Raw genomic sequence first — 52737 nt, forward strand, 5'->3', positions numbered from 1 at the left:
CGCTTCACATAGCGTGTTTCTTCATGTTTTTCCATTAGGATACTTTTTGTGTATCGCTATTTCAGGACGGGACATTTATTCCTAAAAAAAGGCCGTCACCTCAGACAGCCTTTTTAAAAAATCTAACTTTTTGTGTTCATAAACTGTATTTTACTCCAAGTGTTAATCCCAATCCGCTGATTCCAACATAAGAACTCAACTCATCCGTAGGTCTGGAAGTATCCACAGTATTAAATTGAGCGTTATTAGAGTTACTGTCTAAACGGTCTGAATAATTTGAGTGTATTTGAGCTGTTGTACGCGTGTTCAATCGATCTACTCCGTTAATTGTAAACTCCGTTGTTTCTTTATCTTTTCCATGGACAGTAAAGTTACGGTACTCCAATTCTGCAAAAGCCGAAAGGTTTTTGGCCAACTTATACGAAGTCCCTAACGCCGCTTGAAAACCTACTGTAGGATTTGGCTTGATGACATCCTTGCTAAATACATTTACACCAGCGCCAGCAACGGCATTTGTTTCAATCGTCAAATCCCCGTGAACAGGCACAATTACCCCAACTTTAGAGTAGGTTTCGAATCCTTTTACTTCTCCCAGAAAAAACACAATTGCAGGAGCTAAATCAAAAGCAGTAATTTGTCCAACGGATCGCAGTGTCGTGGCGCCATCATCTACTCTTTTGACCATTGTTTTATCCGCACTATTATAATAATTGATTCCCATTTCCAGACCCAAACGATCCGTAAAACGGTATCCAACACTACCAGATGTGCGGAAACCCTCTCCAAAAGATCCGGTAACACTCTCCTCTGAAACTAAATCGCCTCCTACATAAACTGTACTAAGTGCAGACTGACCTCCAACAGTGGGGAATTCAGTTGCGGCTGTCTGAAGAAAATAGGATCCTCCTAATTTAAAATACCAACTTTCCTTTTTTTCCGTTTGCCCTATCACAATCATAGAACAAAACATAAATCCAAATAAAAATAAATTCTTTTTCATGATTATTGTTGTTTAATTCACACAAACATAATGTAAATTTACCCAACGATTCCGGGCTTTTTAGGCCGTAAAAAGCGCAAACAACAGTTCTGTCAAACGCCAAGCTAAATTTTTACTGTGCGCGCATAATTTTAACAAAAACAACACTAAAAAAAATTAAATTTAACTGTTAAAAAATCAGTTTAACTTAAAATTAATTTGCATTTTTTCCAGTTCAACCAACAATTCATTTGAAATTTTCACTTTCAATTTTCTGCTTGGCATGGTCAGTTTAGTCACTACTTTTATTTCTTCTACTTCAGTTGCCGTACTAATTTCGGGATTTCCTGATTCGAGAGAATCGGTTTCCTCATTTTCGTCTACAAAAACGGCTTCTTCATTTTCCGGAAGTACCACCACATTTTCTACTAATCGCTTTATTTTTTCCAACTCCATAATTTCAAAAGCTACAGTATTATCGCCTTTATTTTCTTGAAAAACATGATTTAACTTATGAATAAATTCCGCCTCTAGATCATTAATATTCAAAAGTAAAATTAGTTTTTTAGCAAATGTAGTCAAGACATCCTGCAGGTATTGCACCAGCACAAATTGCAATCTTGGATCCCCTTTTTTTCCAGTATCTCGATCCGTCCAGCCTTCCTTGACCATTACTTTCATGAATGTAAAATTATTCTGAATCAGGAAATGGCGAAACTTCAAATACTCCTCGCCAAAAATCCGGAACTCGTAACTTTCATCATACCCTTCTAATGTAAATATGCCCCAGCCTTTTCCGTTTTTGGCAACACGATGTTGGACATTATTGATAATCCCCCCAAAAGTCAGATTTTTACTGACATGCAATTCCATGTTCTTGAGTGCTTCTAACTTGGCATTGCAAAAATATTTCATTTCAAATTTGTAATCGTCCAGCGGATGCCCAGAAATATAAATCCCCACCACTTCCTTTTCTTTGGCTAATTTTTCCATTGTGCTCCAATCCTCACAAGGCGGAACAACAGGTTCTTCAATTTGCACATCACTACTTTCGCCAAACAAACTTACTTGAGCTGAATTTTCATTTTCCTGAAATTTAGCACCGTACCGAATTGCTTTTTCGTAAAAGGTAATTCCATCGCCATCATCATGAAAATATTGTGCTCTCGTAGTTCCTAAAAACGAATCGAAACCACCCGCCAAAACCAGATTCTCCAATGCTTTTTTATTGGCCGCACGCAAATCAATTCGTTTGGTCAAATCAAAAATAGATTTGTATTTTCCGTCTTTTCTGTTTTCCACAATCGTAGTCACAGCGCCAGAACCTACACCTTTTACAGCTCCCATCCCAAACCGAACCGCATAATCATCGTTTACGGTAAATTTATAAAACGATTCATTCACATCCGGTCCTAAAACCTGTAATCCCATGCGTTTGCATTCTTCCATAAAGAAAGAAACTTGCTTGATATCACTCATGTTATTGGACAAAACCGCAGCCATATATTCAGCCGGATAATTCGCCTTCAAAAATGCCGTTTGGTAGGCAATCCAGGCATAACAAGTCGAGTGTGATTTATTAAACGCATATTCTGCAAAGGCTTCCCAGTCTTTCCAGATTTTCTCCAGTTTATCTTCAGGATGCCCTTTGGCCGCAGCCTGACTGATAAATTTAGGCTTCATTTTATCCAAAACATCCTTTTGTTTTTTTCCCATCGCTTTACGCAAAACATCCGCATCCCCCTTTGAGAAATCCGCTAGTTTCTGGGACAGAAGCATTACTTGTTCTTGGTAAACGGTAATTCCGTAGGTGTCTTTTAGTAATTCTTCGCAGGCGTCAAGGTCATAAATAATTTCCTCTTCACCGTTTTTTCGCTTGACGAAACTTGGAATATAGGCAATTGGCCCCGGACGATACAAGGCATTCATGGCAATCAAATCGGGAAAAACTGTAGGCTTCAATTCCTTCATGTATTTTTGCATTCCTGGACTCTCATACTGGAAAATCCCTACTGTTTCTCCCCGTTGAAAAAGTTCATACGTCTTCACATCATCAATTGGAAACTCATCCGGATTGAGGTCAATTCCAGTTCTGTATTTCACTAATTTGACTGTGTCTTTTATTAGCGTCAGGGTTTTCAAACCCAAAAAGTCCATCTTTAACAAACCGGCACTTTCTACTACCGAGTTATCAAATTGAGTCACATATAAATCTGAATCTTTGGCGGTTGCTACAGGAACAAAATCAGTAATATCACTTGGCGTAATAATGACACCACAGGCGTGAATTCCTGTATTTCTAAGATTCCCTTCTAAAACTTTGGCTTGCTGAATGGTTTCTCCGCCCAAATCATCTTCATTAGCAAGTCCTATTAATTCTTTTATTTTATCATACTCTTCGGGACGAACGGCCTTCTTTATTACATCGTCCTTTTCATTTAAAAAACGAGCTAAATTCCACTTAGAAGGCATCATTCCCGGAATCAATTTGGCTATTTTATCGGCTTCAAACAAAGGTAAATCCAACACACGAGCGGTATCTCGAATCGCTGATTTGGTAGCCATTTTACCATACGTGATAATTTGCGCCACCTGTTTCGAACCGTATTTACGGATCACATAATCCATTACGCTACTGCGTCCTTCATCATCAAAATCGATATCAATATCGGGAAGTGACACCCGATCCGGATTCAGGAAACGCTCAAAAAGCAGGTTGTACATCAAGGGGTCAATATTGGTAATCTTCAAACAATACGCCACCACCGATCCCGCCGCAGAACCCCTTCCCGGCCCTACAGAAACACCCATGCTTCTCGCCTCAGCAATTAAATCCTGCACAATCAGGAAATATCCTGGATATCCTGAATTAGATATCGTCAACAATTCAAAATCAAGTCGTTCTTGAATTTCTTCGGTCATTACGGGATATCGTCTTGTTGCTCCTTCAAAAGTAAGGTGCCTCAAATACGCATTTTCTCCTCGTACCCCGCCATCAACAGCATCTTCCGGATTATTAAATTCAACCGGAATTTCAAATTTTGGTAATAAAACTTCCCGTGCCAAATCGAAAATTTCAATTTTATCCACAATCTCCGAAATATTTGAAATTGCTTCGGGCAAATTTGCAAAAAGTTGTTTCATTTCGTCTCCCGACTTGAAATAATATTCCTGGTTGGGCAATCCGTACCGATACCCTCGACCACGACCAATAGGCGTGGTTTGCTTTTCGCCATCACGCACACAAAGCAAAATATCGTGCGCATTCGAATTTTCCTTATCTATATAAAAGGTATTGTTTGTCGCTATAATCTTGACCGCATGCTTTCTGGCCAATGAAATCAAAGACGCATTCACCCGATTTTCATCTTCCTGATTGTGACGCATCACCTCAATGTAAAAATCTTCCTTGAATTCGTTTTTCCACCAAAGCAAAGCTTCTTCAGCTTGGTTTTCACCAATATTTAAAATCTTATTTGGAATTTCACCATAAAGATTTCCGGATAAAACAATAATATCTTCTTTGAATTCCTGGATGACTTTCCTATCGATTCTTGGCACATAATAAAAACCTTCGGTATACGCAATGGAAGACATTTTAGCCAAATTATGGTACCCTTTTTTGGTCTTCGCCAAAAGTACTATCTGGTAACCATTGTCTTTAATTTTTTTATTTTTATGGTCCTCACATACAAAAAATTCACAACCTACAATAGGTTTCATCGGAACTTCAGTAGGTTCATCCCCATTTTCAATCGCCTCTTTATTCTTGGCTTCAGCCACTTTATTATGGTATAAAATATCGCGGACAAAATGAAAAGCACCCATCAAATTCGCATGATCGGTCATGGCAACTGCCGGCATTTTTTGTTGTGCCGCCGCTTTTACCAATGCTGCAATACTGATCGTCGATTGCAATACCGAAAACTGCGTATGATTATGCAAATGCACGAAAGGCGCATCAATAAGTACTTTTTTATTCTCTGAAAGTTCTGCTTTCGAAACTGTCGGCGCTTGTTTTTCGCCAAACTGCTGACGAATTTTATCGGACGCTTCCTTTAGATTAATATGTTTTAAACCTATGAGTTTAATCTCACTTGGATTCTTGCTTTGAAAATCTTGAAAATAACTGCCCGGAACGTCGAGTTCCTCTTTTGTAAAAACATCACGACGAACTAACTCTAAGAAACAACGCGTAGTTGCCTCCACATCGGCAGTGGCGTTGTGCGCTTCACCGAAAGGTTTATTAAAAAGATACGAATGCAATTCCGTTAGCGTAGGCAGTTTAAATTTACCGCCACGGCCACCTGGTAATTTTAATAACGAAGCCGTAACTTCTGTACAAGTATCCAGAATTGGCATCGAGCTCATTTGGCTCTCCACTCCCATTCTGTAAAATTCGCACCCCATAATATTGATATCAAAACCTAAATTCTGACCCACTATAAATTTAGCTTTGCCTAAAACAGCATTGAACTTTTCTAGCACTTCTGCCAACGAAATCCCATCGGCTTCCGCCAATTCTGTAGAAATACCGTGAATTCGTTCGGCATCAAACGGAATATTAAACCCTTCGGGCTTGATCAAATAATCCTGATGCTCAATCAGTTTACCCATATCGTCGTGCAACTGCCACGCGATTTGAATACATCGTGGCCAGTTATCCGTATCTGAAATGGGTGCACCCCAACGTTTTGGTAATCCTGTGGTTTCGGTATCGAATATTAAGTACATAGCTGGATTTGAAGAGTTTGTGATTTTAAAAAATCGCGAAAAATGAATTTCAAATTTAGTTTTTTTAGAGTAGAATAGAAGTAAATTATCAACAAAAAACAAAATTATTTTCCAAGGCTATTCTCCTATTAAAACTACGATCACTTTCAACAAATCAGTTTGATTGCATCTTATTAAAAGATAAAAAGACGACATATTGCTTTTTTGGATGTCGTAGTATTTCATCAAAAAAAAAACAATGAAATACCGCTAAAAAAAATGTTGTTTACTACGAAAACCATTTTGAAAAACAACTGTCACAAAAGTGAATTAGTGAATTTAAAATTAAAAAAAAGTTGCTTTTCATACCATTTAATTAAATATTCGTAAATATAACTGCATTTAAGAAGCCTAATTTAACGATTCAATAAACATCAAAAAACTCAACAAATTGATTTTTTATTAGATCTAAATAAAAAACTACCGTACAAAAAAAAAGTAAAAAGACAAAAATCAACAAAGAAATATCCGAATGGGATTTTGGGTATCGTATATAATGGAATATTGATACGTAAAGCCTTGATTGTTTTTTTAGCTTTGTCTTTATTGTTATCATCGTAGCCTTTTGGGCTATAAACAAAACACATTAAAACATATTAAAATGAGTACTACATTATTTGACAAAGTATGGGATTCGCACGTGGTGCGCAAAATTAAAGACGGACCAGACGTATTTTTTATTGACCGTCATTTCATCCATGAAGTTACTAGTCCTGTAGCTTTTTTAGGTTTAAAAGAACGAGGCATTTCAGTATTATACCCAGAGCGCACTTTTGCTACTGCAGATCACAACACACCAACTATAAATCAACATTTACCGGTTGAAGACGCATTGTCTGCCAATCAACTCAAAGCATTAGAAGAAAACGCTGCTGAATACGGCATTAGCCATTGGGGTTTAGGAAATCAAAAAAATGGAATTGTTCATGTGGTGGGTCCTGAAAACGGAATTACCTTACCAGGAGCAACCATTGTTTGTGGTGATTCACATACATCAACTCATGGAGCTTTTGGCGCCATCGCTTTCGGAATTGGGACGTCTGAGGTTGAGATGGTACTTTCTACCCAATGCATTATGCAACCTAAACCTAAAAAAATGCGCATTAATGTTGCCGGTAATCTTCAATTTGGGGTTACTCCCAAAGATGTGGCACTTTATATTATATCCAAATTATCGACTTCAGGGGCTACCGGCTATTTTGTGGAATATGCAGGTGAAGTTTTTGAAAACATGACCATGGAAGGCCGTATGACCGTTTGTAATTTAAGTATCGAAATGGGTGCTCGTGGCGGAATGATCGCTCCGGACCAAACTACTTTTGATTATTTAGAAGGACGTTTGTATTCTCCAAAAGGGGATGATTGGAATAAAGCAGTAGCCTATTGGAAAACATTGAAAACAGATACTGATGCCAAATTTGATGAAGAAATCAACTTTGAAGCATCGGATATTGAACCTATGATTACCTACGGAACAAACCCAGGAATGGGATTGGGAATTTCTAAAAGCATTCCAAACTCAAAAGACGTTGCCGAAGGAGAAGAAACATATGCAAAATCTTTAGGATACATGGGATTTCATCAAGGAGAAGCCATGATTGGAAAACAAATTGATTACGTTTTCTTAGGAAGTTGTACCAATGGTCGAATTGAAGATTTCAGAGCTTTTGCCTCCATTGTAAAAGGACGCCAAAAAGCGGATAATGTTACCGCTTGGTTGGTTCCAGGATCACATGTCGTAGAAGCACAAATTAAAGAAGAAGGAATTCTTGAGGTATTAACCCAAGCTGGTTTTGTTTTACGTCAGCCAGGATGTTCCGCTTGTTTAGCAATGAATGACGACAAAGTTCCTGCCGGGAAATATGCGGTAAGTACTTCCAACAGAAACTTTGAAGGACGTCAAGGACCTGGCTCGAGAACGTTGTTAGCAAGTCCGTTTATGGCTGCTGCTGCCGCTGTAACTGGAGTTTTGACAGATCCTAGAGAACTTCTTTAAAAGAATTCAGATTGAAGATTAACGATTTTTGATTGCAGATTTCGTTAGTGTCAAAATCCAATTTGAATTTTTAAAATCAAGATTAAAATAGTAAAAAAATAAAAACAGTAGCGATTAAAGATTTATTTTCAAAACAGGAAATCAAAAATCTAAAATCGTTAATCAAAAATCAAAAATCAAATGGCTTACGATAAATTTAATATTCTTACCAGTAGCGCAGTTCCGCTTTCTATCGAAAATGTAGATACGGATCAAATTATTCCTGCTCGATTTCTAAAAGCAACCGAACGTGTTGGTTTTGGCGACAACCTTTTCCGTGACTGGAGATACAATAATGACGGAACTCCGAAAGCTGATTTTGTACTGAATAATCCAATCTACAGCGGAAAAATTCTTGTTGGAGGCAGAAATTTTGGTTCAGGTTCCTCAAGAGAACACGCTGCTTGGGCGGTTTATGATTATGGTTTTAGATGTGTGGTTTCTAGTTTTTTTGCTGATATTTTTAGAAATAACTGCCTGAATGTTGGTGTCTTACCAGTTCAGGTTAGTGCTGGATTTGCAGAAAAAATATTTAAAACTATCGAAGAAGATCCAAAAACGGAACTAGAAATTAATCTTTCAGAACAAACCATTACCATTAAAGCAACTGGCGAAAAAGAATTTTTTGATATTTCGGGTTATAAAAAAGACAATATGATCAATGGTTTTGATGATATTGATTATTTGCAAAATATAAAATCAGAAGTGGTGGAATTTGCCAATCAACTTCCTTACTAAACATAATCCGAAAAGGTATTGGCTAAAGATTTTCTTTGGGTTCTCCCCGAAGCAACTGTTTTTAGTTTTTGATAAAAACAAGATATCCCGATTTCTGATTCATGAAATCGAAATCGAATCCCATTTATAATGAAAAAAAGAAAAATTGAAATAATGGATACGACGCTCCGTGATGGTGAACAAACCTCCGGAGTATCCTTTTCTGCTGCAGAAAAATTAACCATTGCACAATTATTACTGGAAGAGCTTCATATTGACCGAATCGAAGTTGCTTCGGCTCGTGTAAGCGAGGGTGAATTTCAAGGAGTGAAAGGAATTATGGCTTGGGCCGAAACAAAAGGATACAGCAGCCGAATTGAAGTTTTAACCTTTGTAGACGGCGGCCTTTCTATTGAATGGATGAAAAATACTGGAGCTAAAGTTCAGAATTTACTAACCAAAGGATCGCTCAACCACTTAACCCACCAGTTAAAAAAAACACCCGAACAACATTTTTCTGAAATTGCGCAAGCCATAGCCTTAGCTCAGGAAAATAATATTGAAACCAATGTATATCTGGAAGACTGGAGTAACGGAATGCGTAATTCCCCTGAATATGTATTTCAATATTTAGACTTTCTAACTAAGCAACCGGTCAAAAGAATCTTATTACCGGACACTTTAGGGGTTTTAATCCCTTCTGAAACTTTTGAATTTATTGCAAAAATTATAACGAAATACCCTGATAATCATTTTGATTTTCATGCGCACAACGACTACGATTTAAGTATCGCCAATGTAATGGAAGCCGTAAAAGCTGGTATTCAAGGGCTTCACGTAACTGTTAACGGGATGGGAGAACGGGCTGGAAATGCACCCCTTGAAAGCACTGTTGCGGTAATCAATGATTTCTTACCCGAAATAGAAATTGGCGTAAAAGAATCTTCGTTATATTCTGTTAGCAAATTAGTAGAAACGTTTACCGGATACAGAATCCCTGCAAACAAACCTATTGTGGGCGACAATGTATTTACACAAACTGCTGGTATTCATGCCGATGGTGACAATAAAAACAACCTGTATTTTAACGATTTACTACCGGAGCGTTTTGGCAGAAAAAGAAAGTATGCCCTTGGTAAAACCTCTGGAAAAGCCAATATCGAGAAAAATCTTCAAGAATTAGGCCTTCAATTAAACCCCGAGGATTTAAAGTTAGTTACCCAAAGAATCATTGAATTAGGAGATAAAAAAGAAACCGTTACTAAAGAAGACTTACCCTATATTATCTCTGATGTTTTGGACAGCCAAACCTATCAGGAAAAAATTGTTGTTGAGTCCTATATATTATCTCATGCAAAAGGCATGCGTCCATCGACTACTTTATCTTTAAAAATAGATGGTGAAATCATTGAAGAGCATGCACAAGGAGACGGACAATTTGATGCTTTCATGAATGCATTGGCAAAAATATATAAAAGCAAAAACTTAGAATTGCCAAAACTGATTGATTATGCCGTACGAATTCCACCAGGAAGCAGTTCTGACGCCTTATGCGAAACCATAATCACCTGGACAAATAATGAAAAAGAATTCAAAACCAGAGGGCTGGACTCTGACCAAACAGTTGCCGCAATTATAGCAACCCAAAAAATGCTGAACGTAATCCCAGCCCCAGCCCTCCACGAAGGCGAGGGAGCCAAGCCGAAATTGGAGCTTGAAAATTTGAAATAAAATTAAAGAAATACAACACAAACAACAAACCCAATCCTTCAACACCCAGTCTCCCTTTCCTTTGGAGGGAGCTGGGAGGAGGAAAACACAATTAATATGAAATTAAAAATAGCCCTTTTAGCCGGAGACGGAATTGGACCAGAAGTAATCCATGAAGCCGTAAAAGTTTCGGATGCGATCGCTAAAAAATTCAACCATGAAATCATCTGGACTCCTGCACTTACAGGAGCTTGCGCCATTGACGCCGTAGGAGTTCCTTATCCTGATGAGACTCACGAAATTTGTATGGCTGCTGATGCTGTTTTATTTGGAGCCATTGGCCATCCAAAATATGATAATGATCCAAGCGCTCCGGTTCGTCCAGAACAAGGTTTGTTATTAATGCGTAAAAAACTAGGGCTGTTTGCCAATGTTCGCCCAACATTTACATTCCCCTCTTTGATTGACAATTCTCCTTTAAAAAGAGAGCGTATTGAAGGAACTGATTTAATCTTTTTAAGGGAACTTACCGGCGGAATTTATTTTGGAGAAAAAGGAAGAAAAGACGGTGGTGAAACAGCGTTTGACACTTGTACCTATACCAGATCAGAGGTAAAACGTTTAGCTAAAAAAGGTTTTGAACTAGCAATGACTCGTACTAAAAAACTATGTTGTGTAGACAAAGCCAACGTAATGGAAACTTCTCGTTTGTGGAGAGAAACCGTACAAGCAATGGAAAAAGACTATCCCGAAGTTACGGTAAGTTATGAATTTGTGGATGCCGTAGCGATGCGTTTAGTACAATGGCCAAATTCATATGATGTCTTGATTACAGAAAATTTATTTGGAGATATTTTGACTGATGAAGCTTCAGTGATATCCGGATCAATGGGATTAATGCCTTCTGCATCCGTTGGAGAACATACTTCATTGTACGAACCCATTCACGGATCCTATCCACAGGCCACAGGCCTAAATATTGCCAATCCATTAGCGACCGTATTATCTGCTGCAATGATGTTTGAAGATGCCTTCGGCTTAAAAGAAGAAGCGGCTGCGATTAGAGCTGTAGTCAACAAATCACTCGAACAAGGAATTGTAACTGAAGATTTAGTTGCTAAAGGGGCTAAGGCATACAAAACTAGCGAAGTAGGTGACTGGTTAGTTGCTAATTTGTAAAATCCAACCCCCTTTCCTCTGGGAGAGGGCTGGGGTGAGGAAACAAAAAAGGTGTCAATTTACATTGACACCTTTTTTTATAGTTGTAGAGAAAAATATTAATATCCACCTCTGTTTCCACCACCACGGTTTTCTCCACCACGGCTGTTTCCACCACCATAACCACCGCGAGATTCTCCACCACGACTGTTATTGTTAAAACTTCTTCTTTCACCTTCTGGTTTAGGCTCCGATTTGTTTACAACGATTGCACGTCCTTGAACAGTAGCACCATTCAATTCATCAATAGCCTTTTGAGCTTCTTCATCATTTGGCATTTCAACAAAACCAAATCCTTTACTTCTTCCAGTGAATTTATCAGTAATAATTTTAACTGAATCAACTGCTCCATAAGCCTCGAAAGACTCTCTTAAATCTGCTTCCTCAATACTGAATGGAAGACTTCCAACAAAAATATTCATATGTTCTTATTTAAATAATAAAACAAATGTACTGCTATTTTTTTTGCAATCTACTATAGATTAGCTTATTTATGTTTTTATTTTAAATTCAAAAAGAAAATGAAGCTACTAAAATACCCAACTCCTGCAATTTAAGAATCTTAACCGTGTGAATTTAGGGAACCCGCAGACTTACCGGAACCTTATAAAATACGCCTTGTTGAAAATTCAAAACAGTCCCTGCTGATGGGTTGCCATTTGCATTTTCTGCACTAAATTTAAAAGTACCTGTAACCGTAAGACCCTTCTCATCATAATCAGTAATTACTATTTGCCCGCTACCCATGTCAATACCTGTTGCAAATGAAACATCGCTTCCTCCAGTCAATACGTAAACAGCTCTCTTGGAATTACTGGTTCCCAATGGATACACTTGAGGTGATATGGAGGTTGTCTTCAAAGTCAAAACCTCATTTCCAGTAAACCCTTCAATTACTAGTAAACCATCAGAAGCTAAAGTCGCTTTAGAAGCTGTCGCTCTCCAAAACACATTGTCTTTCCTTCCTTGTAAAGAAGGAGTATTAAAACTCACCTCTTCCGCACATGAAATCATTAAAAAAAGTACCCCTAGAAATATCAAATATTTTTTCATAAAACCTTCTTTTACTAACAAAAATAGGGCATTAATGCTAAAAAAAAACATAACAGGACAAAAAAATACGAATCAAAACCACCTACAGTGCACTGCCACAGATTAAAACCACAATCCAATTAGTATTTATCAATAAAAAAGGTATCTTTGCACCCTTAATTAACAGAGGTCGAGTACCTCAAAATTTAATCACAAGATTATGTCAGTAAAAATTAGATTACAAAGACACGGTAAAAAAGGAAAACCTTTTTACTGGGTTGTAGCTGCAGATGCACGCTCAAAAAGAGATGGTAAATACCTAGAAAAAATTGGTACTTACAATCCAAACACAAACCCAGCAACTATCGACTTAAACCTTGATAGTGCAGTAAAATGGTTGCACAATGGTGCTCAACCAACAGATACTGCTAAAGCGATTCTTTCTTACAAAGGAGCTTTATTGAAACATCACCTTGACGGTGGTATCCGTAAAGGAGCCTTAACTCAAGAACAAGCTGATGCTAAATTAAATGCTTGGTTAGAGGCAAAAACTGGAAAAGTAGATGCTAAAAAAGACGGCTTAACAAAAGTGCAAGCGGATGCTAAAGCTAAAGCTTTCAAAGCAGAACAAGATGTGAATGCAAAACGTTTAGCTGCAGCTGCTCAAGCAGAAGCTGACGCTATCGCTGCTGCAACTCCAGCTGTTGAAGAAGAAGTTGCTGAAGCTGAAGAAGCTCCTGCCGCAGAAGAAAATAACGAAACAACTGAAGCATAATTTTAGAAGGCGACTATGCGTAAAGAAGATTGTTTCTATTTAGGTAAAATCGCTAAAAAATTTAGTTTCAAAGGGGAAATTCTAGCCTATTTAGACACGGACGAACCTGAGTTATATGAAAACTTGGAATCAGTGTTTGTTGAATGTAACAAACACTTGGTTCCTTTTTTTATTGAAAGTAGTTCGCTGCACAAAAACGATTTACTTAGAATTCGTTTTGAAGACATGACTACCGAAGAAGAGGCAGACGCCATTATAGGCAATGCCATCTACCTTCCTTTGAAGATGTTGCCGAAACTTAGCGGCAATAAATTCTATTTCCACGAAGTAATTGGTTTTGAAGTTGAAGACAAACGTCTTGGTGTTGTTGGAAAGATCGAATCCATTAATGATACCACTGCCCAACCCCTTTTTGAAGTCCTCAACGGTGATGTTGAGATTCTTATCCCCATGATTGATCTTTTCTTGGTTAAAATTGACCGTGAAAACAAAAAAGTTATCATGGATCTACCAGAAGGACTTATTGAAATGTACCTTTAAATCAGTGTTCAGTATTCAGTTTTTAGTGTTCAGTTCCTCAAAAATCGTTAATCTACAATCTGAAATCAAAATTCCCTATGTTTAGTTTCAAACAATTCTCAATCCAGCAAGATCGTTGCGCCATGAAAATTGGAACCGATGGCGTTTTACTTGGTGCATGGACTCCTATTGAAAACAATCCTATTAGTATTTTAGATATTGGAGCCGGAACAGGCGTAATCGCACTAATGCTGGCACAAAGAAGTAACGCGGAACAAATTGACGCTTTGGAAATAGACGAAGAAGCGTATGAACAATCCGTAGATAATTTTGAAAACTCCCCTTGGAGTGATCGCTTATTTTGTTTTCATGCCGGTTTAGATGAATTCGTCGAAGAACCGGAAGACGAGTATGATTTAATTGTTTCCAATCCTCCATTTTATACTGATGATTACAAATCTGATAACGAACAACGTGATTTAGCCCGTTTTGCTGACGCGATGCCTTTTGAGGATTTAATCGAGGCTGCTGATTTATTGCTTTCAGAAAACGGAATATTCACAGTTATAATTCCTTTCAAAGAAGAAGAAAATTTCTTGGCTCTTGTCAAAGAATACGAATTGTATCCAATTAAAATTACACACGTAAAAGGAACTCCAACTACCGAAATTAAACGCAGTTTATTGGCCTTTAGCCGAGAAGAAAGCTCGAACTATCCCGTTGACGAATTGATTATCGAAACTGCAAGACACATTTATACTCCCGAATACGTTGCATTGACTAAAGAGTTTTATATGAAGATGTAAGTCCAAAATGATTCTAAATAACACCTAAATCATTCCGTAATCTTATTTAAAACACCTTTGATCTCTGCTAAAGTTAATTTTTATTGTAATTTAGAGGATAATACCTTTTTTAATAAAATCCCGTACATAAAAGGACTTATTTGTTAAAAAATAAGCTAAGTAATAACCATGGTATAATGTCGTATTTTAAAATCAGGATAAAATCATGTAAAAATCTGATTTAAAGCTGTTTTACTTAAAGTTAATTTTTTTGACTTTACGACTTTTAAACTTTCGACTTACTTATTTCTATTTCAAATAAAAAAATATAACATTTGTTAATGCTTTTGTTATATTTCTTTATGTAAATTTGTTCCATAAAAATTATCAACCATGAGACCAGACTTATTTCAAGCTCCAGATTACTACAACCTTGACGATTTACTAACAGAAGAACACAAACTAGTACGTGACTCTGCTCGTGCTTGGGTAAAACGTGAAGTATTACCTATTATAGAAGAATATGCTCAAAAAGCCGAATTCCCAAAACAAATCATTAAAGGTTTGGGCGAAATAGGCGGTTTTGGTCCTTACATCCCAGAAGAATACGGCGGTGCGGGCCTAGACCAAATATCTTATGGTTTGATCATGCAAGAAATAGAACGCGGTGATTCTGGCGTTCGTTCCACTTCATCTGTACAATCTTCTTTGGTAATGTATCCTATTTGGAAATACGGAAACGAAGAACAACGCATAAAATATTTACCTAAGTTAGCCACTGGAGAATACATGGGCTGTTTTGGTTTGACGGAACCTAACTATGGTTCAGATCCAGGAAGTATGATTACCAACTTCAAAGATATGGGCGACCATTATCTATTGAATGGTGCCAAAATGTGGATTTCAAATGCTCCGTTTGCAGACATCGCCATTGTTTGGGCAAAAAATGAAGAAGGAAGAATTCACGGTTTAATTGTAGAACGCGGAATGGAAGGTTTTACCACTCCGGAAACGCACAACAAATGGTCGCTTCGTGCCTCATCAACTGGAGAACTGATTTTTGACAATGTCAAAGTACCAAAAGAAAACTTATTGCCCAATAAATCTGGATTGGGAGCACCGCTTGGTTGTCTGGATTCAGCACGTTACGGAATTGCCTGGGGCGCTATTGGTGCTGCCATGGATTGTTACGATACGGCTTTGCGTTATGCCAAAGAAAGAATTCAGTTTGACAAACCCATTGCAGGAACCCAATTACAACAAAAGAAATTAGCCGAAATGATTACCGAAATCACAAAAGCACAATTATTGACTTGGAGACTGGGAGTTTTAAAAAATGAAGGAAGGGCTACAACAGCTCAAATCTCAATGGCTAAAAGAAACAATGTGAACATGGCTATTAATATTGCGCGCGAAGCCAGACAAATGCTAGGTGGAATGGGAATTACCGGAGAATATTCGATCATGCGCCATATGATGAACCTGGAATCAGTAATCACCTATGAAGGGACGCACGATATTCATTTGTTAATTACCGGTATGGACATCACTGGAATTCCTGCTTTCAAGTAGTGGCAAACAGTTATTAAACTATTAATAAAATTGATAACAAAAGCTTCTTGATACCAAGAAGCTTTTTTATCTTTACATAAAAATACTCTTTATGAATATCCAAACCATCAACAATAGTATTCAGCCTCAAAAAGAACTGTTGTTACACCATCCTTTATATAAGAAAGTAAAAACTATTGAGGATTTACAGTGTTTTCTAGAAAATCATATTTATGCTGTTTGGGATTTCATGTCTTTGTTAAAAGCACTACAATCCAAATTAACTTGTACAACAACGCCTTGGTTTGCAACGCAAAATCCACAAACCAGATATTTAATAAACGAAATTGTCCTTGCTGAAGAATCTGACTTAACATTAGACGGACGCCGTTTGAGTCATTATGAAATGTATATTGAAGCCATGCAATCCTGTGGAGCAAATACTGAAGGTATTGAACATTTTTTAACTGAAGTAGATTCCCTTCAAAACATATTTGTCGCTATAAAAACCAGCACTTTACACCCCAATATCAAAGCATTCCTAGATTTCACATTCAGGGTTATTGAGGAAGGAAAATCCCATGAAATTGCAGCGGCTTTTACTTTTGGAAGAGAAGATTTGATACCGAGTATGTTTACCGCTATTTTGAAAAACTTTCAGGAGAATTTTCCTGAAACGGATTTGAGCAAACTGATTTATTATTTTGAAAGACACATCGAATTGGATGCGGATGAACATGGGCCAATGGCGATGAAAATGATAACAGAACTTTGCGGTACAGATGCTCAAAAATGGTCTGACGTTGAGGAAGTTTCAAAATTAGCTTTAGAGAAACGCATTGGTCTTTGGGATGCCATCGAAGAAACTATCCTAATGAATGTTGAATTGGCATAAAACTAATACTTTCAAATAACGCAACACTTCTTTAGAAAATACCCTTAAAAAAAGCATCTTGTTTTAGTAACAAGATGCTTTTTTATTAATTTTCAGGAGCCAATTCGAGTTCTAATCCCTCGAGGCTTTCGGTAATTGGGATCTGACAGCCCAAACGACTGTTTGCTTTTACATAAAAGGCTTCTGAAAGCATTGCTTCTTCATCATCGCCCATTTCTGGCAAGGCAACATCGTTAAGAACATAACATTGACAGGAAGCACACATGGCCATACCGCCGCAGGTTCCTTCTACAGGAAGCTCATAGGCTTTGCATAATTCCATGATATTCATGGCCATATCAGTGGGAGCCTGTAACTCATGCACGACTCCTTCTCGATCTTTTATTTTTATTAATACATCCATATGATTGTGGGTGTTTGGTTTTAGGCAATCGGTGTTGATTATTAAATACGGACTGCGTGAGGGATAGAAGCTGGCTACCGAAGTAGCGCGGATAGCCCGACCGTTTTAAGAAAAAAGGCCTATACCCGTTAAAACAAGTAGCCTTTTTTCTTAAAAGGGGGCACGCCCTGTTAATTTATAGGATATTTACAACAGTTTCTATTTGTGGTGCAAACTTTTTGATGGTTGTTTCTACTCCGGCACGCAATGTCATTTGATTTACGCTGCAACTGGTACAGGCTCCTTCGAGACGCACTTTTACGTGTTTCCCGTCCTCTATGGAAATAAGGGTAATGTCACCACCATCTGAATTCAAAAAAGGTCTTATTTCTTCTAGCGCTTTTTGAACTTCTAGGGTTAATTGTTCTGTTGTCATTGTCTTTGTTTAAAGATTCAAAAGATTAGAAAATTGAATGATTGAAAATTATTTTCATGCGTTCTAATTTTTTATTTTTTTACTGCGGAACAACCTGCCATAGTTGTAATTTTCACAGCTTCGGTAGCAGGTAAATTTTTATTTCTGTTGACGGTTTCCTGCACTACATTTTTTGTGATTTCCTCAAAAACTGTTTCGATAACTGAACCGGTTTGCATGGCTGCGGGACGACCGTAATCACCTGCTTCCCGGATCGATTGTACGATGGGCACTTCACCAAGGAATGGAACATCTAAGTCTTCGGCAAGATTTCTGGCCCCTTCTTTTCCAAAGATATAGTATTTGTTTTCAGGCAATTCTTCCGGTGTAAAATACGCCATGTTTTCTATAATTCCTAAAACTGGTACATTTATAGCTTCTGAGAGGAACATTGATACTCCTTTTTTGGCATCGGCCAAAGCTACGGCCTGAGGAGTACTTACGATGACAACTCCTGTAATTGGCAAGGATTGCACGATAGAAAGGTGGATATCTCCTGTTCCTGGTGGCAAATCGACTAACATAAAATCTAATTCCCCCCAATCTGCATCAAATATCATTTGGTTCAAGGCTTTAGAAGCCATGGGCCCTCGCCATATTACTGCTTGACTTGGTGCTGTAAAAAATCCTATCGAAAGAATTTTTACCTCATAACTTTCTACGGGTTTCATTTTTGATTTTCCGTCAACCATGACAGAAATGGGCTTTTCACTTTCTACGTCGAACATAATAGGCATAGACGGACCATAAATATCCGCATCGAGAATCCCTACTGAAAATCCCATTTTAGCTAATGATACTGCAAGATTTGCAGTAACTGTAGATTTACCTACACCGCCTTTACCAGAGGCTACTCCGATAATATTTTTTATACCTGGAATTTGTTTTCCTTTGATTTCCGGTTTGTCCGGCACTTCCACTTTACTATTAATTTTGATTTTAGCCTCCGGAGATACTAATTCAAGAATTGTTTTTCTGATGTCGTCTTCCGCACGTTTTTTGATGTGCATTGCTGGGGTATGTAATACTAGATCTACCACTACTTCATCGCCAAAAGTGACTACGTTTGCAATTGCTCCGCTTTCAACCATATTTTTTCCTTCTCCGGCTATAGTAATTGTTTCTAAGGCTTTAAGAATTTCTTTTCTTTCTAATTTCATTTTTAGTTTACTGTTTCTATTGGCTTATACCACCAGAATATTATCTTTATTTAAACTGATTTCAGATTACAAAGATACTATGAAAAGTTCTTATTATAAAGGATTTGCATCGCATTTATTGATGCACAGATTGCTGGTCGTTATTGAGTATTTGTTGAGATTAGAACCCCGGAATCTCAACTATTATAAATTATTCTGTCCTGACTTCCGGTTGCCAAAAATATTTTTCTAAATCTACAATTTGATTGTTGGTCACAATTATTCCCTCGCTTTCCAATAATTGCTGCATCAGATTGGTGCCGTCAAAATGTAATTTCCCCGTGAGCAAACCGTTCCTGTTGACTACACGGTGTGCCGGAACATCCACAAAACCATGGGAGGCATTCATTGCCCAGCCAACCATTCTGGCAGAGCGTGCCGTTCCTAAAGCCTTTGCAATAGCGCCATACGAAGTAACCTTACCGTATGGAATTTGCCTGACGATGTCATACACGCGTTCAAAAAAAGTATCGTTTGACATGATTTTAAATCTAGTGAAAAAAGGTTTTATGGGAGACCCGGTGAGCCAATTACCCCATATAATAACGGACAATGTTAATCAAAGTAACTAATGATATAAACCCGGTTATGCTACCAATGATTGTATTCATGTTTCGCATAATATAATCCGACTTCTCTTGTATTTTTTGAAAAAAAGTAATGTACAAATAAAACCCCAAAAAAGAGCCCAACACCACGCCTGTCACAAAAACAAAAACATTTGAAAAATCAAACAGAAACAAATTATAAGAAGCCAATGTAATGCTTACAAAAACATAATAAGGGATCGGGAAAAAGTTAAGAGAGGAGAGCAAAACTCCTAAGAAAAAACGAGTGGAAGTACTCTTCTTTTTTATTTTGCCTTTTTTAATTTTGGGGGTTTTAGCAACCAACAAAAAAAAAATAGTCAACGCAGTAAAAATGACAAATCCTACTTCTCGCAATAAAACAATCACATCCGGGCGCACTTCGATAAATTGTGCAAATAAAATAGCGAGATAGGCTTGTACAAAAATTACGATTACTGCTCCCAAAACAAACCAAAAAGCGCTTTTCTTCCCTTCTTTCAGATTTACTTTAGCAGCTGTCATATTGAGAAGTCCCGGAGGAGTAATCCCCACAAAGGCAGTAACAAAACCCAAAAACAAGGAAGTAATTAAATTCATATGCAAACGGTACCAGTATTCAAAAAAACAATCCCAAATATAAAACTATTCTTTAATTTTAAATCGAATATACGTAATTGCTTTATTAACTTCCAAATATTGTTTTTCATAAAATGTCTGAAAAGCCGTTACTTCCTCTGGACTTCCTTCATTTACATACACATTATGATTGGCATATAATACTTCATGCCCTTCGCCATGCAGTAAACCTAAGGTATATCCATGCATGAATTCACTGTCTGTTTTAAGGTTCACAACACCGTCTTTTTTAAGTACTTTTTTATACAATTGCAAAAACTCGGAATTTGTCATTCTGTGTTTCGTGCGTTTGTATTTTATTTGGGGATCGGGAAAAGTAATCCAGATTTCGTCTACTTCATTTTCATCAAAAATATGATTGATCAATTCGATCTGAGTTCTAATGAAAGCCACATTATGCAATCCGGTATCCACAGCCGTTTTAGCACCACGCCAGAAACGCGCGCCTTTGATATCAATTCCGATAAAGTTTTTATTGGGATACCTTTCTGCCAGTCCTACTGAATATTCTCCTTTCCCACAGCCTAGTTCCAGCACCAATGGATTTTCATTTTTGAAAAATTCTGTATTCCATTTCCCTTTCAACGGAAATAAATCACCTACTACTTCTTCCCTCGTTGGTTGAAAAACGTTGTTGAATGTCTCGTTTTCCTTGAATCTTTTTAATTTGTTTTTGCTTCCCACTTTTTTAGAATATTTCGGCAAAATTAAGGAAATATATCAGACGGAGCGAACTAGGGACCAAAAAATGAAAAACGTTTTAAAAACAACATTTAATGCACCCTTTAAACTATTATTTAATTAAAGATGGCTTTTAAACAACAGTATATTTTATGAAGAAATTTCAAACTAAGTAATGACTAAAATTTAATGTCATATTTTAATAAAGCACTAAATTTCTTTGCCACAGATTAGCACAGATTAATTCGTTATGTAATTTTAAAAATCTTTTTAATCCTTACAATCTGTGGCAAAAACTCTTTTTAATAATTGCGACAATATATCTTTCTTGCTACTTAAGAATAAAACAAGAGCTAAAAATTTTATTGCTTTGCTTGTAATTTTTTGATCATCGCATCTTCGATAAAAGTTTTAACTTTAATAACTTCACCTGAATTATCATTTGGGATTGTCATAGACAAAACGTATTGCTTTATTTTCCATTCTTGCCCTATTTTGACTAACACCCCTGAGCCGCGACAAATTTTCATTTGAGTATTCAGTAATTCATCAAACCAAGCTATTTTACCCGTTTTGTCATAATGAATATGACGTTCTAAAGCCGTAAAACTCCACGCTTTTCCTTTATCGAAATGTGGTTTTGCATAGGCCTGAAAAGCTGTTTTATTCCAATTCTCTGTTGCATCAGTCCCTATAAAAACTGCATCATCTGACATCAAGCCGAAGTATGCGTTATAATTAGCATCTGCTGCAGCTTTATGCCAAGTATCTAATGTAACATTGATTTCGTTTTTTGAATCGCTTTGTTTTACCATCACACTTTTACAACTAGACACGGTTATTACTATCAAAAAAGCTAGTAGTTTTTTCATTTTATTCGGTATTTATTTATGGTTTTTTATTCCATCTTATTTTTATTTTTCGATCAACAGCTACTGGTCTCCTCGTAGTCCTTTTCAGTTTGAATTACAAGGTAGCATAAAAACATCCGTTATAGCAATGAATCGCTCGAAACTAATTATTCAAACAACTGAAAGTCATTTGAGATCCAAACCACAAAGTCCAAAATACGTAAAGCAATAGCTCTATTTTTTGTAAAGTGGCTGTGTTGATTCATAGAACGCAGCCGAAAGAAATAATTTTTGGATTTTGACAATCCTATTTGATTTCAAATTTAGTTTTAGAAACAAAAAAAATACCGTAACCAATTGATTAAAAGATTATTGAATATAATTTATTTTTAATCTAGACACTTCAATTACAAATCTGATTTCAAACTAAAAAGAACCGCCTAACCCAAGGCGGTATTACACATCTAGTTTTGACGTATTTTTGTATTGTTTAGACAGTAAAATGTAAGATTTAAAGTTACGATTATGAGAAAGTTAAGCACCTCCATACTACTTATTATTTTTGCACTACTATTTACCCTCGTTTCCTGTAAAAAGAAAGATGTAAATGACACTAAAAAGGAAACGAGTTTAAATACCGTTGCAGTTGCTTTTGACAGTACACAAATCAAAACGTTTTTTGAAAAATATCCAAAACTGCAGCCTTACCAAACAGAAGTAGAAAAGTTATACCGCAAGCATCAGTTTCATTACATCTGGTTTGACAAGGATGGCCTCAATGAATTTGCAGGTTTATTATACAACAAAGTGAATAATCTGACGCAGGAAGGAATTGAAACTGCGATTCCGTACAAGGAAAAACTAGATGACATTTATGACAATCCGGAAGACAATCAAAAAGCAAGTATCAATACTGAGTTGTTGAGTTCTGCGTTATACTTCTTTTATGCGGATAAAGTATATGATGGGATCGACACTCAAAAATCGAAGGATTTAGAGTGGTTTTTGCCTCGAAAAAAACAATTGTATGGCGATTATCTGGATTCACTATTGATCAATCCATCGTTAATTCACAAAGACGAAAAAGGCGTATTGAAACAGTATTACCTCCTTAAAGCTGTACTACAGGAATACCGCAAAATAGAAACTAAAGGTGGATGGAAAACCACTGAATTAAACCCAAGTGTAAAATCCTATAAACCCGGAGACAGTGCCACTGCCATTGCGCAAATCAGAACACGTTTGTTTGTCACGGATGATCTTGCCAGAGATTCTAAAAGTGCCGTATATGATGCTGAATTAGCGGCTGGAGTATTGAAATTCAAAAAGAGAAGTGGCAATCTACTGAACAAAACGATACTGCCGGAACACATCCGCTACATGAATGTATCTGTTGCAGACCGCATCAAAACTGTGATGGTCAATATGGAACGCTGCCGATGGATTTCGAATGATATTACCAAATCCAAGGAATTAATCGTGGTGAATATTCCGGCCTATGAACTGACTTTTTTAAGAGATGGGAAACCAGAATTACGCTCCAAGGTTGTCGTAGGAAAAGCCATGCATAAAACCGTAATTTTTAGTGCGCCAATGCAATACATTGTATTCAGACCGTATTGGAACGTGCCGGCAAGTATTCTCAAAAAAGAGATTCTTCCTGCCATTGAAAACAATCCCAATTACTTGGCCGAGCACGACATGGAATGGAAAGACAATTACGTGAGACAAAGACCCGGACCGGAGAACTCCTTGGGATTAGTCAAGTTTTTATTCCCCAATTCGAATGCGATATATTTGCACGATACGCCGGCAAAAAGTTTATTTGGTAAAGAAGACCGCGCGTTCAGCCACGGATGCATACGTGTGGCCAAGCCAAAAGAACTTGCTGCGATGATTATGAAGAACGATAAAAAATGGAATCCTGCTAAAATAGAAACCGCCATGAACGGCGAAGAGGAATACTGGTACACGCTTAAAAACAAAATCCCAGTATACATTGGTTATTTCACCGCTTGGGTTGATGCGGAAGGTGTGGTTCATTTTTATGAAGATGTGTATAAAAGAGACGAAGCTTTAGCAAACTTACTGTTTGATAAGTAAAATTTATTTTGTTTAAATAATCATTAAAACCGCAAATTCGCAAATTAAAACATGCAACACATATCTATTATTTACGAATTTGCGGTCAATATTATTAAAACAGAAACCGAAACACAACAAAAATATCGATTTAAAGTAAATTTGAGACAACTCTAAAGCTAGTTGTTCATCCTGTTTATTGTTTATACTATTATTTTATTTTATTCTTATCTTCTTTTAAAACTTTAGCATTTTGTGAGCTAACAATTTTTTTGCCCGTTTGTGCTTCTATTTGCTTTCTGGTATCGCCGGCAATTTCACCGCCTTTTCGGGCAATTTTTTTATTATCTGCAAAGGTTTTAGGATTGTTTTCTTTGCTAATTTCTGTTGTGGTTGCTTCTGCTAACATATTTAATACCAATTCTAAATTGGTCATATTATCTCTTAGATTTTTCTTTTTTCAAACCTTTTAAATCCCTGTATTGTTTTACCGTGTTCCCACTCCAAGCTTGGGTAATTATATCGGTAAGTGAAGCAAATTGCTGTCCTTTCTTAACACCTCTATTTTCCCATTCATCGGTGAGTTCTTTTCTAACTTCTATGCTTTTTAACCGCTGATTAATCCAGGCTGTGGAGTATCCTAATTTCAAATAATTTTCCATAGCACGATCAATAGCCTTTTCAGGATCTTGACTTTCTTCTATCCGTTCGTAGCCTATTTTAGCTAGCCATTGTTTAAAAGGCTCTGCTTTAGGCGAAGGAATGGATTGGATCAAACGGAATAGTTGCTCCGTATCTGCCACATCCGTTTGTCTCATTTTACCATCATCAGCCATCATTTTCAACTGTCCCATATTATGGGACAGTTCACTTCCTTCATTTTTTAGTTTTGTTTTCAGCGCACTCCAATATTTCCTTGGTCTTGGACTATCCGTCAAAACTTGTATAATATCTACAATCGAAAAAAACCATTTCTCTTGTTCGTTATCCCATGAGGAACGGATTTTTTGGCTTTCAAATAATTTTATGTTTTCCATTAATTTATTCTATAAATTTCATTTTCTCAAATTGCAACTTTTCAACGCTTTTCGGAATTATATTGAAAGTACTAATTTACTGCTAAAATTATTAAAACCACTATCCAAATTTTAAAGAATCTCAACCAAAAAAAAGGACACTATCCTATAGAGACAGTGTCCTTTTTTTGTTTGCCAAATGGCAACTATTTAATGAGTTTTCTTTTTTTCGAAAGTTGTTTCCAACACTTTTTTAATTTTGTCTAAGGCACCATGAAATGCTTTTTCGGTAGTATCAGCATGATTGGTAACCGCTACAGGCTGCATATTTATAGGTCGGGCTTCAATCAAGCATCGTTTGTCGTTGACACCGCTTTTATTATCACTGTTCTCGTCACCAAGGTGTACTTCTAAACGGGTTACTTTATCTTCAAAACGCACCAAAGCCGTTCCCAATTCCTCGGTAATATACGCTTTCAAACGTGCGTGTCCTTCTACATTGTTGTCTGTGTTGATTTGTACTGTCATATTTTTATTAATTTAATGTTGTCTTTCAAATTTACCCATTGCAGTATGAAAAAACGAACCAATTAATAAAACATTGTGAAAAGAAACAGTATTTAATTATTGAAATTTCTCAGGATAAATAATATCGAAATAGTTTCCAAAAGCCTTACAAAGTAATTCTTTATCAAGTTCAAAGAACTCCTTCCTAACATCCCAATCTTTTATATAATCCAAATCTTTTTCACAGATCTCTTCTCCATCAAGCTTTCTTGTTAAAATGTCACTTAGTAAAACATTATTACAAGAATAATATTTTGGATAGTGTTTTTCGACGAACCCCCAATAGTCAAATTCACTTTCATCTTCCTTTTCTTGGTTGTTCTTATCTTCAAATTCATTAATCACTTCAAACTCTAGACGACCCATCGATTCAACGACACCTTTATAGAAAGCATTCCTTTCTGCTTTAGTCTCAAAAACATACTTTTTAAAATTGATACTTTTTTCGAAATCAGAAAACTCCTCATTATTATGATACTTTCTTACATGGTCTTTCCCAAATATTATTTTAGTGTGGTAGCTCATGCGATTTATAATGTTTGTCAAAAATAAACAAAACCGGACTATACTCCGTTGCATTATAGACCACATTTTGTAATATTTGTTAACATGGATATTAAGCAGAAACTCGGTCTAAAAATAAAAGAGCTAAGAAAAGCAAAAGGTCTTTCACAAGAAAAGCTTGCCAACCTTGCAGAAATTGACAGAACCTATTTACCAACTATTGAAAAAGGAGAAAGAAATGTTTCAATTGAAGTAGTTGAAAAATTAGCAAAAGCTCTTGATGTAAAAATTAAAGACTTGTTTGATGAATAGAGCTTACTATTCCAATTTCATTAATGAATTTATTAATGAAAATTCCAAAACTATTTACGGTAAGATTTCTGGACAATATGATTTGAATAAATTGAATATTCTACAATCCAATGCATGGAAAAGTCAAATAGAAATTCTAAAAGAAACAATCTCCATTTTTACTGGGAAAATATATTTTGAATTTACTATTCCTAGAATGGGAAAGAGAGTTGACAATATATTAATCATTGACAACTGCATTTTTGTTTTGGAATTTAAAATTGGATCAAATACCTATGACAAATATGCAACCAACCAAGCTTTTGATTATGGTTTAGATTTGAATAATTTTCACGAAGGAAGTCATAACAAAATAATCATTCCAATTTTAGTCGCGGATAAAGCACCTTCTTTAGAAAATATTTACTGTCCTAGTTTTGATAATTTATATGAAACAATTTATGCAAATTCTAGTAATTTGTCAGAGGTAATTAATGCTGCATTATTACATTTTGAAGATACAGAAACAATTGACATCGAATATTGGGAAAATTCAATTTACAAACCGACTCCGACTATAATTGAAGCAGCAACGGCATTATATAAAAAACACAATGTCAATGAAATTTCAAGAAGTGATTCGGGAGCAGAAAACTTATCAGTAACATCCGAATGTATTTCTCAAATCATTGATTTTTCAAAAGACAACAATAGAAAATCAATTTGTTTTATTACTGGAGTTCCTGGCGCTGGAAAAACTTTAGCAGGATTAAATATCGCCAATCTTCGTTCCAATTATAAAGAGGAAGAACACGCAGTGTTTTTATCAGGAAATGGGCCCTTAGTTGATGTTTTACGTGAAGCTTTAGCCAGAGACAAAGTAAAAACTGCAAAAGAAGAAAATGAAACGATGACAAAATCTTTAGCTTCTTCTCAAGTAAAATCATTTATACAAAATATCCATCATTTTAGAGACGCTTCTATAAAAGATGAAAAAGCACCAATTGAAAAAGTAACCATTTTTGACGAAGCGCAGAGAGCTTGGACAAAAGAACAAGCTTCTAATTTTATGAAACGAAATAAAGGAATTGCTGATTTTGATAAATCAGAACCTGAATTCCTTATTGAAGTTATGGACAGACATAAAGATTGGTGCACAATAGTTTGTTTAATTGGTGGTGGACAAGAAATAAATACTGGCGAAGCTGGACTAGAAGAATGGATTAGACCGTTTTCGGATAAGTTTAATGATTGGGATATCTATTATTCCTCAAAAATAATTGAAGATGAAAATTACATTAAAGACCAAAATGCTTTAACAATTCTACAAAATAGAAAAGCCACAAAAAAAGACGAATTACATCTCTCCATTTCATTAAGATCTTTTAGAAGTGCTCAACTATCAAATTTCATTCAAGAAATTATTAACAATGATATTGATGAAGCTAAAAGTATTTATTATGATTTTATCAAAAAAGATTATCCAATTAAAATAACCAGAGATTTAGACAAAGCCAGAGATTGGTTAAAAAAATCAGCGAAAGGTTCCGAAAGAACTGGAGTTGTGGCTTCATCAGGTGGAATTCGCTTGAGACCTTTTGGATTAAATGTGAAAGCTAAAATTGATGCACCAATTTGGTTTTTGAATGATAAAGATGACATTCGTTCTTCTTACTTTTTAGAAGAAGTTGCAACAGAATTTGACATTCAAGGCCTAGAATTAGATTGGACTTGTGTAGCTTGGGATGGTGATTTATTTTACGATAATAATCAATGGAACTATAGAAAATTCAAAGGCACAAAGTGGCAAAATATAAATAGCAAGGACATTACTAACTATTTAATTAACTCCTACAGAGTATTACTTACAAGAGCAAGACAAGGAATGGTAATCTATATTCCATTCGGTAATAATGAAGATATTACAAGACCAACTTTCATGTATGATGGTACTTTTGATTTTTTCAAATCATTAGGGATCGAAGAAATTTAGCGAGAGCTCTATTCCACAAAAAAACGCTACTCTTTCGAATAGCGTTTTTTGAACTTCTTATAATTTGTGATGTGACTGCTTTTCCGCGTGCCTCGCAACTCCTCATAATGACAATTATCTAAGGAATCGAATGCCCTAGCCCTGATGGGAACGGCATCCTTTTCCTTCCGCCACTTTCGGCGGAGGAAAAGATACAGTGTACAGCAGGAATAAGCTCCTCCCTTCGACTGCGCTCAGGGTAAAATCGGTATCACAATTGTTATTATTCCAATTCTGGCAATAACACCGCTCCCATGTTGTACAACGTGAAGGCCTGAAGATCTACATTTTCCTGGATGGTTGCCGCTACGGATTTTCCGGCGCCGTGTCCTGCATTGATGTCAATACGGATTAGTGTGGGGTTTGTTCCGGTTTGTTTTTCCTGTAATTCAGCAGCAAACTTGAAACTGTGTGCTGGTACTACTCTATCATCGTGATCGCCTGTAGTGACCATGGTTGCTGGATATTGAATCCCTTTTTGTATGTTGTGTACTGGAGAATAGCCTTTGATGTAGCTGAACATTTCCTTACTGTCCTGCGCCGTTCCGTAATCATACGCCCAACCTGCTCCTGCAGTAAAGGTGTGGTAGCGCAACATGTCCATTACGCCCACTGCTGGTAATGCAACTCGCATCAAGTCCGGACGTTGCGTCATGGTAGCTCCCACTAGCAATCCTCCGTTTGACCCACCACGAATGGCAAGATATTGTGAAGATGTATATTTTTGAGCAATCAGATATTCAGCCGCTGCGATGAAATCATCAAATACGTTTTGCTTTTGCATTTTGGTTCCCGCATCATGCCATTTTTTCCCGTACTCGCCACCACCACGTAAATTGGGTACGGCATAAACGCCTCCGTTTTCCATCCAAACGGCATTGGCAATACTGAAACTTGGTGTCAAACTCACGTTAAATCCTCCGTAACCGTAAAGCATTGTTGGATTTGTTCCGTCAAGTTTCAATCCTTTTTTGTGGGTGATAATCATCGGGATTTTGGTTCCGTCTTTGGAAGTGTAAAACACTTGTTTGGACTCGTATTGCTCACTGTTGAAATCTACTTTTGGTTTTTCATACACCGCAGAAGTTCCGGTTGCTGGCTCGAATGAAAAAGTAGAACCCGGAGTAATATAATTCGTAAAGGAATAATACACCGTTTTTTCTTTTTTCTTTCCGGAAAAACCACCGGCAGTTCCTACGCCCGGCAATTTAATTTCACGAACTAGTTTTCCGGAATAATCATATTGTTTCACCACCGAAACGGCATCTTTCATATAATTAGCAAAGAAATACCCGCCACCTGTGGATGGAGACAACACATTCTCCGTCTCAGCAATAAAATCTTTCCAGTTTTCCGGTTTCGGGTTTTTTACGTCTACGGTAACAATGCGTTTGTTGGGCGCATTTAAGTCGGTTTCTATGAATAGTTTTCCGCCTTCGTTTTCAATAATGTTGTTGTCGCTCTTGAAATTATCCACTATAGTCACAATAGGACTGTTTGACTTTGTCAAATCTTTAATGTACAATTCGTTTCCGTAGGTAGAATTAGACGCTGTGATTACTAGATAATGGTCATCTTCCGTAACTCCACCACCTACATAACGGCGCTTTTGGTCGGCACCAAAAATCACTTGATCCTGTTTTTGTGCAGTCCCTAATTTATGGAAATACAGTTTATGCTGGTCAGTTTTTGCTGATAATTCACTTCCTTTTGGTTTGTCGTAACTGGAATAGTAAAATCCTTCATTTCCTCTCCAAGACACACCGCTAAATTTTACATCGACTATAGTATCTTCGATTATTTTTTGGGTAATGGCGTCCATGATAATGACTTTTCTCCAGTCGCTTCCGCCCTCTGAAATAGAATAGGCTACTTTAGAACCGTCTTTAGAGAAATCCAAGCCGCCAAGCGAAGTGGTTCCGTCTGTAGAAAATGTATTGGGATCCAAGAACACGGTTTCAGTTCCTTTGGCGTCTTTTCTGTACAACACTGATTGGTTTTGTAAGCCGTTATTTTTATAGTAATACGTGAAATTTCCTTCTTTAAAAGGCGCACCTATTTTTTCATAATTCCACAGTTTTTCCATTCTTGCTTTCAAGACATTGCGAAACGGGATTTGAGCTAAATACCCGTAGGTCACTTCGTTTTGGGCTTTTACCCAAGCGCCGGTTTCGGCTGATTTGTCATCTTCGAGCCAGCGGTATGGATCCGGAAGTTTAGTATCGAAATACACATCCACGGTTTCCCCTTTACTTGTAGTGGGATAGGTTAGCGGTTTTGGATTTGGGTTTTGGCCGAAAGTCGCCATTGCAGAAGTTACAGCCATTATTAAAAAAGTGTTTTTCATTAGATTCTGTTTTAGGTTGTTACAAAAATAAGAAATTAGTTAGTTTAGTAGTAGTGGGGAAGTCTTAAATAAAACCAAAAAAACGCTACTCTTTCGATTAGGATTTACTTTCAATAAGAAAACCACTGCTTCTTATATGTTGATAAAATTAAACATATAAGTCATGTAAGTTAAAAAAGCTTGATTAATAAATAATTGGTTTTAACGACAATACAACAACTACTTATATGCCTTATATGTTAAATAATTAAATACTTAGGTCATGTAAGTTAAAAACCAAAAAAACGCTACTCTTTCGAATAGCGTTTTTAGAATGGTTGACATCAGAATGAGGTGCTTATTTGACCTGAACTGGGTATGTAATTTGTGCATCTGTTGCACCTCCTGCATTTGCAATGTTACCGGATGCAACACCTTCAGCATTTTTAATTGGCTCATGTCTCAAGATGACCACTATATTTCCTGTTGTTGCTGTAGTACCTGTCTTTAATGTAAAAGTCAACCCAATAGGCTTCCCATTAACATCGGCATCAGTATATGTAAATGCTCCAATGGCTGTTGGTGCCTGAAAGAATAGTTGGTGTTCATCCCCTTCTTCTTTTATTTCCAATGTAATGTCATCAACTGGTGACACGGACTCGTTTTGGAAACTAACAGCCCCTGTATAGGTTGTATTTACCACTAAATCCCCGGACACTGTTATCACTGGCGCGTTTGGTCCGTCGCCGTCAAGATCTCTCGAAATCATCGTAACTGTCTGGCTTCCTGATGTCAGAGTTGTAGTCACCGTTGTGATTACTTCTTCCTCATTTACTGCAATTGGATCATCATTGCTACAAGATGAAAAGATGGATATTGATATTAATGCGATTGCTAGAATTTTTGAATTTTTCATTTTATTGTTTTTTGTTTACTTTTTAATAATTGAATTTTAATTGAATTTGAAAGTTTCTACCCATTTCATCGGCAAAAAAACGTTGCCTGTTAAGATAGTCCCTGTACTTAGTGTTTAAAATATTTTGAATGGAAAACGCAATCGTTGCATTGGTTTTTCCAAAAGTCTTGAAGTTCATTTCCGAATAAAAATGCAACAATTGATACCCTGGAGGAGGTGTACTGATGTCTACCAGAACCGGAGCCAACTCATTATCTACCACAATGTTTGTTGTGAAATTATTGTTAGGAAACTGATTTTGATGCAGTACGATTTCACTTTTTAACTCGAGTTTCAAATCATGCCATTCTCTCTTTGAAAACTGAATTTTGTTACTCAGATTCAAGGGCGGAATATCTATTAAAGACTCCTTGTTTGTGATGTCTTTACCATTGACATAGGCCAAGGTGAAATCATGTTGCCATTGTTTGCTTATTTTCCAATGGGTTTGCACGTCAACTCCTGCCAATCTCGCATTGGTCTGCTGGTATTCCCACACAGGAAAAGCACCGCGAATGGTCGTCTCAAAACCAACAGGACGCAAAAACATAAAATTATGGATACTATTGATAAAAGGATTCACCTCAACCGAAAAAGCAGTCCATTTTTTCTGTAATGTTGTCGATAGTTTGATTGCCTGTTCTTTGTCTAACGCTAAATCGCCTAACTCAATAACCCCGGTGGAATGATGCAAACCGTCACTAAAAAACTCGGATGGATTTGGGTTTCTTGTAGCAAGACTGATATTGGCATACCAATCCAGGTCTGCCTCAAATTCCTTGTGAAACCCTGCACTGGCTGAAATATTATGAAAAGTAAAACTAGGCTTTGTCAACCATTGATTGCCTTGTTCTCCCACTATAAAATTATCAAATTCAGGAGTGTAGCCTCTTTCCTCCCATCGTGATTTCAAATAAAACTTGGTGGCATCCACACGGGAAAAATCATAACGCATTCCTGCATCCACAGAAAAGCTATCGGAAAAATCATAAGTAGCTATTCCATAAGTTCCAAATTCGATTCGGTCGAAATTAGGAATCAGCGGCTTTATTCCTGTAGCCGGATTTGCAAAATTATTCTGAATAGACGTATTGAATCCAGTTTTAAAGCTCCAGTCATGAAAAGCTTTCTTATAATCAACATTAACGGCATGCGTAGTCAAATCCAAGTCTAAAGCGGCTACATCATTAAAATCTCCCCTGCGCACATCAAACTCCAATCTTTTATTAAACTGAAAAGAGTACTGTACCGCTAAAGAGGCCGTTTCATCGAAATAGTAATTGTAGTTCATTTTAGCCAAATGATGCTGCACTTTTTGCTTTGGATTTTTGATGGTGTACGTGAAATCATTTACAACCGAAGGAATTTTATTGGTAATGGAATTGTACAAATCGTTTACATTACCCGTATGTGATGCGCTTAAAATACCAATAGTCGTATTGTAAAAACTGTAGTACCCGGAAATATCATATTTTTTTCCTGTAAATTTTACATCGCCGGAAAAATTAGCTTCCCGATTCCCAGAATTAGACAACACATAATCCGGTGCTTCTCTGTCGCCTGAATACTTGAATGTTCCCAGTGCATTCCAACTCCATCCTTTATCATTTCCTTTGTGCAGACTCGAACTAATAGAACCGCCCCTGCCATTAGACGCCAAATTCAGAATAGTTTTGCCAAACAGCGTATCTTTTTTGACTGAAACTGGCTCTATAACCACTAAACCACCGACGGCATCACCGCCAAATTGAAGTCCAGAAGCCCCTTTGATCACCGTGATTTTCCCTGCAGCGTTTATATCAAAATTAGGCGCATGTTCCGTTCCCCATTCTTGGTCTTCCATGCGGACATTGTTATTGATTACCGGAACTCTACTTCCAAACAAACCATTAATAACTGGTTTCACCACAGAACTTCCTGTCTTTAGACTGGAAACACCTACTATTTCTTTCAAAATATCTCCAAGCGTCTGATTGCTGAATTTTTCAATCGTTTCCGTTTTGATCTTTTGTTCCAAAATCGATTTATTCAGCGTATTGGCTTTTTGTCTGATGACTACTTCCTGCAGTTGGGCAGTGTTTTGTTTTAGAGAAAATTTCAAAATTTGGTCACCCGCTAAATTTACCAGCGTATCAACAGACTGAAAACCAACATATGACACAAATACCTTGACGGTCCCGGAAGGCAATCTCTTTATAAGATAATTACCGGAAACATCCGAAGATACCGTTTTTGTCCCAATGTGTACGTGGCTCCCGGAAAGCGGCATGCCCTCCTGAGTAGTAATTTTTCCACTAACTGTATTTTGCGAAAAACCTACGGTGCAAAACAAACAGAAGCAGAAAACAATATAAATTTTTGTTTGCATTTTCCTCGTTCAAAATATATAAACATATGAATCACTTCCAATATTTGAAATGATGTATTGATGTGGATATTATTTTAAACCTGAGGAGGAGCTCGAAGCGCAAAAAGGCTTCCTTTAAAGAATTGTGTAATTTGTTTTGAGATAGCCGAAGAATTACTTGAATTCATCTCTATTTTATATAACTCAAAAGACTTTACATCCGAAGATGTGAAACTGCTAATTGTAAAATTACATAAATAACAGCTGTCAAATTTATGATGTTGATGTGTAATTTCTGCGACAGAAGTATATTTATGCTCACATTTTTTTTCAGAAAATTGCTTTACTATATGCTCATAACTATGCAGGGATTGAATCAGTATTGAAAACAATACCGCAATCATTAATACAAGGTTTACTATAGAAAATTTCTTTTTCATGTACGGCAAATATAGGCATCCTAATATAAAAATCCATTTGTTTTTCACAAAATATAGCTTTTGTTGAAACAAATGGATTTAAAATTGACTTACCATAAACATTTTTCTCATCCTCGAACAGGAGAAAACTAGTCGCTATCTTGGATCTAAAAAGTATTATACCAATTTAGCTGTTATCAAATATTCAGCAATCTGGATGGTATTTGTCGCTGCTCCTTTTCTCAAGTTGTCCGCAACAATCCACATATTCAAAGTGTTTTCCTGGCTTTCGTCCCGTCGAATTCTACCTACAAAAACATCGTCTTTTCCTTGAGCATACATGGGCATTGGATACGTGTAGGTATCGTTATTATCTTGAACCACCACACCATCGGTATGATGCAAAATGTTTCGTACTTCGTTTACATCAAAATCGTTCGTGAATTCTACGTTTACCGCTTCACTGTGTCCGCCTACAATTGGCACCCGTACCGCAGTCGCTGTAACAGCAATTGTATTATCGCTTAATATTTTTTTGGTTTCACGTACCAATTTCATCTCTTCTTTCGTATACCCATTTTCTTCAAAAGAATCACATTGTGGAATCGCATTTCTGTGAATTGGGTATTTATACGCCATTTCACCCTGAACGCCTGCGTATTCATTTTCCAATTGTTGCACTGCTTTTACGCCTGTTCCAGTGATGGATTGGTAGGTAGAAACAATGACCCGTTTGATGTTGTATTTTCTGTGCAACGGAGCCAGAACCAATACCATTTGAATGGTAGAGCAATTTGGATTTGCAATGATTTTATCTGCGGCGGTCAATTCTGTTGCATTGATTTCCGGAACGATTAATTTTTTAGTCGGATCCATTCGCCAAGCCGATGAATTATCGATAACGGTTGTTCCTGCTGCTGCAAATTTTGGAGCCCACTCCAGTGAAGTGTCGCCTCCTGCAGAAAACAAAGCAATATCTGCTTTCATATCTACTGCAGTTTGCATGCCTACCACTTTATATTTTTTGCCCTTGTATTCAATTTCTTTACCCACTGAGCGCTGTGAAGCAACGGGAATTAACTCGGTTACAGGGAAATTTCTTTCTGCCAAAACTTTCAACATTACTTCGCCAACCATTCCGGTAGCTCCTACAACTGCTATTCTCATAGTATATTTTTAGTATTACTTCGTCCGTTCGCCTTTCAGGCTCGGGTGAATATTAAATTTGAAGTACAAAAGTAAGTAATATTGAAATCAAAACAAGGAGGTTAACAAAAAATAACAAAATGTTATATTTTCAACAAATTAAAAGGCAACCTCAAATTTCCCATTAAAAAATCTGCTCTTTTTTAATCGCAAACCTATAAATAGTATTTTAAACCATTAAGAGATTAAGAAAACTAAGTTGTAAAGTATTTCTCCCGGCACCTTATTATGTTAAGGATGAAAATCATCTTGTTTTATATAACCTTTTGAATAAAGAAAAAAAGGTCTCTTTTCCAAAGCGGTTTAGCTATACTGTAGTCGAAATTACTTTTTCAATAAATCTCTAATCTCAGTCAGCAATTGTTCTTGTGTTGGTCCAGCTGGAGCAGCGACGGCAACAACTTCCTTTTTCTTGGCCTTTTCAGCAGCTCTTAAAACTACAAAAATAAAGAATGCAATTATTATGAAGTTGATAATGGCTTGGACCAAATTACCGTAGGTAATCACGGCGGCACCTGCAGCTTTTGCAGCAGCCAGGGTTTCGTAACTATTTCCGTCTAAGGTGATGAATTTTTGGGTAAAATCAATTCCTCCGGTTAACAAACCAACAACTGGCATTATGACATCATCAACAGCTGAGCCTACAATTTTGCCAAATGCTCCAGCAATAACAACCGCAGTTGCTAAACTTAAAACGTCTCCCTTCATCAAAGAGGCTTTGAAATCACTAAAAAATCCCATAATTTATTTTTTTAGGTTAAAATTTACTTCTGACAAACGAATTTAATAAAAATTTTAAAAGTAGTAACAGTCCTTTCTTCTAAATTTAATCGCTACCTATAAAACACGCGTTTCACCCGTTGCGAAATACTGGTCAAAATTTCATAGGGAATTGTATTTAATTTCTGGGCTATAAAAGAAACCGTTGGATTTTCGCCAAAAATAAGTATTGAATCACCTTCTTTGCATTCAACGCCGGTGACATCAACCATCAGCATGTCCATACAAATACTCCCAACGATATAGGCTTTGGTATTTTTTATCATAACAAATCCCAAACCATCTCCCCAGCCTCTGGAAATCCCATCAGCATATCCTATGGGAATTGTAGCAATTTTTGTTGGTTTTTCGGCTACAAATCGGCGGCCATAGCCTACGCTTTCTCCAGCAGCAATCGTTCTTATTTGTGAGATCACGGATTTTAGTGTCCCCACATTTTCGAGTTGCTTTTGTTCTTGGGCATCATTTGAAACTCCATAAAGACCAATTCCCAGCCGAACCATATCGTATTGCGAATCCATAAAATTACTTATCCCAGAGGTGTTCAGGATGTGACGCAAGGGTTTTATTTGCAATTCAGACATCAATTTAGAGGATACTTTCTCGAACAAATTAATTTGGGAATGAGCAAAATCCATGTGTTCAAGATCATCGCTCGTAGCCAAGTGTGATAAAATACTTTTTATTTGCACGGTACTGTTTCCTCTTAGCGCAGCTATCAGTTCATCGAGGGTATTTTCTTCAAAGCCCAATCGATGCATGCCGGTATCGAATTTAATATGAATTGGAAAATGCTTTAAATTTTTTTGTTTTGCTATCTTCAAGAACGCATATAAACCTTTTAAACAGTAAATTTCCGGTTCCAACTGATGTTGAATAATAGCCGAAAAACTAGTATTCTCTGGATTAAGGACCATAATAGGCAAATTAATACCCCCATTTTTCAATGAAATTCCTTCATCGGCAAAAGCCACACCCAAATAATCTACTTTATGATGTTCCAGTAATTTAGCAATTTCGAGTCCGCCGTTTCCGTACCCGAATGCTTTTACCATAACCATAATTTTTACTTTTGGTAGCAACTTTGATTTAAAAAAATTCAGGTTGTAACTAATAGCATTCAGATTGATTTCCAGGACCGTTTCATGTGTCTTCTCCTCTAATAAGTACACAATTTCTTCAAACTGGAACGATCTCGCCCCTTTTATCAAAATGGTTTCATTACCAAAGTCCAAGTTTTCAAAATCAGCGACAAATGCAGCCGTGTTTTGGAAAGTACTGCAGTTAGCAAACTTGTTTTTAAATGCTGAAATGGTTTCGCCAATACCAATTACCCGTGTAATCCGGTTGGAAACAATTAGCTCAGCCACCTTCGCGTACAACACATCGTTCGGCAAACCGCTTTGAAAAATATCAGATAGAATGACTGTTTTCTTTTTATACTGTTTTTGACTTTCAAGAAAATCCAACGCAATTTTTAAGGATTGAAAATCAGAACTGTAACTGTCATCAATAATACTGCTATTGTTGATTCCGTTTTTGACTTTTAATCGCATCTCTACCGGATACAACAACTCCATGCGGTTTTGAATCGTTCTGTTATCGTATTTAAAATACAACAAAACCATCAAACAGGAAATTGCATTTTCTATCGATGCCTCATCCTGAAATGGTATTTTTATGTCAAACTTATTGTTGTTTTGTAACACCGTCAAAACGGTCTTGTCTAAAACTCCCTTTTTAGTAATCAGAACCGAAGCCTTAGCATCGCTATAACTCCAGCAAAAAACGGTAGTATCGGGACGGATCAACGAATCAATTGTTGGATTTTTATGATAAATAATGACTTGGACATCCTGGAAAAGTTTCAATTTTTCTTTGATTTTGTCACTGATATCAGCAAAACCTTCGTCATGTGCCGTCCCTATATTCGTGAGAATTCCAATCGTAGGTTTAATGATTTTTTCGAGTTTTTCCATTTCTGAAACCGTAGAAATACCGGCTTCAAAAATTCCTAAATTGTGTTTTTCATTTATCGCAATCACAGACAGCGGAACACCAATTTGAGAGTTGTAACTCTTTGGACTTCGGATAACGTTATAATCCGGACTTAATAAAAAATTAAGCCATTCTTTGACTATCGTTTTACCGTTACTTCCCGTAAGCCCAATGACAGGAAAATCAAAGAGACTGCGATATGCTGCGGCAAATTGTTGCAAAGCCAACAAGGTATTGGTCACTACATAAAAATTAGCTTTCCCTTCACAATCTTCAGGAATATGGGTAACTACAAAATTCTGGACGCCACTTGCAATTAAATTTTTGAGATAAAGGTGCGCATCCGTATTGGCTCCAACCAGTGCAAAAAACAGCGTTTTCGAGCCATTTTGCAAAGAACGACTGTCTATAGAAATAGAATCAATAGCCATCGTACTGCTGGTTCCAATAAACTTTGCGGGGATATTTTGTATGCTATTTAGAATTTTTTTGCTCATAGAATAAAAAAAAGATTGAGGTGAATTTCTTTTTTGAAAATGATACTTTCAACAGGCTGTTTATTTGCAAAACTTCCTCAAAAATAGCACTTCTTTTCAAAACGAAGCGACAGATATACGATAATTATAAGCAATTTCGTTTATTAAAAACAAGAAACTCTTTTGATATGCTTTACTAATTTTGACAGATTACCTATATTTGTTTGATACAAAATCAAAACTATTGAAAAAAACCCTTCCCCTTTTCTCTTATATTTTCCATCCGATATTCATTCCGGCAATGGCAACATTGTTCTTCCTTTTTTTTAATAGATCTGATTTTGTGAGTCAAGAAAAGATATTCATTTTTTTTCAGGTGTTGATTGTGACGGTGTTAATTCCTGTTTTGGCCTTTTTTCTCTTACGCGCTACAGGAAATATAGATTCCATAATGGTTTCTAAAATATCCCAGCGTAAAATACCCTTAATACTTCATTGTTTCTTGATCATCTTATTAGTTCGAAAAAGTATCACTATTGATTCCTATCCAGAGTTGCATTTTTTTTTATTGGGGGGACTCATGAGTTCATTATTAGCTCTAATCCTATTGTTTTTGCAGATAAAAGCAAGCCTGCACATGATAGCCATCAGCTCTTTGACCGTATTTATCATTGGATTAAGCCTGCACCTTCATATTCAAAACATTTTTACCATTGCATTACTACTACTGTTGAATGGCGTGGTCGCGACTTCCAGACTGGAAATGAAAGCGCATACCATTAAAGAACTTCTTTTAGGTTTTGTTCTGGGAATTATTCCACAATTGCTTCTATTGGTTTTATGGCTATAAAATATAAAATACTATGCCAATATTTAATGCTTTCATGGTAATTGACTTGTCTTCTATTTTTGCCGATTTGAATATTGAATTTAAACCATAATAGGCATACAAATTAATTGTATTGTATCCTGCAGAGACATAAGCCCCGTATTGTAATTTATTAAAATTTTTATTTCCTGTAACCACCACTTTGCCTTGAGCACTATCAAAAACGGACTTGTCGTAGAGCAAATAACTAAACTTTATTCCTGTATAAATGCGCCAAAATTTATGGCTTTCATAAGTAGAGGTTCGCCATCTAAACTCAACAGGAACATCAACTGAAAGTAGGGAAAACTTATTTTTATTATAATCCCTATTGGCATCAATCAGGGCATAAACTGGCATACCGTCTGTTGCAGAAATGGCTATGTTTTGATTGTAATTATTATATGTAAATCCAATACCGGAAGCTATTGCAACGGTTCTCTTTTTATTTAAAGGCATATCCCGCAAAAAACCACCTGACAAACCCGACGAAAATTTGCTTTGTGACAACCCCGAAGGGCCGTCCGTCAATATATTGTAAGTGATCCCAAAATAGAACTGATCCTCACGATACAAGGAATCCACTTTCATAATTAGAGTATCTTGTGATGGTGTATTTTCCTGAGAAAAAACAGTAGCAACCATTAGCAGCAGAAAACAACTAAGAAAAATTCGCATAATTTTTTGGTTTTAAATCGCTCAATGATTCTATCAAACACCCTTGGCTTCCAATTCTCATTAAAACGATACAAATATACCCTTTTGATCGTTTTGTGATAAATAACAACCACAAATAATCCTTTTTAAGACCTTTAAAGATAAAAACGCTCTAAGTTTTTGCAGCCACGGAATTCTATTTGACAGAAAGGACTGAACTACCCTTGTTGACCTAAAGGAAGGACGGCTCACAAAAAATTAATACTGGTATTGCCTGCTGATTTTTTTTTGTTTACTCTCTTGACAAACTAAAAAATTGACCACGCCCTAAAACAAAAAATGCTCCCCTTTTAGGAAGCATTATTTCATCGCAGAGAGGAAGGGATTCGAACCCTCGATATGTTGCCATATACACGCTTTCCAAGCGTGCGCCTTCAGCCACTCGGCCACCTCTCTATTTTATTACGGCTGCAAAGAACACGAAAAAAAACGAGTTAGAAAAGTAAAATCTGAATATTATGTCATTTCTCCTCGTAAAGAAGTTTCAAAAATAGTTTTGAAGTCTTTTGGGGCTATTTTTTTGCTCAATAAATACATCAATTTTGTGATTCCCGCCTCGGTGGTGATGTCTTTTCCGGAAATCACACCAATTTCTTTCAGTCCGGTACTGGTTTCGTATTGCCCCATACTGACACTCCCGCCAGAACATTGGGTAACGTTAACAATATGTAACCCGCCGGCAATCGCTTTTTTCAAGAGGTTTAAAAACCAATCCTCTGTAGGTGCATTCCCAGCTCCGTAGGTTTCTAAAACAACACCTTTAAGATTCGGAATATTTAAAATAGCCGATAAAACTGCTTCACTGATTCCAGGAAACATCTTTATAATGGCAACATTATTGTCTAAATTTTTATGCACTTTGAATTCCTCCGTTCCTTTTTTAGGCAAAAACAATTCAGGATTCAACTTTAAATGCACCCCAGACTCCACCAATTCCGGATAATTTGGAGACGTAAATGCTTTAAAATGTTCTGCATTAATCTTTGTAGTTCTATTGCCTCGGTATAATTTGTATTCAAAATAAAGACACACTTCACTGATAACAGGCTGATTATTATTTTGCAGAGACGCTATTTGAATGGCTGTAATCAGGTTTTCTTTAGCGTCGGTACGCAAATCCCCAATAGGCAGTTGGGAACCTGTAAAAACGACTGGTTTTGCCAAATTCTCAAGCATAAAACTCAGCGCTGAAGCAGAATACGACATAGTATCGGATCCATGAAGCACAACAAATCCATCAAATGAAGTATAATTATCTGCAATAATTATAGCCATTTTTGCCCATTTTTCAGGATTCATGTTCGAGGAATCTATAGGATTTTCAAAAGAAACAGTTTCGATCTCACAATCCAATTGTTTCAATTCTGGAATTCGCTGTAACAATTTACTAAAATTGAATGCCTTGAGGGCTCCTGTTTCAAAATCTTTTCGCATACCAATGGTTCCTCCGGTATATATTAAAAGTATTTTGGCTTTATACAACATCGTGGTATTTTAATTTATTCACAACTGGATTTGCATACATCGCCAAAAAACTTTCAAGAGCCACTGGATTGTCATGATCAATTCGCATTTCCAGTCTGCGCTCGAACAATGATTTTTCATTTTCAGTATACAAATGGGAATATCTATTAGTTTTATTTACAATATCAAAAGCAATAAAATTCGTTGGCCATAATTTGTAATTACTCAATATGGCATTGTCAATTACTTGTGCCAAAGCTACTATTTGCTTATTTGAGTTCTCGTTTTCTGTAATAATGGCATCAATTTCAATATCTAAAACTTTCCCAACATGAATGTGTATTCTCTTCTTTTGCCCTAGAGCACCACTAAGAATCGTCATGAAATCTTCATTCTTTTCCTTGACATACACCTCATTATTGGCTTCAGCCATCAATTGTGGCATTTTCAGAGCATCAGTAGGATCATACTCGTACGAAATAGAAACGGGTACAATTTTAATTTTCTTGAAATAATCCATTAAATTCTTTTCATCCGACCCCATACCCACCATTTTCAAAACACCCGGATTGGTCTCATCCTTGCCGTCTTTCGTTCTTCCTTCTCGCTGTGCTATCCATACAGAACGGTTTTCATGAAGCAATAAATTCCCTATATATTCCGACAATAGTTTTGAACTCTGCAGCATTTCTCTTGGAGTCAATCCCCGTTGTACTAAAAAATTACGGTTTAGTTTTGCCAAGGTATTCAGAAACGATTTTTTTACTAAATTATCCCCAATCGCTGAGGCTGTCATCACTAACCCATGTTCAAATAAAGCTGTGTTTAATAACGTAGTATCCAAAAGGATGTCCCGATGATTTGAGACAAACAAATAAGAAGTGTTTTTCTTTAACTTTTCAAAACCGGAAGTGGTCATTCCTTCGGAACTTTTCTCTAGTATTCTTTGAACCGATTGGTATATAAAATTACATTGAAAATCCCGAATGGAATGCGTTTTCCTGAGTTGTCCTTTCCAAACTTCGTCAGCAACACCCGGAAAAGTAAAGCTCATCAATGCTTTCATCATTGGGTGATTAATCACATCTTGAAGTGCTTCGTTTATTTCGGAATCATAAAATGGCCGAATAGCGTCAAATTTCTGCATTGTTGATTTTTCTATATTTGTGTGGGCAAATGAACAAAAAAAAAGTCAAAATAAAGTGAATTCCACTTTAAATCCCAAAAATAGCTTTAGAATTCTCGGTGGTTCGCATTGCTATTTCATGTGTTGAAAGGCCATAAATCTGGGCTAGCTTATCAACTATGCTGACGATGTAACTACTTTCATTCCTTTTTCCTCGAAAAGGAATTGGGGCTAAATATGGGGAATCTGTTTCTAAAACAAGATACTTTATATCGATCTGTTTCAAAAATTGATCAATTTTTCCATTTTTGAAAGTAACAACCCCACCTATTCCAAGTTTCATATTATACGAAATTGCCCTTAAAGCTTGTTCATACGTTCCAGAAAAACAATGAAAAATACCAAATAAATCATCCGATTTTTCTTGCTCCAGAATTTCGAAAATTTCATCAAATGCATCCCGACAATGAATCACAATAGGTAAGCTGTATTCTTTAGCCAATTGAATCTGCTTTTTGAAAGCAATTTGTTGCTGAGGCAAATGGGTTTTATCCCAATACAAATCGATCCCAATTTCACCAACAGCGTAGAATTTTCTTTTGGTCAATTCGTTTTTCACATGCTGTAATTCTTCCAGATAATTCTCTTTCACATACGTGGGATGCAATCCCATCATCAAGAATACGTTTTCAGGATACTTTTTCTCTAAAGTATACATAGATTCCGTGCACGTCGAATCGATTGCCGGAATAAAAAATCGTGAAACCCCCGCTTCAATGGCGCGCTTCATCATTTCGTCCCGATCTTGATCGAATTCTTCTGAATATAAATGAGTATGCGTATCTGTAATTATTGTTTTTGTTCCCAAGTGTCGTCTTTTAAGAATACAAAATTACAAGAATTAAACTAGTCAAAAAAATGGTTTAACAAAGATTGCGACAGAAAAAAGATTCCAAAACTGCATACAACAACTTGTATCTTTGTAAAAGGGACACTATAATTCTGAAAATAAATTCTGCCTAGATGAAAAACCTGCTCAATATTCTTAAAAAAGAAAATTATAAAAAAGTGAAATTTAAAATTACCACAACAAAACATGTTTTGATAAAAGCAAAAATCAATGGTGTACTGGGTAATTTTATTCTGGACACAGGAGCCTCAAATAGTTGCGTAGGGTTTGAAAGTGTCGATTTATTTCTATTGGAAGCCAAAAAATCAAAGACAAAAGCCTCTGGAGCAGGAGCAACCGGAATGCATACCCAACTCGCTTTGAAAAACAAGTTGCAGCTTGGCTCCTGGAAAGATTCTAATTTTGAACTCGTTATTTTTGATTTATCGCATGTAAACGAAGCTTTAGTGCAGCACAAGGCACAACCGGTTCATGGAATTATTGGCGCTGATATCTTGATGAAAGGCAAAGCGATTGTGGATTATTACAATCATTATTTGTATTTATTAAAATAGAACTCCCCTTTGATAACATCCAAAAAGAAAGAGCGCACCACAAACCCGATGCGCTCTGCTCTTACTACAAACCCAACTTATTTAATTTTTAATCATTTTGGCGGTACTCACTTTACCGTCAACTGCCATTTTAACAATATAAACCCCTTTTTGAAGATCACTCGTTTGAATCGTTGTGGAATTGCTTTTTGGGCTTCTCACTAAAACTTCCTGACCTAAGATGTTATAAACAGTCACATTTTCAATTGTACTATTGGCTTCAATTGTCAAATAATTAGTCGCCGGATTGGGATACATACGGACTTGTGATGTTTCAAAATTAGCAATCCCCAGCGTAGAAATTGTTTTACTAAAATACACATTGTCAATATAAACGGTTCCTGCTGGTGCTCCTGACATCACTAATTGAGCAATATGACCCTTGGTTGTCAAACCTGAAAACTCTGACAAAGGGATGTCATAACTGTTCCAACCTGACAATGTTGGCGTACGAGTAACTTCAAATTCTACATCGTCGCCTCCTTGATACACACCGTTTGCACCAAAATCAACTAATTTAACTTTGAAAGCGGTTAAATCCGGCGTCCACACATCGATACGAAAATAAAGCATTTGCGTTGCATTTATGGTTCCCGTAACATCCACCCCAAAATAACTCAAATTCGTATATTTTTTAGTGTCATTACCGGCAATTTGCATATTTGTTAAAGTACTCCCTGCTGACCAGTCCGTTCTCCAGGTAGTAACCGGAACATTCGTATAGGCATTACTGAACATGGAAATAACATTAGCTGCAGCCGTTGTAGGTGTGGGAGCTGCAACAGTAGGTTCCGTTGGCGCTACGACCACCGTTGATTTATAGAAGTAAAAATTATCCAGATAAACCGTTGTTCCAGCAGGAGCAGACGCCATACTCATTTGAAAAACAGTACTGAAGTTTATCCCCGGAAAATTAGCAGCATTCAAGACCACATCAAAACTATTCCATCCTGCTGCGATTGTGAATGTTACACCCGCTTCTACAGGGCCTTGATTAATTAGATTAATCTTTACAGAAGTTGCACTTGCGGACCATAAATCCACATGCATTTTTGTCATATCAGAAAGATCAAAAACCTCTGTTGCTGGCAAAGTAATTCCTTGGTAATTAAAATTACTTAATTTTTTTGTGTTATTGGTTGCAATAAGTTCCTCCGTAACATCCGTAGATTGGCCCCAAGCTTTAGACCAATCGCCTGCTTTATAAACAGCATACGCATCACTAAAAATAGATTTCACGTCAGCGGCAACTCTTGCCAGCGGCGCTGGCGCAGCAACAGTTGGCGCTGTTGCAGCTACTGGCGTAGCTATTTTTGCAGAAAACGAAATATTATCCAGATATGACACGTGATCAGCACTTCTTGTTGTCCCGCTAGGAATGTAGTCGGGAAAAATAATAAGCTGATCAATTCCGGTAGAAACACCCTCTCCTATTTTTCCGGAAAAGTTGAATATCAACTCTTCCCACTCGTTTATTTTAGTATTGGTAACCGTAATTTCGCCGGAAGATCCGCCGTCTGGACGTGCCAGTTTGATTCCTACTTTGCTAATTACATCTTTATACACCATCATTTTAATCGTGCTGTTGGTTTCATTCAATGTAAATGTTCCAATCCCGTTCGTGCCAGATGCATGAGCCGTCTCAAAACCGGTATACCAAGCACCAGCAACCAAAGCGGTAAATTTAACAGCGGTATTTGAGGCATTAATTCCTGTTTTGTTGGGATTTGAAGCTAATAAGGAAGCTGTTGAACCTCCTGATGGATTATCAAAAGAAGTCAAAGTCCAAGTGGACCCAAACTCGCCTGTTTCAAAAGTAACGGGCGCATAAGGAGCGGCTGCCGGAGCTGCTACAATAGCAACCTTATTAAAATACACATTGTCGATATAGATTGTTCCTGCAGAGCCTGAGAAAACAAACTGCGCAATATGAGCTTTAGTAGTCAAACCCGTAAAATCCGAAAGCGGAATTTCTAGACCGTTCCAGCCACTTAAAGCTAAGGTGCGGGTAATTTCAAACTCTTTATCATCTCCGCCTTGATACACACCATCAGCACCAAAATCGACTATTTTAATTTTGAATGTAGTCACATTTGGTGTCCAAACATCAATATGAAAATTAAGCATTGCCGAAGCATTAATTTTATTAGCTTCAGTAATAACTCCAAAATAACTTAAGTCAGTATATTTTTTAGTATCATTCCCAGCGATTTGAATGTCTGACAAAACATTTCCAGATTGTCCCCAATCTGCTCTCCAATTATCCACTGGCACATTCGTGTAAGCGTTACTAAATAACGAGATAACATCTGTCGACGCTAAAGTAGGCGTTGGTGCGGCAACAGTAGGAACCGTAGCGGCTGGTTTTGCTGAAAATCTAACATTATCAAAATAGCTGGTCGTTTCCGAAGTCCGTGCATTAAAATCCAAAAAGAATATAATTTGGTCAATATTAATCGTTTCAAACAATCCTATTTTCCCTGAAAAATCAAAAGTCAATTCCTCCCACTCGTTGATCTTAGTGTTGGGTACTTTAATTTCTTGCTGTGCACCACCATTTGCTATTGCAAATTTGATTGCTACATCACTGATGACACTCTTGTACACCAATATTTTGATGATACTATTAGAAGAACTCAGGGTAAAGGTTCCAATCCCATTTACACCAGATGCATGCGCGGTTTCAAATCCTGCATAAGGCGCCGCACCTGAAGCGGTCGTTCCTGCTATAAATTTTCCTACCGTTGCTGTAGTGTTGATTCCGCTCGGGAATGGATTGGAGACTTTGGAATATCCCGCTCCGGATCCGTTTTCAAAAGTTTTCAATGACCAAGTTGAACCAAATTCTCCGGTCTCAAAGGTTATTGGTGCATTTTGTGAATAACCTATTGCAAAAAACAACAGGAAAATAAATAAAGTAAAGTTCTTCATAATTTTGAGGTATTAGTTATTCTCAAATTTAGGAATGTATCGTGTTGTGGCTTAAAATAAGAAGTGTGTAAAAACTATACAGCGATAGAAATAAATTACAGAATTAAAAACAGTAGTAAATACTACTATTACTAGAACTTAACATTATTTTATATGCAGTTAGAAAAAAGCTTTGACATTCTTTAATTTTAAAATGTTGTGGTAATGTTATGGCAAATATCTATTCAAATAACACTTAATTTAAGTAGAACACAATTTATTTTAAAATAAAAAAGAATAATCGTAAAAAAAAACATAAATAAATACATATTTAAAATAAAAATCCCGCCTTGTTTTTACAACAAGGCGGGATTTTTATTTCTCTATCCATTGGTCAAAGTATTCGTATCACAATTCTAATGCTTTTTTAGGATTGTTCTCTAACAATAATTCCATTGGGTTTTCTAAGGCTTCTTTTACGGCCACCAAGAAACCAACAGACTCACGACCATCAATAATTCTGTGGTCATAAGACAACGCCACATACATCATTGGGTGAATTTCTACTTTTCCGTTTACGGCAATTGGGCGCTCGATAATGTTGTGCATTCCAAGAATTCCTGACTGTGGCGGATTGATGATTGGCGTACTCAACATACTTCCAAAAACACCACCATTAGTAATCGTGAAGGTTCCACCTGTCATATCATCTACTGTGATTTGTCCGTCACGCGCTTTAAGGGCTAATCTTTTAATGTCGGCTTCAACTCCTCGGAAAGTCAAATTCTCCGCATTACGAACTACTGGAACCATTAATCCTTTTGGTCCTGAAACGGCAATAGAAATGTCGCAAAAATCGAAAGCGATCTTATGATCCCCATCCATCATTGAGTTTACATCTGGAAATAATTTTAATGCTCTTGTGACTGCTTTAGTAAAAAAAGACATGTACCCTAAACCAATTCCGCCATGTTTTGCTTTGAATGCGTCTTTGTATTCATTCCGAATCAAGTTGATTGGCGTCATGTTTACTTCATTAAAAGTAGTTAACATGGCTGTTTCGTTTTTAGCAGCCACTAATCGTTCTGCCACTTTACGACGCAACATTGATAATTTTGAACGTTCGGATCCACGAGACCCACCAGTAGGCGTCCCCATTGAAGGCACTGCCTGTACGGCATCATCTTTAGTGATTCTTCCGTCTTTTCCAGTTCCTGTTACTGAGTTTGTTGCTATATTTTTTTCGTCTAATATTTTTCGTGCTGCCGGAGATGGAGTTCCTGAAGCGTAAGTTGTTGCTGCTGCTACTGGAGCGGCTTTTGGTGCTTCTGTTTTAGTTTCCACTTTTGGCGCTTCAACTGTTTTTGTTGCTTCAGCAACGGGCGCATCGTCTGCTGGTTTTGCTCCGTCCGTATCAATGTGACAAACTACTGCTCCTACTGCAACTGCATCTCCTTCTTCCGCTTTCAAAGTAATGATTCCGCTGGCTTCTGCTGGCAATTCTAATGTTGCTTTATCAGAATCAACCTCAGCAATGGCTTGGTCTTTCTCTACATAATCTCCGTCTTTTACCAACCAAGTTGCGATTTCAACTTCCTTTATAGATTCCCCTGGTGATGGGACTTTCATTTCTAAAATCATGTTCTATTATTTTAAATTATGAATTTTAAGTTTTAAATTGTTATCGAACAACCTATGTTTATTATATCAACTGTTTTTTTAGCCCTGATGGCAGCGACATCCTTTTTCTAGCTTCTTTAGCTAGGAAAAGATATAGCGTACAGCAGGAAATAGCTCTTTATTCTCTAAATAAATTTTTATCAAAAACCATACGCAATGCGTCTGACTGTCGGCGTTTTGCTCTTGTATAACTTCCTGAGGCCGGAGCCGCATACGCTTTTAGAGAAGCCAATCTCCATTTTACTAAATCAAAATTCATTAGCATAAAGCTGTAAGCACCCATGTTTTTTGGTTCTTCTTGTGCCCAAACATAATCATCTGCATTGGGATATTTAGCGATAATGGCTTTTAATTGTTCTACTGGTAATGGGAACAATTGTTCGACTCTAACTACGGCTACATCATTTCTGTCCAGAATTTCTCTTTCGGCAGTAATGTCATAATAGAATTTTCCGGTACAGAAAACCAGCGTTTTCACATGCGCTTTATTCACTGTTTCATCATCAAATGTTTCTTGAAAACTTCCTGTTGCGAATTCTTCAACGGTAGATACTACCCTTGTATCGCGCAACAAACTTTTAGGCGTAAACACAACAAGCGGCTTACGGAAAGTCGTTTTCATTTGTCTTCTCAATAAGTGAAAGAAGTTGGCTGGTGTAGTACAATCTGCCACATACATATTGTGTCTGGCACAAAGTTGTAAGTACCGCTCCATTCTGGCTGATGAATGCTCCGCTCCTTGTCCTTCGTATCCGTGCGGCAACAATAAAACAATTCCGTTTTGATTGTTCCATTTATCTTCGCCACAAGAAATGTACTGATCGATTATAATTTGGGCACCGTTACTAAAATCACCAAACTGTGCTTCCCAGATGGTTAATGTATTTGGGTTGGCTAAAGCGTACCCATAATCAAACCCTAAAACAGCATATTCAGACAACAGCGAATTGAATATATTGAATTTCCCTGTTGCCCCCCCTAAAGTACTCAACAAAGTCACTTCTTCTTCCGAATCCTCGACTTTTACAACGGCATGACGGTGAGAGAACGTGCCTCGCTCTACATCTTGCCCCGAAATACGAACATCATATCCTTCTTTTAAAAGTGACCCATAGGCTAAGTGCTCTGCCATGGCCCAATCCAGCTTGTTTGTTTCAAAAAACATTGTTTTTCTATCGTTGACAAGTTTTTGTATTTTGCTGATAAATTTTTTGTCTGCAGGTAAATTACAAATTACATTTGCAACCTCCGTAAGTTCTACTACTGGAAAAGTAGTATCTACTTTTTTGAGCATTTCAACATCCGAAACCTGCTCAAAACCTTTCCATTCGTTTTTCATGAATGGTGTTATAATAGTCAAATCTTTTTTACGGGAGGCTTCTAAATTCACCTCTAGATTTGATTTATATTCTTTTTCTAATCCTTTTACAAAAGTACTGTCAACAACTCCTTCGGCAAGCAATTTCTCCATGTAGATGTCTCTTGGATTTTTATGCTTTGCAATGATTTTGTACAATACGGGTTGGGTAAAACGAGGCTCATCACCTTCATTATGTCCATATTTTCTATATCCTAATAAATCAATAAACACATCCCTACCAAATTCCATTCTGAAATCCAATGCAAATGACATCGCGTGAACTACAGCTTCAGCATCATCTGCATTGACATGCAAAACGGGCGAAAGGGTAACTTTAGCAACATCAGTACAATAGGTAGAGGAACGAGCATCCAGATAATTGGTTGTAAAACCGACTTGATTATTGATAACAATATGTATAGTTCCTCCTGTTTTATAACCATCCAATTGTGCCATTTGCACAATTTCATACAAAATTCCCTGGCCCGCAATTGCAGCATCTCCATGAACGGCGATTGGCAACACTTTAGAGAAATCGTTAGGAAAATATTTGTCTTGTTTGGCTCTTGTGATTCCTTCGATTACTGCCCCTACTGTTTCAAGGTGCGACGGATTAGGAGCTAAATTTATATTAATTTTTTTACCGGTACTGGTCACTTTATCCGCTGTAAGTCCTAAATGGTATTTTACATCGCCGTCAAAATATTCTTGATCGTAATCTTTACCGTCAAACTCTCCAAAGATGTCTTGGGTCGATTTGCCAAAAATATTTGCCAACACATTCAAACGACCACGATGTGCCATTCCCATAACAAATTGCTCAACTCCTTTTTCAGCTGCTTTCTCGATTAAAGCATCTAATGCAGGAATAATTGATTCCCCACCTTCTAGAGAAAAGCGTTTTTGACCTACATATTTAGTGTGCAAAAAATTCTCAAAAGAAACGGCTTGGTTTAATTTATTAAGAATGGATTTTTTTTCATCCAATGAAAATTTAGGCTGATTGTCATTGTAGCCTAATTTTTTCTGAATCCACTCCACTACTTCCGGTTTACGGATGTACATATATTCCACCCCGATGTGCTGGCAGTATATTGTATCAAGATGCGTTATGATTTCCTGAAGCGTACAAGGCTGTATTTCCATAACCTTGGCTGCATCAAAAACAGTATTTAAATCTGCTGATGAAAGTCCAAAATTTGTGATTTCTAGAGTTGGTGATGATACTCGTCTTTCTCGAACCGGATTTGTTTTAGTAAACAAATGGCCGCGAGAGCGGTATCCGTCTATTAATTTTAATACGTTAAACTCCTTTTGAAGCTTGTCAGAAACCAAGCTAATATCTGTATTATTAGCCGCAAAATTTGCAATTTGCTCGACTTTATGATCCTCGCCGTAAGAACTCATCCCAAAGTCAAAACCTTGAAAGAAACTTCTCCAACTAGGCTCAACGCTGTCTGGATTTTCTATATATTGATCGTATAATTGAGCGAAAAATTCTGTATGTGCTGCGTTTAAAAATGAAAACCTATCCATAATATTTAGTGAATATACCTTTTTGATTAAAATAGTTTGGCAAAAGTACAATAATACAATAAATTTATAATTTATTTTAAGATACTTTTACATCTTAAATTGTTAAAAATCTAGAAACTTATGGCAAAAAAGCGCCTTTTTGAGGTTACCAAATCGTTTTTAGCACTTATTGCCTTGTTTTTTGCAAGTGCTCTGTTTGCACAACAAAATACAATGTATACCATTATGCCAAACCAGTTTTGGAGAAATGTACAATTTGGCGGTGGACTGGGTTTAGGCTTTGGTTCCGGCTATACGGACATTTCGTTAGCGCCAAGTGCCATTTATAATTTTAATGAATATGTGGCTTTGGGACTTGGGGTGCAGTATAAATATTTGAAGCAACGCGATTTTTTTGCTTCTCATTTGTATGGCGGTAGTGTTATAGGATTATTTAATCCAATCCCTGAAATACAACTTTCGGCGGAACTGGAACAGTTAAGAGTCAACGTAAATCTGGATGAATCCAATAGCGATTCTCAAAACTACTGGAATACAGGCTTATTCATCGGCCTTGGTTACAGATCTGGAAACGCCACTATTGGTGGGCGATATAATGTTTTGACTGACAAAAACAACATTTACGGCAGTGCCTTTATGCCTTTTATCAGAGTGTATTTTTAATTATCTGCGATGAAAAAAACTTTTCAATTATGCTGTATTTTATTTATAACGCATGTCCCGTCCTGAAATAGCGATACACAAAAAGTATCCTAATGGAAAAACATGAAGAAACACGCTATGTGAAGCGGA

At 36.8% G+C, this 52737-nt stretch carries 44 protein-coding genes and 1 tRNA gene; 15 read left to right on the forward strand and 30 right to left on the reverse strand.

Annotation, left to right across the window (positions count from 1 at the left end; genetic code table 11):
- Positions 1 to 136: 136 nt before the first annotated feature.
- Both EKM00_RS13445 and dnaE read right to left on the reverse strand, forming a co-directional pair.
- Entirely contained in the window at positions 137 to 1000 is an 864-nt protein-coding gene (locus EKM00_RS13445) for an outer membrane beta-barrel protein (protein ID WP_126516526.1), read from the reverse strand.
- Between the two features lie 177 nt (positions 1001 to 1177).
- A complete protein-coding gene (gene dnaE / locus EKM00_RS13450; RefSeq protein ID WP_126516527.1) occupies positions 1178 to 5713 on the reverse strand; it encodes a DNA polymerase III subunit alpha in 4536 nt (1511 codons plus the stop codon).
- A 640-nt stretch (positions 5714 to 6353) separates the two neighbouring features.
- On the opposite strand from dnaE, the gene leuC reads away from it, so the two are divergent.
- The 4 genes from leuC (at position 6354) to leuB (ending at position 11393) form a co-directional block, all read left to right on the forward strand.
- Positions 6354 to 7748, forward strand: a complete 1395-nt coding sequence (leuC, locus tag EKM00_RS13455; RefSeq protein ID WP_126454291.1) for a 3-isopropylmalate dehydratase large subunit — start codon at positions 6354 to 6356, stop codon at positions 7746 to 7748.
- A 180-nt stretch (positions 7749 to 7928) separates the two neighbouring features.
- Complete coding sequence (leuD, locus tag EKM00_RS13460; RefSeq protein WP_126516528.1) at positions 7929 to 8525, forward strand: 3-isopropylmalate dehydratase small subunit; 597 nt, start codon at positions 7929 to 7931, stop codon at positions 8523 to 8525.
- A 129-nt stretch (positions 8526 to 8654) separates the two neighbouring features.
- Positions 8655 to 10235, forward strand: a complete 1581-nt coding sequence (locus EKM00_RS13465) for an alpha-isopropylmalate synthase regulatory domain-containing protein (protein ID WP_233592303.1) — start codon at positions 8655 to 8657, stop codon at positions 10233 to 10235.
- 96 nt (positions 10236 to 10331) lie between these two features.
- A complete protein-coding gene (gene leuB, locus EKM00_RS13470) occupies positions 10332 to 11393 on the forward strand; it encodes a 3-isopropylmalate dehydrogenase (protein ID WP_126454295.1) in 1062 nt (353 codons plus the stop codon).
- Between the two features lie 98 nt (positions 11394 to 11491).
- Here leuB and EKM00_RS13475 read toward each other — a convergent pair whose 3' ends face one another.
- Together EKM00_RS13475 and EKM00_RS13480 are read right to left on the reverse strand one after the other, a co-directional pair.
- Positions 11492 to 11854: an RNA recognition motif domain-containing protein gene (locus EKM00_RS13475; RefSeq protein ID WP_126454296.1), complete on the reverse strand. Its 363-nt coding sequence runs from the start codon at positions 11852 to 11854 to the stop codon at positions 11492 to 11494.
- 154 nt (positions 11855 to 12008) lie between these two features.
- Positions 12009 to 12485, reverse strand: coding sequence for a DUF6252 family protein (locus EKM00_RS13480; RefSeq protein ID WP_126516529.1), 477 nt, complete (start codon positions 12483 to 12485; stop codon positions 12009 to 12011).
- A gap of 199 nt (positions 12486 to 12684) precedes the next feature.
- Here EKM00_RS13480 and EKM00_RS13485 point away from each other — a divergent pair, with 199 nt between their 5' ends.
- The 5 genes from EKM00_RS13485 (at position 12685) to EKM00_RS13505 (ending at position 16989) form a co-directional block, all read left to right on the forward strand.
- Positions 12685 to 13239 (forward strand): 30S ribosomal protein S16, encoded by a 555-nt coding sequence (locus EKM00_RS13485; protein ID WP_126454300.1) that lies wholly within the window; start codon positions 12685 to 12687, stop codon positions 13237 to 13239.
- Positions 13240 to 13254: 15 nt separating this feature from the next.
- A complete protein-coding gene (gene rimM, locus EKM00_RS13490; protein WP_126457515.1) occupies positions 13255 to 13779 on the forward strand; it encodes a ribosome maturation factor RimM in 525 nt (174 codons plus the stop codon).
- A gap of 77 nt (positions 13780 to 13856) precedes the next feature.
- Positions 13857 to 14564, forward strand: a complete 708-nt coding sequence (locus EKM00_RS13495; RefSeq protein ID WP_126516530.1) for a tRNA1(Val) (adenine(37)-N6)-methyltransferase — start codon at positions 13857 to 13859, stop codon at positions 14562 to 14564.
- A 372-nt stretch (positions 14565 to 14936) separates the two neighbouring features.
- Positions 14937 to 16115: an acyl-CoA dehydrogenase family protein gene (locus EKM00_RS13500; RefSeq protein ID WP_126516531.1), complete on the forward strand. Its 1179-nt coding sequence runs from the start codon at positions 14937 to 14939 to the stop codon at positions 16113 to 16115.
- Between the two features lie 91 nt (positions 16116 to 16206).
- Positions 16207 to 16989 (forward strand): DUF3050 domain-containing protein, encoded by a 783-nt coding sequence (locus EKM00_RS13505; protein WP_126516532.1) that lies wholly within the window; start codon positions 16207 to 16209, stop codon positions 16987 to 16989.
- An 85-nt stretch (positions 16990 to 17074) separates the two neighbouring features.
- On the opposite strand, the gene EKM00_RS13510 is transcribed toward EKM00_RS13505, so the two are convergent.
- The 7 genes from EKM00_RS13510 to EKM00_RS13540 all read right to left on the reverse strand — a co-directional run bounded on the left by EKM00_RS13510 (position 17075) and on the right by EKM00_RS13540 (position 21803).
- Positions 17075 to 17392 (reverse strand): 2Fe-2S iron-sulfur cluster-binding protein, encoded by a 318-nt coding sequence (locus tag EKM00_RS13510; RefSeq protein ID WP_039110363.1) that lies wholly within the window; start codon positions 17390 to 17392, stop codon positions 17075 to 17077.
- Positions 17393 to 17567: 175 nt separating this feature from the next.
- Complete coding sequence (locus tag EKM00_RS13515) at positions 17568 to 17807, reverse strand: NifU family protein (RefSeq protein WP_126454312.1); 240 nt, start codon at positions 17805 to 17807, stop codon at positions 17568 to 17570.
- A gap of 71 nt (positions 17808 to 17878) precedes the next feature.
- Entirely contained in the window at positions 17879 to 19006 is a 1128-nt protein-coding gene (locus tag EKM00_RS13520; protein ID WP_126454314.1) for an Mrp/NBP35 family ATP-binding protein, read from the reverse strand.
- 190 nt (positions 19007 to 19196) lie between these two features.
- Complete coding sequence (locus EKM00_RS13525; protein ID WP_126454316.1) at positions 19197 to 19526, reverse strand: MGMT family protein; 330 nt, start codon at positions 19524 to 19526, stop codon at positions 19197 to 19199.
- 49 nt (positions 19527 to 19575) lie between these two features.
- Complete coding sequence (locus EKM00_RS13530; protein WP_126454318.1) at positions 19576 to 20211, reverse strand: LysE family transporter; 636 nt, start codon at positions 20209 to 20211, stop codon at positions 19576 to 19578.
- A gap of 45 nt (positions 20212 to 20256) precedes the next feature.
- On the reverse strand, positions 20257 to 20934 hold the full coding sequence (gene trmB, locus EKM00_RS13535; protein ID WP_126454320.1) for a tRNA (guanosine(46)-N7)-methyltransferase TrmB: 678 nt from the start codon (positions 20932 to 20934) through the stop codon (positions 20257 to 20259).
- A gap of 359 nt (positions 20935 to 21293) precedes the next feature.
- Complete coding sequence (locus EKM00_RS13540; protein WP_126516533.1) at positions 21294 to 21803, reverse strand: nuclear transport factor 2 family protein; 510 nt, start codon at positions 21801 to 21803, stop codon at positions 21294 to 21296.
- Between the two features lie 504 nt (positions 21804 to 22307).
- Between EKM00_RS13540 and EKM00_RS13545 the strand changes: the two genes are divergently transcribed.
- A complete protein-coding gene (locus EKM00_RS13545) occupies positions 22308 to 23885 on the forward strand; it encodes a L,D-transpeptidase family protein (protein ID WP_126516534.1) in 1578 nt (525 codons plus the stop codon).
- A gap of 190 nt (positions 23886 to 24075) precedes the next feature.
- On the opposite strand, the gene EKM00_RS15270 is transcribed toward EKM00_RS13545, so the two are convergent.
- The 4 genes from EKM00_RS15270 to EKM00_RS13560 all read right to left on the reverse strand — a co-directional run bounded on the left by EKM00_RS15270 (position 24076) and on the right by EKM00_RS13560 (position 25972).
- Positions 24076 to 24300 (reverse strand): hypothetical protein, encoded by a 225-nt coding sequence (locus tag EKM00_RS15270; protein WP_233592304.1) that lies wholly within the window; start codon positions 24298 to 24300, stop codon positions 24076 to 24078.
- 1 nt (position 24301) lies between these two features.
- Entirely contained in the window at positions 24302 to 24901 is a 600-nt protein-coding gene (locus EKM00_RS13550) for a BRO-N domain-containing protein (RefSeq protein ID WP_233592305.1), read from the reverse strand.
- 189 nt (positions 24902 to 25090) lie between these two features.
- Positions 25091 to 25408, reverse strand: coding sequence for an HPF/RaiA family ribosome-associated protein (locus EKM00_RS13555; protein ID WP_126454329.1), 318 nt, complete (start codon positions 25406 to 25408; stop codon positions 25091 to 25093).
- A 96-nt stretch (positions 25409 to 25504) separates the two neighbouring features.
- The gene (locus tag EKM00_RS13560; protein ID WP_126516535.1) at positions 25505 to 25972 is read right to left on the reverse strand and encodes a hypothetical protein; all 468 of its coding nucleotides are present in this window, start codon (positions 25970 to 25972) and stop codon (positions 25505 to 25507) included.
- Between the two features lie 84 nt (positions 25973 to 26056).
- Here EKM00_RS13560 and EKM00_RS13565 point away from each other — a divergent pair, with 84 nt between their 5' ends.
- Positions 26057 to 26263: a helix-turn-helix domain-containing protein gene (locus EKM00_RS13565; RefSeq protein ID WP_126516536.1), complete on the forward strand. Its 207-nt coding sequence runs from the start codon at positions 26057 to 26059 to the stop codon at positions 26261 to 26263.
- Positions 26256 to 28235, forward strand: a complete 1980-nt coding sequence (locus tag EKM00_RS13570) for a DUF2075 domain-containing protein (protein WP_126516537.1) — start codon at positions 26256 to 26258, stop codon at positions 28233 to 28235. The genes EKM00_RS13565 and EKM00_RS13570 overlap by 8 nt, the downstream gene beginning before the upstream one ends.
- 262 nt (positions 28236 to 28497) lie before the next feature.
- On the opposite strand, the gene EKM00_RS13575 is transcribed toward EKM00_RS13570, so the two are convergent.
- The 7 genes from EKM00_RS13575 to EKM00_RS13605 form a co-directional block, all read right to left on the reverse strand.
- A complete protein-coding gene (locus EKM00_RS13575) occupies positions 28498 to 30600 on the reverse strand; it encodes a prolyl oligopeptidase family serine peptidase (protein WP_233592306.1) in 2103 nt (700 codons plus the stop codon).
- A gap of 358 nt (positions 30601 to 30958) precedes the next feature.
- A complete protein-coding gene (locus EKM00_RS13580) occupies positions 30959 to 31516 on the reverse strand; it encodes a type 1 periplasmic binding fold superfamily protein (RefSeq protein ID WP_126454339.1) in 558 nt (185 codons plus the stop codon).
- A gap of 22 nt (positions 31517 to 31538) precedes the next feature.
- Complete coding sequence (locus EKM00_RS13585) at positions 31539 to 33923, reverse strand: TonB-dependent receptor (RefSeq protein ID WP_126516539.1); 2385 nt, start codon at positions 33921 to 33923, stop codon at positions 31539 to 31541.
- Positions 33924 to 33997: 74 nt separating this feature from the next.
- Positions 33998 to 34342, reverse strand: a complete 345-nt coding sequence (locus EKM00_RS13590) for a hypothetical protein (RefSeq protein ID WP_126516540.1) — start codon at positions 34340 to 34342, stop codon at positions 33998 to 34000.
- 156 nt (positions 34343 to 34498) lie between these two features.
- Positions 34499 to 35488 carry an aspartate-semialdehyde dehydrogenase gene (locus EKM00_RS13595; RefSeq protein ID WP_126516541.1) on the reverse strand — a complete coding sequence of 330 codons (990 nt, stop codon included), beginning with the start codon at positions 35486 to 35488 and terminating at the stop codon, positions 34499 to 34501.
- Positions 35489 to 35851: 363 nt separating this feature from the next.
- Positions 35852 to 36268: a large conductance mechanosensitive channel protein MscL gene (gene mscL, locus EKM00_RS13600; protein WP_126457530.1), complete on the reverse strand. Its 417-nt coding sequence runs from the start codon at positions 36266 to 36268 to the stop codon at positions 35852 to 35854.
- A gap of 92 nt (positions 36269 to 36360) precedes the next feature.
- Positions 36361 to 38802: a bifunctional UDP-N-acetylmuramoyl-tripeptide:D-alanyl-D-alanine ligase/alanine racemase gene (locus EKM00_RS13605; RefSeq protein ID WP_126516542.1), complete on the reverse strand. Its 2442-nt coding sequence runs from the start codon at positions 38800 to 38802 to the stop codon at positions 36361 to 36363.
- A 223-nt stretch (positions 38803 to 39025) separates the two neighbouring features.
- Here EKM00_RS13605 and EKM00_RS13610 point away from each other — a divergent pair, with 223 nt between their 5' ends.
- On the forward strand, positions 39026 to 39631 hold the full coding sequence (locus tag EKM00_RS13610) for a hypothetical protein (protein WP_126516543.1): 606 nt from the start codon (positions 39026 to 39028) through the stop codon (positions 39629 to 39631).
- Here EKM00_RS13610 and EKM00_RS13615 read toward each other — a convergent pair.
- The 5 genes from EKM00_RS13615 to EKM00_RS13635 form a co-directional block, all read right to left on the reverse strand.
- Positions 39626 to 40327 (reverse strand): porin family protein, encoded by a 702-nt coding sequence (locus tag EKM00_RS13615; protein ID WP_126516544.1) that lies wholly within the window; start codon positions 40325 to 40327, stop codon positions 39626 to 39628. The two genes, EKM00_RS13610 and EKM00_RS13615, sit on opposite strands and share 6 nt — an antisense overlap.
- 350 nt (positions 40328 to 40677) lie before the next feature.
- A tRNA-Ser gene (locus EKM00_RS13620) sits at positions 40678 to 40762 on the reverse strand.
- A 60-nt stretch (positions 40763 to 40822) separates the two neighbouring features.
- Positions 40823 to 41851, reverse strand: coding sequence for an asparaginase (locus tag EKM00_RS13625; protein ID WP_126516545.1), 1029 nt, complete (start codon positions 41849 to 41851; stop codon positions 40823 to 40825).
- On the reverse strand, positions 41841 to 42977 hold the full coding sequence (locus EKM00_RS13630) for a 1-acyl-sn-glycerol-3-phosphate acyltransferase (protein WP_126454361.1): 1137 nt from the start codon (positions 42975 to 42977) through the stop codon (positions 41841 to 41843). The genes EKM00_RS13625 and EKM00_RS13630 overlap by 11 nt, the downstream gene beginning before the upstream one ends.
- Positions 42978 to 43044: 67 nt before the next feature.
- Complete coding sequence (locus EKM00_RS13635; protein ID WP_126516546.1) at positions 43045 to 43824, reverse strand: TatD family hydrolase; 780 nt, start codon at positions 43822 to 43824, stop codon at positions 43045 to 43047.
- A gap of 155 nt (positions 43825 to 43979) precedes the next feature.
- Between EKM00_RS13635 and EKM00_RS13640 the strand changes: the two genes are divergently transcribed.
- On the forward strand, positions 43980 to 44420 hold the full coding sequence (locus tag EKM00_RS13640; protein WP_126454365.1) for a retropepsin-like aspartic protease: 441 nt from the start codon (positions 43980 to 43982) through the stop codon (positions 44418 to 44420).
- An 81-nt stretch (positions 44421 to 44501) separates the two neighbouring features.
- Here EKM00_RS13640 and EKM00_RS13645 read toward each other — a convergent pair whose 3' ends face one another.
- The 3 genes from EKM00_RS13645 to EKM00_RS13655 all read right to left on the reverse strand — a co-directional run bounded on the left by EKM00_RS13645 (position 44502) and on the right by EKM00_RS13655 (position 51945).
- A complete protein-coding gene (locus EKM00_RS13645) occupies positions 44502 to 47390 on the reverse strand; it encodes a T9SS type A sorting domain-containing protein (RefSeq protein WP_126516547.1) in 2889 nt (962 codons plus the stop codon).
- 387 nt (positions 47391 to 47777) lie between these two features.
- The gene (gene odhB, locus EKM00_RS13650; protein ID WP_126456142.1) at positions 47778 to 49010 is read right to left on the reverse strand and encodes a 2-oxoglutarate dehydrogenase complex dihydrolipoyllysine-residue succinyltransferase; all 1233 of its coding nucleotides are present in this window, start codon (positions 49008 to 49010) and stop codon (positions 47778 to 47780) included.
- 157 nt (positions 49011 to 49167) lie between these two features.
- Positions 49168 to 51945: a 2-oxoglutarate dehydrogenase E1 component gene (locus EKM00_RS13655; RefSeq protein WP_126456145.1), complete on the reverse strand. Its 2778-nt coding sequence runs from the start codon at positions 51943 to 51945 to the stop codon at positions 49168 to 49170.
- Positions 51946 to 52065: 120 nt separating this feature from the next.
- On the opposite strand from EKM00_RS13655, the gene EKM00_RS13660 reads away from it, so the two are divergent.
- The gene (locus EKM00_RS13660) at positions 52066 to 52608 is read left to right on the forward strand and encodes a hypothetical protein (protein WP_126516548.1); all 543 of its coding nucleotides are present in this window, start codon (positions 52066 to 52068) and stop codon (positions 52606 to 52608) included.
- The last annotated feature ends 129 nt before the right edge of the window (positions 52609 to 52737 follow it).

Source organism: Flavobacterium sp. RSP15 (genome assembly GCF_003968755.1).
GTDB lineage: Bacteria > Bacteroidota > Bacteroidia > Flavobacteriales > Flavobacteriaceae > Flavobacterium.

Bases quoted from the DNA above. Each gene is read 5' to 3' on its own strand.
- EKM00_RS13475 (WP_126454296.1), bottom strand. From the start codon at position 11,854: ATGAATATTTTTGTTGGAAGTCTTCCATTCAGTATTGAGGAAGCAGAT.
- EKM00_RS13520 (WP_126454314.1), bottom strand. From the start codon at position 19,006: ATGAAATTAGAAAGAAAAGAAATTCTTAAAGCCTTAGAAACAATTACT.
- EKM00_RS13590 (WP_126516540.1), bottom strand. From the start codon at position 34,342: ATGAAAAAGAAATTTTCTATAGTAAACCTTGTATTAATGATTGCGGTA.
- leuD (WP_126516528.1), top strand. From the start codon at position 7,929: ATGGCTTACGATAAATTTAATATTCTTACCAGTAGCGCAGTTCCGCTT.
- leuB (WP_126454295.1), top strand. From the start codon at position 10,332: ATGAAATTAAAAATAGCCCTTTTAGCCGGAGACGGAATTGGACCAGAA.
- EKM00_RS13640 (WP_126454365.1), top strand. From the start codon at position 43,980: ATGAAAAACCTGCTCAATATTCTTAAAAAAGAAAATTATAAAAAAGTG.
- EKM00_RS13510 (WP_039110363.1), bottom strand. From the start codon at position 17,392: ATGGATGTATTAATAAAAATAAAAGATCGAGAAGGAGTCGTGCATGAG.
- EKM00_RS13560 (WP_126516535.1), bottom strand. From the start codon at position 25,972: ATGAGCTACCACACTAAAATAATATTTGGGAAAGACCATGTAAGAAAG.
- EKM00_RS13625 (WP_126516545.1), bottom strand. From the start codon at position 41,851: ATGTTGTATAAAGCCAAAATACTTTTAATATATACCGGAGGAACCATT.
- EKM00_RS13505 (WP_126516532.1), top strand. From the start codon at position 16,207: ATGAATATCCAAACCATCAACAATAGTATTCAGCCTCAAAAAGAACTG.
- EKM00_RS13500 (WP_126516531.1), top strand. From the start codon at position 14,937: ATGAGACCAGACTTATTTCAAGCTCCAGATTACTACAACCTTGACGAT.
- EKM00_RS13540 (WP_126516533.1), bottom strand. From the start codon at position 21,803: ATGAAAAAACTACTAGCTTTTTTGATAGTAATAACCGTGTCTAGTTGT.
- EKM00_RS13580 (WP_126454339.1), bottom strand. From the start codon at position 31,516: ATGAAAAATTCAAAAATTCTAGCAATCGCATTAATATCAATATCCATC.
- EKM00_RS13660 (WP_126516548.1), top strand. From the start codon at position 52,066: ATGGCAAAAAAGCGCCTTTTTGAGGTTACCAAATCGTTTTTAGCACTT.
- EKM00_RS13570 (WP_126516537.1), top strand. From the start codon at position 26,256: ATGAATAGAGCTTACTATTCCAATTTCATTAATGAATTTATTAATGAA.
- dnaE (WP_126516527.1), bottom strand. From the start codon at position 5,713: ATGTACTTAATATTCGATACCGAAACCACAGGATTACCAAAACGTTGG.
- EKM00_RS13480 (WP_126516529.1), bottom strand. From the start codon at position 12,485: ATGAAAAAATATTTGATATTTCTAGGGGTACTTTTTTTAATGATTTCA.
- EKM00_RS13445 (WP_126516526.1), bottom strand. From the start codon at position 1,000: ATGAAAAAGAATTTATTTTTATTTGGATTTATGTTTTGTTCTATGATT.
- mscL (WP_126457530.1), bottom strand. From the start codon at position 36,268: ATGGGATTTTTTAGTGATTTCAAAGCCTCTTTGATGAAGGGAGACGTT.
- EKM00_RS13595 (WP_126516541.1), bottom strand. From the start codon at position 35,488: ATGAGAATAGCAGTTGTAGGAGCTACCGGAATGGTTGGCGAAGTAATG.
- EKM00_RS13515 (WP_126454312.1), bottom strand. From the start codon at position 17,807: ATGACAACAGAACAATTAACCCTAGAAGTTCAAAAAGCGCTAGAAGAA.
- EKM00_RS13555 (WP_126454329.1), bottom strand. From the start codon at position 25,408: ATGACAGTACAAATCAACACAGACAACAATGTAGAAGGACACGCACGT.
- EKM00_RS13495 (WP_126516530.1), top strand. From the start codon at position 13,857: ATGTTTAGTTTCAAACAATTCTCAATCCAGCAAGATCGTTGCGCCATG.
- odhB (WP_126456142.1), bottom strand. From the start codon at position 49,010: ATGATTTTAGAAATGAAAGTCCCATCACCAGGGGAATCTATAAAGGAA.
- EKM00_RS13655 (WP_126456145.1), bottom strand. From the start codon at position 51,945: ATGGATAGGTTTTCATTTTTAAACGCAGCACATACAGAATTTTTCGCT.
- EKM00_RS13550 (WP_233592305.1), bottom strand. From the start codon at position 24,901: ATGGAAAACATAAAATTATTTGAAAGCCAAAAAATCCGTTCCTCATGG.
- EKM00_RS13465 (WP_233592303.1), top strand. From the start codon at position 8,655: ATGAAAAAAAGAAAAATTGAAATAATGGATACGACGCTCCGTGATGGT.
- EKM00_RS13565 (WP_126516536.1), top strand. From the start codon at position 26,057: ATGGATATTAAGCAGAAACTCGGTCTAAAAATAAAAGAGCTAAGAAAA.
- EKM00_RS13545 (WP_126516534.1), top strand. From the start codon at position 22,308: ATGAGAAAGTTAAGCACCTCCATACTACTTATTATTTTTGCACTACTA.
- leuC (WP_126454291.1), top strand. From the start codon at position 6,354: ATGAGTACTACATTATTTGACAAAGTATGGGATTCGCACGTGGTGCGC.
- EKM00_RS15270 (WP_233592304.1), bottom strand. From the start codon at position 24,300: ATGACCAATTTAGAATTGGTATTAAATATGTTAGCAGAAGCAACCACA.
- EKM00_RS13605 (WP_126516542.1), bottom strand. From the start codon at position 38,802: ATGAGCAAAAAAATTCTAAATAGCATACAAAATATCCCCGCAAAGTTT.
- EKM00_RS13615 (WP_126516544.1), bottom strand. From the start codon at position 40,327: ATGCGAATTTTTCTTAGTTGTTTTCTGCTGCTAATGGTTGCTACTGTT.
- EKM00_RS13525 (WP_126454316.1), bottom strand. From the start codon at position 19,526: ATGTCAAACGATACTTTTTTTGAACGCGTGTATGACATCGTCAGGCAA.
- EKM00_RS13485 (WP_126454300.1), top strand. From the start codon at position 12,685: ATGTCAGTAAAAATTAGATTACAAAGACACGGTAAAAAAGGAAAACCT.
- EKM00_RS13575 (WP_233592306.1), bottom strand. From the start codon at position 30,600: ATGGCTGTAACTTCTGCAATGGCGACTTTCGGCCAAAACCCAAATCCA.
- EKM00_RS13585 (WP_126516539.1), bottom strand. From the start codon at position 33,923: ATGCAAACAAAAATTTATATTGTTTTCTGCTTCTGTTTGTTTTGCACC.
- EKM00_RS13630 (WP_126454361.1), bottom strand. From the start codon at position 42,977: ATGCAGAAATTTGACGCTATTCGGCCATTTTATGATTCCGAAATAAAC.
- EKM00_RS13645 (WP_126516547.1), bottom strand. From the start codon at position 47,390: ATGAAGAACTTTACTTTATTTATTTTCCTGTTGTTTTTTGCAATAGGT.
- EKM00_RS13530 (WP_126454318.1), bottom strand. From the start codon at position 20,211: ATGAATTTAATTACTTCCTTGTTTTTGGGTTTTGTTACTGCCTTTGTG.
- rimM (WP_126457515.1), top strand. From the start codon at position 13,255: ATGCGTAAAGAAGATTGTTTCTATTTAGGTAAAATCGCTAAAAAATTT.